Annotated in this window: 55 protein-coding genes and 1 pseudogene; 21 read left to right on the top strand and 35 right to left on the bottom strand. The window is 69.0% G+C overall.

Translation table 11 applies throughout. The features are described from left to right. Positions 1-43: 43 nt before the first annotated feature. Entirely contained in the window at positions 44-553 is a 510-nt protein-coding gene (locus tag ACWEKS_RS12920; protein ID WP_452340231.1) for a MerR family transcriptional regulator, read from the bottom strand. A 137-nt stretch (positions 554-690) separates the two neighbouring features. On the opposite strand from ACWEKS_RS12920, the gene acpM reads away from it, so the two are divergent. Next, positions 691-996 (top strand): meromycolate extension acyl carrier protein AcpM, encoded by a 306-nt coding sequence (gene acpM, locus ACWEKS_RS12915; RefSeq protein WP_452340230.1) that lies wholly within the window; start codon positions 691-693, stop codon positions 994-996. A 43-nt stretch (positions 997-1,039) separates the two neighbouring features. Next, positions 1,040-1,483, top strand: a complete 444-nt coding sequence (locus ACWEKS_RS12910) for an SRPBCC family protein (protein ID WP_452340229.1) — start codon at positions 1,040-1,042, stop codon at positions 1,481-1,483. A 499-nt stretch (positions 1,484-1,982) separates the two neighbouring features. Here ACWEKS_RS12910 and ACWEKS_RS12905 read toward each other — a convergent pair whose 3' ends face one another. The 3 genes from ACWEKS_RS12905 to ACWEKS_RS12895 are packed head-to-tail and all read right to left on the bottom strand — an operon-like array spanning position 1,983 to position 4,487. Further along, the gene (locus tag ACWEKS_RS12905) at positions 1,983-2,387 is read right to left on the bottom strand and encodes a VOC family protein (RefSeq protein WP_452340228.1); all 405 of its coding nucleotides are present in this window, start codon (positions 2,385-2,387) and stop codon (positions 1,983-1,985) included. Positions 2,388-2,400: 13 nt separating this feature from the next. Further along, on the bottom strand, positions 2,401-3,894 hold the full coding sequence (locus ACWEKS_RS12900) for a UbiD family decarboxylase (RefSeq protein ID WP_452340227.1): 1,494 nt from the start codon (positions 3,892-3,894) through the stop codon (positions 2,401-2,403). A 17-nt stretch (positions 3,895-3,911) separates the two neighbouring features. After that, on the bottom strand, positions 3,912-4,487 hold the full coding sequence (locus ACWEKS_RS12895; RefSeq protein ID WP_452340226.1) for a UbiX family flavin prenyltransferase: 576 nt from the start codon (positions 4,485-4,487) through the stop codon (positions 3,912-3,914). A gap of 562 nt (positions 4,488-5,049) precedes the next feature. Here ACWEKS_RS12895 and ACWEKS_RS12890 point away from each other — a divergent pair. Further along, positions 5,050-5,535, top strand: coding sequence for a carboxymuconolactone decarboxylase family protein (locus ACWEKS_RS12890; protein ID WP_379385545.1), 486 nt, complete (start codon positions 5,050-5,052; stop codon positions 5,533-5,535). 3 nt (positions 5,536-5,538) lie between these two features. Here the strand turns inward: ACWEKS_RS12890 and ACWEKS_RS12885 are convergent, their stop codons facing one another. From ACWEKS_RS12885 to ACWEKS_RS12855, 7 genes are all read right to left on the bottom strand, one after another. Beyond that, positions 5,539-6,087: a hypothetical protein gene (locus ACWEKS_RS12885; RefSeq protein WP_379395265.1), complete on the bottom strand. Its 549-nt coding sequence runs from the start codon at positions 6,085-6,087 to the stop codon at positions 5,539-5,541. Next, positions 6,084-7,205, bottom strand: a complete 1,122-nt coding sequence (locus ACWEKS_RS12880; protein WP_452340225.1) for a hypothetical protein — start codon at positions 7,203-7,205, stop codon at positions 6,084-6,086. Before ACWEKS_RS12880 ends, ACWEKS_RS12885 begins: the two co-directional genes overlap by 4 nt. A gap of 29 nt (positions 7,206-7,234) precedes the next feature. After that, positions 7,235-7,642 (bottom strand): FixH family protein, encoded by a 408-nt coding sequence (locus ACWEKS_RS12875; protein WP_452340224.1) that lies wholly within the window; start codon positions 7,640-7,642, stop codon positions 7,235-7,237. Next, positions 7,639-9,075, bottom strand: coding sequence for a hypothetical protein (locus ACWEKS_RS12870; protein WP_452340223.1), 1,437 nt, complete (start codon positions 9,073-9,075; stop codon positions 7,639-7,641). The genes ACWEKS_RS12875 and ACWEKS_RS12870 overlap by 4 nt, the downstream gene beginning before the upstream one ends. Positions 9,076-9,196: 121 nt before the next feature. Next, on the bottom strand, positions 9,197-9,604 hold the full coding sequence (locus tag ACWEKS_RS12865; protein ID WP_452340222.1) for a hypothetical protein: 408 nt from the start codon (positions 9,602-9,604) through the stop codon (positions 9,197-9,199). Between the two features lie 199 nt (positions 9,605-9,803). Further along, positions 9,804-10,940 (bottom strand): 2Fe-2S iron-sulfur cluster-binding protein, encoded by a 1,137-nt coding sequence (locus ACWEKS_RS12860; RefSeq protein ID WP_452340221.1) that lies wholly within the window; start codon positions 10,938-10,940, stop codon positions 9,804-9,806. Between the two features lie 12 nt (positions 10,941-10,952). Continuing rightward, positions 10,953-12,440: a phytoene desaturase family protein gene (locus ACWEKS_RS12855; protein ID WP_452340220.1), complete on the bottom strand. Its 1,488-nt coding sequence runs from the start codon at positions 12,438-12,440 to the stop codon at positions 10,953-10,955. Between the two features lie 121 nt (positions 12,441-12,561). On the opposite strand from ACWEKS_RS12855, the gene ACWEKS_RS12850 reads away from it, so the two are divergent. Next, positions 12,562-13,128 carry a PadR family transcriptional regulator gene (locus ACWEKS_RS12850; protein ID WP_354840223.1) on the top strand — a complete coding sequence of 189 codons (567 nt, stop codon included), beginning with the start codon at positions 12,562-12,564 and terminating at the stop codon, positions 13,126-13,128. Between the two features lie 99 nt (positions 13,129-13,227). Beyond that, positions 13,228-13,854: a TetR/AcrR family transcriptional regulator gene (locus ACWEKS_RS12845; protein ID WP_452340219.1), complete on the top strand. Its 627-nt coding sequence runs from the start codon at positions 13,228-13,230 to the stop codon at positions 13,852-13,854. Positions 13,855-13,857: 3 nt separating this feature from the next. Here ACWEKS_RS12845 and ACWEKS_RS12840 read toward each other — a convergent pair whose 3' ends face one another. After that, complete coding sequence (locus ACWEKS_RS12840) at positions 13,858-14,790, bottom strand: alpha/beta fold hydrolase (protein WP_452340218.1); 933 nt, start codon at positions 14,788-14,790, stop codon at positions 13,858-13,860. Positions 14,791-14,929: 139 nt separating this feature from the next. Between ACWEKS_RS12840 and ACWEKS_RS12835 the strand changes: the two genes are divergently transcribed. Both ACWEKS_RS12835 and ACWEKS_RS12830 read left to right on the top strand, forming a co-directional pair. Further along, positions 14,930-15,754 (top strand): SDR family oxidoreductase, encoded by an 825-nt coding sequence (locus ACWEKS_RS12835; protein ID WP_452340217.1) that lies wholly within the window; start codon positions 14,930-14,932, stop codon positions 15,752-15,754. Between the two features lie 15 nt (positions 15,755-15,769). Next, a complete protein-coding gene (locus tag ACWEKS_RS12830) occupies positions 15,770-16,804 on the top strand; it encodes a phosphotransferase family protein (protein ID WP_379440513.1) in 1,035 nt (344 codons plus the stop codon). Positions 16,805-16,835: 31 nt separating this feature from the next. On the opposite strand, the gene ACWEKS_RS12825 is transcribed toward ACWEKS_RS12830, so the two are convergent. Beyond that, complete coding sequence (locus ACWEKS_RS12825; protein WP_452340216.1) at positions 16,836-18,500, bottom strand: bifunctional 3'-5' exonuclease/DNA polymerase; 1,665 nt, start codon at positions 18,498-18,500, stop codon at positions 16,836-16,838. 446 nt (positions 18,501-18,946) lie between these two features. Here ACWEKS_RS12825 and ACWEKS_RS12820 point away from each other — a divergent pair, with 446 nt between their 5' ends. Next, complete coding sequence (locus tag ACWEKS_RS12820) at positions 18,947-19,906, top strand: glycoside hydrolase family 6 protein (protein WP_452340215.1); 960 nt, start codon at positions 18,947-18,949, stop codon at positions 19,904-19,906. A 3-nt stretch (positions 19,907-19,909) separates the two neighbouring features. Here ACWEKS_RS12820 and ACWEKS_RS12815 read toward each other — a convergent pair whose 3' ends face one another. The 3 genes from ACWEKS_RS12815 to ACWEKS_RS12805 all read right to left on the bottom strand — a co-directional run bounded on the left by ACWEKS_RS12815 (position 19,910) and on the right by ACWEKS_RS12805 (position 24,703). Continuing rightward, positions 19,910-21,868, bottom strand: coding sequence for a galactose oxidase-like domain-containing protein (locus ACWEKS_RS12815; RefSeq protein ID WP_452340214.1), 1,959 nt, complete (start codon positions 21,866-21,868; stop codon positions 19,910-19,912). After that, positions 21,862-23,646: a glycosyltransferase family 2 protein gene (locus ACWEKS_RS12810; protein WP_452340213.1), complete on the bottom strand. Its 1,785-nt coding sequence runs from the start codon at positions 23,644-23,646 to the stop codon at positions 21,862-21,864. Before ACWEKS_RS12810 ends, ACWEKS_RS12815 begins: the two co-directional genes overlap by 7 nt. Before the next feature lie 736 nt (positions 23,647-24,382). Further along, positions 24,383-24,703, bottom strand: coding sequence for a hypothetical protein (locus ACWEKS_RS12805; protein ID WP_452340212.1), 321 nt, complete (start codon positions 24,701-24,703; stop codon positions 24,383-24,385). A gap of 10 nt (positions 24,704-24,713) precedes the next feature. On the opposite strand from ACWEKS_RS12805, the gene ACWEKS_RS12800 reads away from it, so the two are divergent. Both ACWEKS_RS12800 and ACWEKS_RS12795 read left to right on the top strand, forming a co-directional pair. After that, complete coding sequence (locus tag ACWEKS_RS12800) at positions 24,714-25,046, top strand: hypothetical protein (RefSeq protein WP_452340211.1); 333 nt, start codon at positions 24,714-24,716, stop codon at positions 25,044-25,046. 117 nt (positions 25,047-25,163) lie between these two features. Continuing rightward, on the top strand, positions 25,164-25,916 hold the full coding sequence (locus ACWEKS_RS12795) for an SDR family oxidoreductase (RefSeq protein WP_452340210.1): 753 nt from the start codon (positions 25,164-25,166) through the stop codon (positions 25,914-25,916). Positions 25,917-26,036: 120 nt separating this feature from the next. Here ACWEKS_RS12795 and ACWEKS_RS12790 read toward each other — a convergent pair whose 3' ends face one another. The 3 genes from ACWEKS_RS12790 to ACWEKS_RS12780 all read right to left on the bottom strand — a co-directional run bounded on the left by ACWEKS_RS12790 (position 26,037) and on the right by ACWEKS_RS12780 (position 28,342). After that, positions 26,037-26,924 carry an RNA polymerase sigma-70 factor gene (locus ACWEKS_RS12790; RefSeq protein WP_452340209.1) on the bottom strand — a complete coding sequence of 296 codons (888 nt, stop codon included), beginning with the start codon at positions 26,922-26,924 and terminating at the stop codon, positions 26,037-26,039. 119 nt (positions 26,925-27,043) lie between these two features. Next, positions 27,044-27,457 (bottom strand): SRPBCC family protein, encoded by a 414-nt coding sequence (locus ACWEKS_RS12785; RefSeq protein ID WP_452340208.1) that lies wholly within the window; start codon positions 27,455-27,457, stop codon positions 27,044-27,046. A 21-nt stretch (positions 27,458-27,478) separates the two neighbouring features. Next, on the bottom strand, positions 27,479-28,342 hold the full coding sequence (locus ACWEKS_RS12780) for a LysR family transcriptional regulator (protein ID WP_452340207.1): 864 nt from the start codon (positions 28,340-28,342) through the stop codon (positions 27,479-27,481). A gap of 101 nt (positions 28,343-28,443) precedes the next feature. On the opposite strand from ACWEKS_RS12780, the gene ACWEKS_RS12775 reads away from it, so the two are divergent. Continuing rightward, entirely contained in the window at positions 28,444-28,950 is a 507-nt protein-coding gene (locus ACWEKS_RS12775; RefSeq protein WP_452340206.1) for a nuclear transport factor 2 family protein, read from the top strand. An 81-nt stretch (positions 28,951-29,031) separates the two neighbouring features. Continuing rightward, complete coding sequence (locus ACWEKS_RS12770; RefSeq protein ID WP_354840266.1) at positions 29,032-29,208, top strand: DUF6374 family protein; 177 nt, start codon at positions 29,032-29,034, stop codon at positions 29,206-29,208. Positions 29,209-29,221: 13 nt separating this feature from the next. On the opposite strand, the pseudogene ACWEKS_RS12765 reads toward ACWEKS_RS12770, so the two are convergent. The 5 genes and pseudogenes from ACWEKS_RS12765 to ACWEKS_RS12745 all read right to left on the bottom strand — a co-directional run. After that, positions 29,222-30,043 (bottom strand): annotated as a pseudogene (locus ACWEKS_RS12765) (STM4011 family radical SAM protein); the annotation flags it as partial. 6 nt (positions 30,044-30,049) lie between these two features. Next, complete coding sequence (locus ACWEKS_RS12760; protein WP_452340205.1) at positions 30,050-31,387, bottom strand: STM4012 family radical SAM protein; 1,338 nt, start codon at positions 31,385-31,387, stop codon at positions 30,050-30,052. Next, on the bottom strand, positions 31,384-32,217 hold the full coding sequence (locus ACWEKS_RS12755) for an STM4013/SEN3800 family hydrolase (protein ID WP_452340204.1): 834 nt from the start codon (positions 32,215-32,217) through the stop codon (positions 31,384-31,386). Before ACWEKS_RS12755 ends, ACWEKS_RS12760 begins: the two co-directional genes overlap by 4 nt. Positions 32,218-32,227: 10 nt before the next feature. After that, complete coding sequence (locus ACWEKS_RS12750) at positions 32,228-33,358, bottom strand: STM4014 family protein (RefSeq protein ID WP_452340203.1); 1,131 nt, start codon at positions 33,356-33,358, stop codon at positions 32,228-32,230. After that, positions 33,355-34,305, bottom strand: a complete 951-nt coding sequence (locus tag ACWEKS_RS12745) for an STM4015 family protein (protein WP_452340202.1) — start codon at positions 34,303-34,305, stop codon at positions 33,355-33,357. The genes ACWEKS_RS12750 and ACWEKS_RS12745 overlap by 4 nt, the downstream gene beginning before the upstream one ends. Positions 34,306-34,541: 236 nt before the next feature. On the opposite strand from ACWEKS_RS12745, the gene ACWEKS_RS12740 reads away from it, so the two are divergent. Together ACWEKS_RS12740 and ACWEKS_RS12735 are read left to right on the top strand one after the other, a co-directional pair. Then, positions 34,542-34,859 carry a hypothetical protein gene (locus ACWEKS_RS12740; RefSeq protein ID WP_452340201.1) on the top strand — a complete coding sequence of 106 codons (318 nt, stop codon included), beginning with the start codon at positions 34,542-34,544 and terminating at the stop codon, positions 34,857-34,859. 103 nt (positions 34,860-34,962) lie between these two features. Continuing rightward, positions 34,963-35,985, top strand: a complete 1,023-nt coding sequence (locus ACWEKS_RS12735; protein WP_452340200.1) for a DUF6745 domain-containing protein — start codon at positions 34,963-34,965, stop codon at positions 35,983-35,985. A gap of 45 nt (positions 35,986-36,030) precedes the next feature. Here ACWEKS_RS12735 and ACWEKS_RS12730 read toward each other — a convergent pair whose 3' ends face one another. From ACWEKS_RS12730 to ACWEKS_RS12690, 9 genes are all read right to left on the bottom strand, one after another. Beyond that, the gene (locus ACWEKS_RS12730; protein WP_452340199.1) at positions 36,031-37,608 is read right to left on the bottom strand and encodes a regulator; all 1,578 of its coding nucleotides are present in this window, start codon (positions 37,606-37,608) and stop codon (positions 36,031-36,033) included. Between the two features lie 12 nt (positions 37,609-37,620). Next, positions 37,621-38,319 (bottom strand): cysteine hydrolase family protein, encoded by a 699-nt coding sequence (locus ACWEKS_RS12725; RefSeq protein WP_452340198.1) that lies wholly within the window; start codon positions 38,317-38,319, stop codon positions 37,621-37,623. Beyond that, positions 38,316-39,704, bottom strand: coding sequence for an allophanate hydrolase (locus ACWEKS_RS12720; protein WP_452340197.1), 1,389 nt, complete (start codon positions 39,702-39,704; stop codon positions 38,316-38,318). The genes ACWEKS_RS12725 and ACWEKS_RS12720 overlap by 4 nt, the downstream gene beginning before the upstream one ends. Before the next feature lie 56 nt (positions 39,705-39,760). Beyond that, positions 39,761-40,429 (bottom strand): GntR family transcriptional regulator, encoded by a 669-nt coding sequence (locus ACWEKS_RS12715; RefSeq protein WP_452340196.1) that lies wholly within the window; start codon positions 40,427-40,429, stop codon positions 39,761-39,763. A 97-nt stretch (positions 40,430-40,526) separates the two neighbouring features. Then, positions 40,527-41,597: an LLM class flavin-dependent oxidoreductase gene (locus ACWEKS_RS12710; protein WP_452340195.1), complete on the bottom strand. Its 1,071-nt coding sequence runs from the start codon at positions 41,595-41,597 to the stop codon at positions 40,527-40,529. After that, on the bottom strand, positions 41,597-42,112 hold the full coding sequence (locus ACWEKS_RS12705) for an SRPBCC family protein (protein WP_452340194.1): 516 nt from the start codon (positions 42,110-42,112) through the stop codon (positions 41,597-41,599). Before ACWEKS_RS12705 ends, ACWEKS_RS12710 begins: the two co-directional genes overlap by 1 nt. A 101-nt stretch (positions 42,113-42,213) precedes the next feature. Next, a complete protein-coding gene (locus ACWEKS_RS12700; RefSeq protein WP_452340193.1) occupies positions 42,214-42,723 on the bottom strand; it encodes a winged helix-turn-helix transcriptional regulator in 510 nt (169 codons plus the stop codon). A 60-nt stretch (positions 42,724-42,783) separates the two neighbouring features. Further along, on the bottom strand, positions 42,784-43,515 hold the full coding sequence (locus ACWEKS_RS12695) for a hypothetical protein (protein ID WP_452340192.1): 732 nt from the start codon (positions 43,513-43,515) through the stop codon (positions 42,784-42,786). A 61-nt stretch (positions 43,516-43,576) separates the two neighbouring features. After that, a complete protein-coding gene (locus ACWEKS_RS12690) occupies positions 43,577-44,311 on the bottom strand; it encodes a maleylpyruvate isomerase family mycothiol-dependent enzyme (RefSeq protein ID WP_452340191.1) in 735 nt (244 codons plus the stop codon). 314 nt (positions 44,312-44,625) lie between these two features. Here ACWEKS_RS12690 and ACWEKS_RS12685 point away from each other — a divergent pair, with 314 nt between their 5' ends. Continuing rightward, the gene (locus ACWEKS_RS12685; protein WP_452340190.1) at positions 44,626-45,756 is read left to right on the top strand and encodes an agmatine deiminase family protein; all 1,131 of its coding nucleotides are present in this window, start codon (positions 44,626-44,628) and stop codon (positions 45,754-45,756) included. Positions 45,757-45,859: 103 nt separating this feature from the next. Next, entirely contained in the window at positions 45,860-46,435 is a 576-nt protein-coding gene (locus ACWEKS_RS12680; protein ID WP_452340189.1) for a TetR/AcrR family transcriptional regulator, read from the top strand. Between the two features lie 48 nt (positions 46,436-46,483). On the opposite strand, the gene ACWEKS_RS12675 is transcribed toward ACWEKS_RS12680, so the two are convergent. Further along, positions 46,484-47,299, bottom strand: coding sequence for an alpha/beta fold hydrolase (locus ACWEKS_RS12675; RefSeq protein ID WP_452340188.1), 816 nt, complete (start codon positions 47,297-47,299; stop codon positions 46,484-46,486). Between the two features lie 235 nt (positions 47,300-47,534). Here ACWEKS_RS12675 and ACWEKS_RS12670 point away from each other — a divergent pair, with 235 nt between their 5' ends. From ACWEKS_RS12670 to ACWEKS_RS12660, 3 genes are all read left to right on the top strand, one after another. Beyond that, a complete protein-coding gene (locus ACWEKS_RS12670) occupies positions 47,535-47,855 on the top strand; it encodes an ArsR/SmtB family transcription factor (RefSeq protein ID WP_364624478.1) in 321 nt (106 codons plus the stop codon). A gap of 129 nt (positions 47,856-47,984) precedes the next feature. Then, entirely contained in the window at positions 47,985-49,778 is a 1,794-nt protein-coding gene (locus ACWEKS_RS12665; RefSeq protein ID WP_452340361.1) for a phosphoenolpyruvate carboxykinase (GTP), read from the top strand. A 2-nt stretch (positions 49,779-49,780) separates the two neighbouring features. Further along, positions 49,781-50,161 (top strand): DUF5313 family protein, encoded by a 381-nt coding sequence (locus tag ACWEKS_RS12660; protein ID WP_452340187.1) that lies wholly within the window; start codon positions 49,781-49,783, stop codon positions 50,159-50,161. Between the two features lie 12 nt (positions 50,162-50,173). Here the strand turns inward: ACWEKS_RS12660 and ACWEKS_RS12655 are convergent, their stop codons facing one another. Continuing rightward, on the bottom strand, positions 50,174-51,217 hold the full coding sequence (locus tag ACWEKS_RS12655) for an extracellular solute-binding protein (protein WP_452340186.1): 1,044 nt from the start codon (positions 51,215-51,217) through the stop codon (positions 50,174-50,176). Positions 51,218-51,567: 350 nt separating this feature from the next. Here ACWEKS_RS12655 and ACWEKS_RS12650 point away from each other — a divergent pair, with 350 nt between their 5' ends. Next, on the top strand, positions 51,568-53,778 hold the full coding sequence (locus ACWEKS_RS12650; protein WP_452340185.1) for a SulP family inorganic anion transporter: 2,211 nt from the start codon (positions 51,568-51,570) through the stop codon (positions 53,776-53,778). A 184-nt stretch (positions 53,779-53,962) separates the two neighbouring features. Continuing rightward, on the top strand, positions 53,963-56,194 hold the full coding sequence (locus tag ACWEKS_RS12645) for a SulP family inorganic anion transporter (RefSeq protein ID WP_452340184.1): 2,232 nt from the start codon (positions 53,963-53,965) through the stop codon (positions 56,192-56,194). Positions 56,195-56,293 lie beyond the last annotated feature (99 nt).

Raw genomic sequence — 56,293 nt, 5'->3', positions numbered from 1 at the left:
GACCTTCCGTAGCCACACCCGGAACCCCGGGGCACCCGAGACCCTACGACCGCGCCGAGGACCCCGGCTTCCAGCACACCCACATATCGCTGTCGGACCGCGGTATCGGTGTGAGAATGCGCCGCCAGAACCGTACGAGGCAATCGTGCACCGCGCCACCGTCCTGCGCGGCGGCCAGCAACGCGAGTCGCTCGGCCCGGTGTGCCGGGGCAACCGCCTCCATGGCGCGCAGTGACGCCCGCCGCCACGCCAGCGACCTGAGTTCGATATCGAGCCGTGCACTTTCGGCAGCGATGGCCTCCGCCATCGACCGCTCTTCTCGCAGCACGCCGGTGATCGAGTCCAACCCGAGACCGAGCGCGCGCAACCGCCGCACCAGCAGCAGTCGTTCGGTGGCGCTGTCGGCGTCGAAAATCCGATGCCCGCCCGCGCTGCGCTGGGATTCCAGAATGCCTTCGTCGCAATAGAACCGGATCGTCCGCACCGGAAGGCCGGTGCCGCGCGCCAACTCCCCGATGCTCACCGGCACACCGGATTGTGTGTCGTCCGTCACAACCTGTTGAACCTCCACCCCACTGGAGCTTTTAGCGTACTGGGCACTCCCGTCCGACCCCGACAGCGGAAACCGAAGCGGTCGTGGAGGACGAGTGGAGTACTACGCATATGTCGTCACACCGAGGAGGGTGTTTCGTGGCTACCACGCAAGAAGAAATCGTCGCCGGCATCGCGGAGATCGTCGAGGAGGTGACGGGTATCGACGCCGCGGAGGTGGTGATCGAGAAATCCTTCGTCGACGATCTGGACATCGACTCGTTGTCACTGGTGGAGATCGCTGTGCAACTGGAGGACAGGTACAGCGTGAAGGTTCCCGACGAGGACCTTGCGAGTCTGCGAACCGTCGGCGACGCGGTCGCCTACGTCCAGAAGATGGAGGCGGAGAAGCCGCAGCTCGCCGCGGAAATGGAAGCGAAATACAAGGAAGGCCAGGCGAATTGAGCAGCCTGGCGGCAGTATCGCCCCTCGTCGCGGTGGTGAGCCGGTGATCGCTGATCCACAGCTGAATCCCGCCGCAGTCGAGCTCGGCAGCTTCTTCCGACAGCCACCGGACGCTGTGTGGCGCGCGTTGACGGAGCCGGATCTGCTGGAGCGGTGGCTGCTTCGACCGACCGGGTTCGCCGCCTCGGCCGGCACCCACTTCCGATTCACCATCCCGGACTCATCGCCCAACGAGATCATCTGCGAGGTGCTGGCGGCTCGGCCGTGTGAGCAGTTGACCTACAGCTGGATATATCGGCAGGCCGAGTACCCCGCTCGCTGGATTGTCGACTGGACACTGCGGCCGCAGGGTCGTGGCACACGACTTCTGCTGACGCAGACAGGTTTCGACATCGAAGACCGCCGGCAGAAGATGGCACGCAACGCCACGGAGCGCAGCTGGAAGCGACTCGTCCTGCCGCGGCTCGGCGAGGTGATCCACCACTGAAACGGCGCCCCTGGGAGTCGGGGCTGCACGCCGGCGCGACGGCACACTACTGTGCCGGTTCTATTCACATTTCGAAAGGTTCAAAACCATGTATTTCATCTCGATGGCGTTAGGGATGTTCGGCCCTCTGCTCGTACCCACAGGAAGCTCGAACTGTTGGATGGACAGCACTGCCCCCGCCTGCTGGCCTCACTAGATTGATTCTCGCGACCGGGGTAGGCGGAATTGCCGCCCACCCCGGTCGCCGACTTGCGCGCCGGGGAGCGCACAACGCGTGTGCGTTGTGCGCGGCTCGTCCGGCGGGGTCGCTCGAGCCCTGACCGGTAACCGTCCGGGATACGCCGGACGTCATGCTGCGCAACCGAATTCGGGACGCGGTCGACGATAGCCATACGATCTTCTGCCCGTCGGTCTTCCGAGGTCCCGCGCCGGCCGGACCGGTCAGCGCGGGTAGCGGCGTCAGAGCGTGTCGACCCGAGGCGGCGCGGTGGGACGGGCGCTAGGCGGTTGAGCGGCGTGAGAGATCCACCGCTGCGAGTTTCTCGTCCGACCACTGCACATACTCGAACAGTGTCCCGTCCGGGTTGTGCACCATCATGTTTCGCCCGGTCGGGATGTCGGCCGGCGGGGAGACGATGGTGGCGCCCTGGGCGTGCAGGTTCGCTTGGAATTCCTCCAGCGAGTCCACCGATATGACGATGTCCTGCTTCGGCGCGGCCGCGAGTGCGTCGGCGGGGCCGCCGATCAATACCAGCGGACCGATGGTCGCGATATCGAGATTGCCCTCCTCGAACCGGAAGTGCAGGTCGCACCGGATCCCGAATGCCTGCTCGTAATAGTCGACCGTCACCGAGAAGCGATCGCTCTCGACGCGAACGGGGGTGAATGTCTTGACGATGCGCATCGCGGTGCCTTCCTTACTTCGCCTCGGAAAACCCGTACGCCGTCCACTGCTCGAGGACACGCTGCTGGATCTCGACGGGCCAGCCGTTTTCGAAGCTGCCCTTTACCGGTCGCTTCCCGGCGGGATAGAGGTCGGCGAGCAGGCAGTTGTAGATGACCTTCCCGGCGCTGAAGCTGTGCTGCTCCTCCGCGGACAGGTAGATGCCCAGGGGATCGGTGAGTTTGCGTTCGAAATGGAATTCACCGCGGTTCACATCGGGATGCGAGCGTGTCGCGAACGCCCACACCACCTGATCGAGATCGGTGATGTCGATATCGTCCTCGACCAGCAGGATCTTGGGCGCGTGCACCGCCGCGGGGCCACCGAGCACGACCTCCGCGACCTTGTCGACCAGTTCGTGAGAGGGCAGTCCCGAGGTCTCGTGCCAGTCCGCACGGACCGCCAGGGTCAGCCAGTGCACGGCGGCCTCGAAGTTGTACCAGGCCGAGGAGATCGGCAGCCCGGCCTCGCGCAGCAGGTGCAGGATTTCGGCTGCGGCGGCCGTGCCGGTGATGGTGTCGTCCTCCTCGACCGGAGGCCCTGCCGCTACCACCGGGAGAATCGCGTTGTCCTGGTAGGTGATCGCGGTGACCTGGAAGCGTGCCTTCAGCGAGCTCACCGTCGCGTTATAGCCGGGGTACTCGTTGAACGGGCCCTCCTCGACGTCATCGTCGAGCAGGATGTGGCCCTCGACCACGATTTCCGCGGTGGCCGGAACCATCAGATCGACCGTTTCGGCCGGTACCACCTCGATACCCTCACCGAAAAGCCCACCCAGATAATGGCTTTCGTCCACGCCCTGGGGTAGCGGCATACCGCTCACGACCACCAGGCCCGGTTCGACCCCGAGCGCCACCGCGATCGGCATCGGAGTGCCTGCCTCGGTCCACATCGCCCGGATGATGCCGATCTGCTGCGACTGCGGCAGCAAACAGGCCAGAGTCGACTTGTCGTGCACCATCATTCGATTGACGGACCAGTTCGTCCAGGAGCCGTCGGGCGTCTTGACGATATTGGCGCCGAAGGTCTGGAGATAGCGGCCGCCGTCATTGCCGTGGATCAATGGGGTCGGAAAGGCGAACAGGTCGATATCGTCGCCGAGCATGATGTTCTGTTTGCACGGCGCGGAGACCGACGCGACCACCGTCGGCGGAATGCCCGGCTTGGTGCGGGCGTCGGCGAGGACGTCGACGATCTGCTGGCCGGTGGCGTCGGCGGGCAGCCCCACGGACAGTGCGAGCCGGGCCAGTTGGTGCTGCGGGGCGCTGAGTGCCGCGGGAGCGCCGAAGAGCCGGAAGCCGGTATCGGTGTAGCCGGTGAGATTCGTGAAAAGTGGTGCCGGAGCACGCAAGTCGTAGCAGCGACGGATGATCGCGCCGACTTCGAGATTCCAGTCGACCTCCTTGTCGATGGTGTGGATCTCGCCGATCTTCTCCAGTTCGGCGATGAATTCACGCAGACTTGTCAAGTGGGTCAAGGTATTTCCTATTCTCCCCAGCGGGGTAGATCGGGCATGTCGATGCCGAGCAGGTCCAGCGCACGACCCGCGGTGTGGTCGACGATGTCCTGCACGCTCTGTGGTCGCAGATAGAACGCGGGAACCGGCGGCATCACGATGGCCCCGGATTCGGTCGCGGCGGCCATCGCTCGCAGATGCCCGAGAGTCAGTGGCGTCTCGCGGACCATCAGCACCAGGCGCCGCCGCTCCTTCACCGTCACATCGGCGGCTCGAGTGAGCAGATTGTCGCCATTGGCGTAAGCGATCGCCGAGAGGGTGCGGATCGAGCACGGCGCCACGATCATCCCCACGGTCCGGAAAGAACCGGATGCGATCGCCGCACCGATATCGGCGGGCCGGTAGGACACATCAGCCATTTCCGCGAGATCCCGCGCGCTCAGTTCCGTTTCGTAAGCGCGCGTCTGCTGACCAGCGGGCGTAACGACCAGATGCGTCTCAACACCGGCCTTCCGGGCAAACTCCAGCACCCGCAGGCCGTAGCCGATGCCCGTGGCGCCGCTTATTCCCACGACCAGCCGCCGTGGCGATTCGTCGCCGTTCATGGCACTTCCCTAACTCGCAGTTGTCACACGCGGACGTCGTCCTCGGGCCTACCTGCACGAGGGTTCCAGCCGGCGCTGGCAGTCCGCTGGCAGGCGATTGCCTGTGGAGGCATCGGGTGTTCTTGCGGCCGAGGCGTATTCGGAAGCGCGTGCGTCCGAGCGCTGGAGGCGATCAGTCGTGGGGGGAGGTCCAGTCTGTCGAGAGCCAAGGCATCAGCTGGGCTTCGCGCCGGAGTTGGCCGGCGACCTCTGGCCGGTGCGGTCTCCTCTCGACCCACGCTCCGTCGACCGACGCGGCAAAGCAATCCCATCCATCGGAAAACCCCACGCAGCCCACGGTACGACACGGGCGAACACTCAACCGGCGCCCGCGGGATCCAAACGCGCACTACCACAGCGAAATTGGCGGGAGGCCGCTGCTCGCCTGCGCAGAGTGCCGCGATTGGGCCGGTTGTCTGCCGCTGCGGGGACATGTGGCCTGTGTCATAGCCGGGCGGTGTCACAAATCCGGGGTGGCCGGCACCTCATGGTCGTCCCACTGACGATGAAGGAGATGGACGCTATGAGTGCTCGGCTCGATATGTTCGCGAATGAGGTCGGTGCGAAGTTCGCCAAGCGGTTTGCGAATGCCAGTCTGGTGATCACGCAGTCGGAGGTGCCGAAAACGACCCAGGAGCTGGTGAGTTTGCGGGCCAGCCAGATCAATGGGTGTGGCTTTTGTACCGATGCGCACACCAAGGAGCTGGCGGCCGCGGGAGAGCCGCCGGTTCGGATCAATCTGGTGGCGACCTGGCGGGAGGCGTCGGTGTTCAGCGAGGCGGAACAGGCGGCGCTGGCCTTCGCCGAGGAGGGCACCAGGCTGGCGGATGCCCACCTCGGAGTCTCCGACGAGACCTGGGCGCAGGTTCGGAAACACTACGACGACAACCAGACCGCGGCCCTGGTGGCGTTGGTGGCCATGATCAATGCCGCCAACCGGCTCGGTGTCATCCTGCATCAGCAGGGTGGGTCCTACGAGCCCGGCATGTTCGCCGGGGCCACCGACTGACCGTCAGACGGGCTGCGGGGCCGTGACCGGGCGTCGGCTGCGGCGCCAGGCGTAGGCGAGGAAGGCGATCAGGCCGATCAGCGGAATCGTGCTGACGGCCCAGCTCACACCCAGTGGGGGACCGGGCTGCTGGAGAACCGGGAGGTTCGCCAGATCGCCTTCACCGCGGCCCTGGGGGCCGTCGATGACGAAGTGGAAGGTCCACGCGCCCTGCTCATCCAGGGAGCGCACGTCCAGGCCCCAGACGTCGCGCTTGCGCGGATGCCGCGACAGCGGTTCGGCGCGGCGCACCTTCCCGTTGGGCTGGTACTCGGTGAGCGTGCCGGTCTTGTCCTCGATGCCCCCGTCGGGGATGAAGGTGAAGTCCAGCGATTGCATTGCGCGCAAAGGCCATTCGCTGAATCCCACGGTCAGCGAGTAGGGCCCGGCCTGCACATGCTCGGTGTGCACGATATTGACGGGCTGATACGCCGACGCCGTCGCGGCGGTGCCCGCGGTCAGCCCGAGAATCGCGAGAATCGTTGCGGCGGTGGCGAGTAGACGGTTGATCATGCGCTGACCTTCTCGGACGGGGCGGACAGCCGCAGCATGTCGCCGAAGCGCCAGCCCAGGTAGCCGCCGAGCGCACCCAGCAGCGCGGCCGCGACGGTGGTGGCGATGATGACGGAGGCGTGCGAGAGGCGGGCGTCGTAGATGATCACCTGCTGCACGGGATTGAACCCGCCGATGATCGCCCCGCCGAGCCCGCCGGCCAGCGCGGGCAGCAGGCGCGCCGGGCTGTCGGTGCGCCGCAGCAGCAGATCGATCACGAGGCCCACCGGGATCAGGCAGAACGGAATGAGCGCCGGAGTCGCCGGAATGCCCCGGATGTGTTCGCGCATGGGCAATCCCACGAAATCGGCGTAGGCGCGGGCCGCCCACGGTGCGAACCACCAGAACACGCCCTGGATCGCCGAGGAGAAGACGGCGGTGACGGTCGCGCCCCACCGCTGGAATCCCGCACCCACGACCATCAGCAGAATCACCATGAACGCGGTGACCGCGACCGTCCACCGCACGGTCCCGGTGCTGAGCCGCTGCACCGCCAGCGCGGTGACGGTGCTCGAGGTAGCCAGGTGCGCCAGCGCGAACAGCGCGCCGATCCGCCCCCACCGATGGGCCCGCGCCGCCCCGAACACGATCACCGTGCCCACCGAGATCACCGTGCTGGACAGGAACAGCCCGATGTGCGGCGGCGAGTCGATGATCGCATCGAATCCGTAGAGGCTGTGCCACCACAGATCCCACAGTCCGTACAGCAGGAACGACGCCGCGCCCAGCGCCGCCACCATGTACCCCAGCGGCGCGGTGAACGTCCGCCCGAACACGCTGATGCCGGGTCCGCCCAGCTCACCGTCCACCCGCCGCCCCGCCCGGCCCGCCGCCGAGGTGACGAGAATGACCGTGAGACCGGTGAATCCGGCGATCGCCGCACTGGCATAGATGAACAGGTGCGGCAGCGTGAAGAAGGTGTCGGGCCCGACATCGGAGTGCCACTGGATGTCCCAGGTCGATCCGACGGCGAAGGTCATGCTGGCCGCGAACAGGATGGCCGCGGGCAGCCAGGGGCGGATGGTGATCGGCGCGGTCGCCTCGGCGGTGAGCCCGCGCCCGTTGGCGGTGAGGTCCATGGTCTGCTCCTGATCCTCTTTCGTTCGATTCAGTTGGCCTGGACGGAGAAGGTGGCGCTGCCGGATCCCGGTGCGCCGGACAGTTTCACGGCGATCTCCCACTGCCCCGGCATGGGCAGCGTCACGGTCGCCCGGTAGTGCCCGGGCGTGACGACCGCGGCGGTGCTCGGCGGGAGCGCGTGGCCCATCTGCGGCATGGCGGGCTCCACCGAGACGCGATCCGGGGTGGCGGCGGTGCCGTGCTGGTCGGTGATGTCGAGGTCGACGGTGTTGTCGCCGGTGTGCGGCGATCCGCCGGAGACACGCAGCTGCACCTGGTAGGGCCCGGCGGCACTGCGCGGCACCGGTTTCGCGCTGCCGGACGGCCACAGCCACCAGGTCAGCAGCGCGGCCACCAGCACGACGATCGCCGCGATCAGTGCTGTGCGCCTGGTCATTGCGGCACCCCCGCTCGGACGTCGACCGTGGTCGGAATGGTCATGACGGAATAGCCGCGCTCGGCCTGCGCCCACACCAGGTATCGGCCGGGCAGCGGAAAAGTGAAGGTGAACGCCACATTCGGGCCGTAGGCGGCGACGGTCTCGTCCGGCGGCTGGGCGCCGACGGCGGGCATCGGGGCCATGGCGTGGGCGTGCGCCCAGATCGGCGCCGTCGCCGCGGACGTCCCGGCGGGCACGCCGTCCGGCAGCGGGCCGACCGCGATGAGATGGCCGATCATCCCCAGCCAGGGCTGTAGATCCGCGGCACCGCCGTAGGCCGCGGTGAGGGTGACAGGTTCGCCCGCGATCGGCTCGGTGGTCGTCAGAGTCGTCCCGCTCGGTGCGGGATCGGTCGCGCCGGAACCGGATCGACCGCCGACGTGCAGCGCGGACCGCAGCAACTGCACACCCCCGCCGCGCCGGGCGATCTCCGCCGCGACCGCGTAATCGCCGGACTCCCCAAGCCCCAGGCTGACCCGGTACTCCCCGGGCGCGGTGCGGATCGGATGCCGATGCCAGAACGTCCCGGCCGGCCCGACCACCATGAGGTGCAGCAGCGCGTCATCGGTGACCAGCAGATCGTCCACGGGCCGCCCCGTCGCCGAATCGGTCAGCGACAGCTCGACTTCCGTCGGTTGCCCGGCCGGCGCACGCTGCGCACCCACGGTCAGATTCACCGGCGGCCGTGAATAATTCGTGGTCAGCGGCAGATCGCGTTCGGGGAACGGATTGCCGATATTGCCGGACGTGGGATCGAGCAGGCTGCCCGCCGGCCGCGGCTGCGGCGCACTCGAGGACAGCACCGCCCCCGTGGTCCCGACGGTCAGCGCGGCGATGAGCGCGCCCACCGGAATCAGTGTCGGCCAGCCTCTTTTCGAGAGGAGGGCGGTACCCAGCGCGACCAGTAGCAGCACACCCGCCGCGAAGAAGCCACCGTAAGCGGCCCGCTCCCACGGCGTCACCACGCGGGCGGCGACGAGGAACGGAATCCGGGCGGTCCGTTCGCCGTCCGAGACCGACAGCTCCCACGGCCCGGCGTGATCCACCCGCAGTGTCGTGGCATACAGCCCCGGCCGATCCGCGAGTTCGACCGTGCCCGAGGAGGTCTCGCTACCCTGATCGACCGGCGCGGCGCTGACCGTCAGCGCCCCGGCCGCCGACCCGGCATGGCTCACCACCTCGACGCGCAGCGGTCCCGGCTCGGCCCGCCGGATCACCACCGTGAGCTCGCGCGCCCCCAGCGATTGCGCCACCGTCAGATCACCCCCGCTCGCCGCGCCATCGGCCCGGGCGTCGGGCGCGGACGCGAAATCCCACCCCAGCAGGAACGCGCAGAGCACGCCCACCACCAGGCATGCGCCGCGCAGGCGAACGATCAACGGCGGCTGCACTGTTCCGAAGCTACCGAAAAACCACCGTCCGGAAATCCCACCCGCGGGGGATGTGTCCTCAGGGTGCGGTCAGGGTAGGGTTCCCGGTCCGCTGGGACGGGTTGCCCCGTGGCGGGAGTCGTTATTCCGGCTGGGCCAAGGCGTTCCGGAGCCAGCTGGGCCCGGCCGTCGTCGCTCCGAGCGCCTCGACCCGAGCCCGCAAACCACGATCGGCCGTCACCACGAGCACCGAACCGGCCCGGGCCCCGGCCTTTCCGGCCTCGGCCGCGACCACTTCGACGATGGTGTCGTCCCCGGAACCGTCCGCGAGTACCACCCGCAGTTCGGCCCCCGCGCTGTCGGCAGCGGCCTTGGCGGCCCCTTCGAGCACCACGACCACGTCCGTCACCCCGGGCAGCCGCTCCCGCAGCGGACCCAGCTCCGCGAGCAACCGCCGCGCCGCCCCGGCCCGATCCCGCCACCACCCGTCCGGCCGCGAACCCACCACGTTGGCCGCGTCCACCACAACCACCAGCCCGGCATCCTCCACCGCCTCAGTCTCCACCGCTGGCGCCGAACCGCCGCGGCCAGGTGCACAGCGGCCCGTGGCCGGCGTGGGCGCTCCATGGCCCTCGTTCACCTCGGCGCCGCCGGGACGGATCCCGTGGGTATGAACCTGTTCCGGGGACGAGGCTCTCGGCCCGGTTCGCGCCGTTGCGCGCGGCCCGGGCCGAGCCGGTGGGGAAGAGTCAGAGGTCGAGTTCGACGTCGGTGAGGGGATAGGCGACGCAGGAGTGGGTGTAACCGGTGGCGGGGTCGGAGAGGCGGAGTTTGGCTTCGGCGGCGGTGTGGACTTCGCCTTTCAGGACGCGGATGCGGCAGAGGCTGCATTCGCCGGAGCGGCAGGCGGCTTCGGGGCGGATGCCGTTGTCTTCGAGGGCGTCGAGGAGGGGCCGATTGCGTGGAGTGCGGAAGGTGGTGTCGCGGACGGTGACCGTGACCTCCTCGGCGGGATCGGCGGTGGTGGGCCAGTGCGGCTGGGCGGTGGGGTCGGCGGGAGCGCCGTTGGCTTCGAAACGGATTCGCTTGCGGGGGTGGCCCAGGGCGGTGAGCTGCTCCAGGGCATAGGGGTAGAGGGCCTGGGGGCCGCAGACGTAGACCATGCGGTTGCCGAGGGAGCCGGTCAGGTCGGAAATGGTGTCGGCCGACAGGAATCCGGTGCGGCCCGTCCAGTCGGGGGACGGGTCGGCGATGACGTGGTCGACGGTGATGCCGGGGTGCGCGGCGAAGGTGTCGAGTTCCTCGCGGAAGAGGATGTCGGAGGCGTCCCGCGAACCGTAGATCAGATGGAATTCGCGGACCGGCCCGCGGTCGGTGAGCTCGCGGATCATGCTCATGGCCGGTGCGACGCCCGAACCGCCGGCCAGGAACACCACGCGGTCACCGTGGAAGAGCGGATTGTGGTGGAAGGTCCCCATCGGCCCGGTGGTGGTGAGCACCTGCCCCGCCTCGACGGTGTCGAGGAGGAGATTGCTGATCCGGCCGCCCGGCACCCGCCGCACCGTCAGGTCGTAGAAGCCGAGCTCCGTGGGGCTGGAGGACATCGCGAACGGACGGCTGGTGCCGTCGAAGAAGACGTTCACGTACTGGCCCGCCAGAAATGGCGGCAGCAGCGCGCCGTCGAGGCCGCGCAGCCGGAATGTCTTGGCGGACACGGTTTCTTCGAGCACGGTGTCCACCCGCAGCAGCAGCCGCTTGGGGTGATAGGCGTCCACGGTGGCGCGGGCCTCCGCGCTGTGGTCGCGGGTTTCGGGCAGGCGGGCCTCGATCTCCTCGAGAATGCTTGCCGCGCCGTCGAATCGGGTGGCGAGTGGGTGTCGTTTCACGATGTGCTCCGTTCAGGCGGCCTGGGTGCGCAGCAGGCGGCGCGCGACGCGGGCCCCGGCCTCGAGTGTGGGTTGGAATCCGCCCATGCCGGACCAGGACCCGGCGACATGCAGTCCGGGGACATGGGTTTCGCGTTCGCTGTTGCGGAACAGCCAGCCCTCGGTGGCGTCCTGGTCGTAGCCGTAGATGGACCCGCCCGGATGACCCAGATACCGCATCATGGTCAAAGGCGTTGCCACATCGACCTCTTCGATGGCGTCGCGGATACCCGGCGTCACCGCCTCGCACAGATCCAGCAGTGTCTCGGCGAAGGCGAACTTGGTGCGCGGGTACTCCGCCGGCGCCACGTTCTTCCAGATGTCGGCGTACTGCAACGTCATCAGGCTGACATGGGTGGTCCCCGCCGGTGCGAACCCGATGGGCGCGACATCGTAGGAGCTGACACAGATTCCGCGCGCCGGCTCGAACGACTTCCACGCCTGGTAGGTGCGATCGTCGTCGGTGTCCCGGTTGACGAACGTCGTGCTGGTGGTGAAGCCCAGCTCCGCGGGCGTCGCGTCCAGGCCCATGTGCAGCACGAACCCGGACACCCCGATCCGCCTGGTGGCCAGATCGTTTCGCACCGCAGTCGGCACCGCGATCCCGTCCAGCATGGCGTAGGTGGTGGGCAGCGAGGCATTCGACACCACCTCGGGCGCGGTCACCTCGGCCCCGTCCTCGAGCCGCACCCCGAGCACCCGCCCGCCCGCGGTGAGAATCGCCTCGACCCCGGTATTGAACCGCACCTGCCCGCCCGCCTGCAGGAACGAGTCGAGTATCGCCGCCGACATGGCCTGGGACCCGCCGCGCACATGCCACGGTTTGAACTCGAAGTAGGCGAACAGCGTCAGCGCCAGATCCTGGAACCGCAGCTCGGACGGCGGCTGGCCGAGATAGGTCCAGTACATGGCGAGCGCGACCTTGATCCGGTCATCGTCGAAGTATTCGTCGAGCACCTGCTGCAGCGGGCGCAGCCCGTACCGGAACAGCACCGGATCGATCTGCTCGGCGGGCATGCCGCGCATGGCCGCGATCTGCCAGAACGTCACCTGCTTGATCAGCTCGAAGAACCGCGCCACCCGATCCCGGCTGCCCGGGAACTCGGCGTCGAGGACGTCGATCGCCGCATCCCAGTCGGCCGGAATCGTCACGTCCAGCCGGCCGGGGACGACCGCCCGGTACAGATCATGCTCCTGCACGAACTCCAGCCGGTCCGCGATCCCCAGCTGCTGGAACAGCCCCTCGCGCAAGGAGATCGGCTGTCCCTCCACGCCCACCCCGGACAGCTGGTGCAGCGCCACCTCGAACTCGAATCGCCCGCGCCGGAACGAGGTTCCGCAGCCGCCGGGCACATTGTGCCGCTCCACCAGCAGCGTCCGCGCCCCCGCGCGCTGCAGCGTGGCCGCGGCGGTCAGTCCGGCATTGCCCGCGCCGATGACGATGGCGTCGTAGTCGTACATGCCCACCTCCGATAATCAATTAATTGAGTATGTGATTCACACCGTAGTGGCCGGAGATTGTGGTGTCTACGGGAAACTAGACAAGAAATTGAATAGTCGCCGATGGTGGTAGCCTGGGCGGATGGCGCTACGCAACGCGGTTCTGGCCACCCTGCTGGAGGGGGAGGCATCGGGCTACGACCTGGCCAAGGGCTTCGACGCCTCGGTCGCCAACTTCTGGCTGGCCACCCCGCAGCAGCTCTACAAGGAGCTCGAGCGCATGGCCGCCGAGGGTCTCATCGAGACCCGTGTGGTCGAGCAGGAGCGCCGCCCCAACAAGCGCCTGCACTCCATCACCCCGGCCGGACGGGCGGCGCTGCACGCGTTCATCGCCGAGCCCTCCAAACCGACCGCCATCCGCGACGAGATGATGGTGAAGGTCCAGGCCATGGAGGCCGAGGACGCCCCCGCGGTGCGGGCGGCCGTCGCCGAGAAACTGGAGTGGTCGAAGGCGAAACTGGCCCGCTACGAACGACTGCGCGGCCGCCTGCTGGACGGGCGCAGCGAGCAGGCCTACCTCGCCGAGGTCGACCGCATCGGCCCGTACCTGAGCCTGCTGCGCGGAATCGCCTTCGAGCAAGAGAACATTCGCTGGGCCGAGTTCGCGCTGCCGGTGATCGACCGGCGCATCGCCGCACACTCGCGGTAACCGGTCACCCGCCGTCGGGGTCGTGCCGGTTGATACGGTGTCCGCCTGGAAAGTTGTCCGCGAAACGACAGGTAGTGATCAGCGTTGGCGTCCGAATCGATGACAGGCGAGGGTGAATCCCGCCGTACCGCCCCGCCCACCCGGCGCGGTCAGCGCACGCGCGGCGCCCTCATCGCCGCCGCGCGCGAGGTCTTCGAACGCGACGGCTACCTCGACGCCAAGATCGCCGACATCTCCAAGACCGCCGGCATGGCGTCGGGCTCCTTCTACACCTATTTCGACAGCAAGGACGAGATCTTCGCGGCCCTGGTCGAACAGGTCTCGGAGGAGATGCTGCACCCGCACGTGCGCGAGCGCAGCGGGATCACCGACACCCGGGCGCTCATCGAGGCCGCCAATCGCGACTACCTGCTGTCCTACAAACGCAATGCCCGGCTGATGGCGCTGTTCGAGCAGGTCGCCCACATCGACGAGAACTTCCGCCGTCTGCGCGTCGAGCGCGGCAAGGCGTTCGCGCAGCGCAATGCCCGGATGATCCGCGGGCTGCAGGAGTCCGGGCAGGCCAGCGCCGACCTGGATCCGATGATCACCGCGCACGCGCTCTCGGCCATGGTGAGCCGCATGGCGTACATGGTTTACGTTCAGAAGCAACGGATTCCGTTCGAGAAGCTGGTGACGACGCTGACCCAGCTGTGGGTGAACGCGCTGCAGTTGCAGACCGAGTAGCGCTCAGCCGAGCCCGCGTGCGAAGTCGATCAGCGCGGCATTGACCTCGGCGGGCCGTTCCTGCTGAATCCAGTGCCCCGCGCCGTCGAGGACGATCGTGCCGCGCAGATCGCTGAGCAGCGCCGACATCTTCTGCATGGGTGTGAACCGGATGACCGGATCGGTGGATCCGGCGAGGAACAGCGACGGCTGGGCGATCTTCACGCCCTCCAGATGCGCGGTCCGCTCCCAGGTGCGGTCCAGATTGCGGTAGTAGTTGAGCCCGCCGGTGAACCCGGTGGCGGTGAAAGTCTCGACGTAGTACTCGAATTCGGGTTCGCTGAGCCACTCCGGCAGCGGCGGCTCGGGGGTGCCGGTGTCCAGGAACGTGGCGGCGCTCATGATGTCGTCCTGCAGCAGCGTGCGCCGCGGGTCCGCGGCCAGCACCGCGTCGGCGACCCCGGGTTCCTGGAACCACACCATGTAGAAATCCGCACCCAGCCGCGCGCGCATGATCGACAGCGGCGGCCCGGACGACCGCGGGGTCGCGGGGACGCTCAGCCCCGCCACCGCGCGCACCCGCTCCGGATACTCCCGGGCCATGTGCCACACCACCGACGCGCCCCAGTCGTGGCCGACGAAGATGGCGTCCTCCAGCCCATAGGCGTCGAGCAGCCCGGCCAGATCCCCGCACACCGTGAGCATGTCGTACTCCTCGACCCGCTCGGGCCGCGAGCTGCCGCCGTAGCCGCGCATATCCGGGGTGAGCGTCCGGAACCCGGCCTCGGCCAGCGCGAAAACCTGATGCCGCCACGAGAATCCGAGCTCGGGGAACCCGTGGCAGAACACCACCGGCGCCCCCGCGCCGTGCTCGACCACCCGCAGCTCGATGCCATTGGCCGCCACCTGGGCGCTGCCCAGCCGTTTCCACTCGTCCACCAGATGTGCTGTCCGCATCGGTTGTTCACCTCTCGCCGCCGGGCCGGTTGACGCCGGACGGGTCATGAACTTGAATCCGACGTAGGTTTCATATTCCATCAGCCGGCGCCTCCGATCCACCCGGGTCGGGTGCCGGCACGGGCCGTAGGGAGCACACGTGCAGGTCGCGGGTAGGAACGCCATTGTCACCGGAGGCGGTGGCGGCATCGGCGGGGCCATCGCCGCCCGGCTGGTGCGGGCCGGGGCGCGGGTCGTCGTCGCCGACCTGAACGGCGAGGCCGCCGCCGCGGTCGCGGCGACGCTGAACGCGGAGTTCCCGGGCGCGGCCGTGGCGGTCGGGGCCGATGTATCCGACACCGCCCGCATCGAGGAGCTCATCGCCCGCGCCGAGGCCGAATTCGGGCCGGTCGACCTGTATTTCGCCAATGCGGGCGTGATCGGGCCGGTCGGGCTCGGCGACGAGAAGGATTGGGAGACCACCCTCGACGTCAACCTCAATGCCCACATCCGCGCGGCGCGGCTGCTGGTCCCCGGCTGGGTGGAACGCGGCGAGGGCTACTTCGTCAGCACGGCGTCGGCGGCGGGCCTGCTGACCCAGATCGGCTCGGCCGCATACGCGGTCACCAAGCACGCGGCCGTGGGGTTCGCCGAATGGCTGTCGGTCACCTACGGCGACCAGGGCGTCCGGGTCAGCTGCCTGTGCCCGATGGGCGTGGAGACGCCGCTGCTGCGGGCGGGCGAGAACTCCGGGGACGCCATCGGCATGGCCGCCACCCGGGCGGTCACCTCGGCCGGTGCGGTGCTGACCCCCGATGCGGTGGCCGAGCTGGTCATGGCCGCGCTGGACGACGAGCGGTTCCTCATCCTGCCCCACCCGGAGGTGCTCGACATGTACCGTCGCAAGGGCGCGGACTACGACCGCTGGCTGTCGGGCATGCGGCACTATCAGGCGCGGCTGCTGGACAGCGGCGACGGCCACTGAGCATCGGGGAGACACATGAGCGACGATCAGCGGCCCGGCGAACTACCCGGCCTGGATCTCGAGCGACTCGCGGTGTGGCTGGCCGACACTCGGCCGGGCCTGGTGACCGGTCCGCTGCGCGGCCGGTTGATCGCGGGCGGGAAGTCCAATCTCACCTATGAGATCAGCGACGGCGAGTCGGCGTGGATCCTGCGGCGGCCGCCGCTGGGGCACGTGCTCGCCACCGCGCACGACATGGCCCGCGAGTACCGGGTGATCACCGCGCTCGCGGACACCGGTGTGCCGGTGCCCGCCACCTACGCACTGTGCCAGGACGACGACATCATCGGTGCGCCTTTCTATGTCATGGAACGGATCGTCGGCACGCCCTACCGGACCGCGGCCGAACTGGCGCCGCTCGGCGCCGACCGGACCCGGGTCATCGCCACCGGCCTCATCGACACGCTGGCCGCCCTGCACACCGTCGACCCGGGCGCGGTCGGGCTGGCGGACTTCGGGCGGCCGGACGGATTCCTGGAGCGGCAGGTGCGGCGCTGGAAGAAGCAGCTCGACGCCTCCTACAGCCGCGACCTGCCCGCCGCCGTCGAACTGCACGATCTGCTGGCGAAGAACCTGCCCGCGCAGTCGGCAACGGGCATCGTGCACGGCGACTACCGGCTCGACAATGTGCTCGTCGACGCCGAGGACCGGGTCGCGGCCGTAATCGACTGGGAGATGGCCACACTCGGCGATCCGCTCACCGATATCGGCCTGCTGCTGGTCTATCAGCGCATGAGCGACAGCGTCATGCCCGGGGTCAGCGATGTCGCGCTCGCGCCCGGCTATCCGGTCGAATCCGAAGTGCTGGAACGCTATTCGACGGGCACCGGCCGCGATGTGTCCGAGATCGGGTTCTATATCGCGCTGGCGTCGTTCAAGCTGGCGGTGATCAGCGAGGGCATCCACTTCCGTCACATTCACGGCCAGACCGTGGGACCCGGCTTCGAGCACATGGGCGAGGCGGTCGAGCCGCTGCTGGCCGCGGGGCTGTCCGCGCTGCGCACGCCGTAGGGGCGAAACCCGCAGCGCTGCCGGGGATTTCCTACTTCGCGTCCGCGTAGCACTCCACGATCGCGGTTGTGCAGGGGAAGCGGACCGGCGTCGGGCCGAAAGCCAGCTCTCCGGCGGTGTCCGCGGCCGCGGTGATGGCCGCCGCGACGGCGGCCGCCTCTTCCTCCGGGCAGTGCACGATGACCTCGTCGTGCTGGAAGAAGACCAGCTCGGCGCGCAGTCCCGCGGTGTGCATCGCATGGCGCAGGCCCGCCAGCACCAGCAGGGTCCAGTCGGCGGCACTGCCCTGCACGACGAAGTTCCTGGTGAAGCGACCGCGAGCCCGCGCCCTCGGGGTGGAGCCGTACCCGGTGGCGGCCCCATCCTCGGTGTCCGCCTGGTCGAATGACGTCGCGGGCGGGCAGGTGCGGCCGAACCAGGTGCGCACCAGGCGGCCCTCCTCCCCGGCGGCCGCCGCGTCGTCGACATAGGCCACCGCGTCCGGATACCGGCGGCGCAGCTCGGCCATGTGGGTGAGTGCGTCGCCCGAGGTCTGGCCGTAGATCGCGCCCAGCATGGCGACCTTGGCCTGGGCGCGGTCGCCGCCGAACGCGCGGGCCGCGAGGTCGGCGTAGAGATCCTCACCCCGGCCCGCCACCTCCATCAACCCGGGATCGCGGGAGATGGCGGCGAGCACGCGCGGCTCCATCTGATCGGCGTCGGCGACCACCAGCCGCCAGCCCGGATCGGCGCGGATCGCGCGGCGCACCACCTTCGGAATCTGGAGTGCGCCACCGCCATTGGTGGTCCAGCGGCCGGTCACCGTGCCGCCCGGCAGGTACTCGGGACGGAAGCGGCCGTCGTGCACCCACTGGTCGATCCAGGACCAGCCGTGCGCGGTGTACAGGCGGTAGAGCGACTTGTAGGCCAGCAGCGGCGCGACCGCCGGGTGGTCGATCTCCCGGAGCTCCCATTTTCTGGTGGAGGACAACGAGATTCCCGCCCGTTGGAAAGCTCGGATGATGTCCTGTGGCAGGTCCGGGCGGACCCGCGCCCCGCCGAAGGCCCGCGATACCTCCTCGGCCAGCTCCGCCATGCGCCGTGGTTCCGCGGTGCCGGAAATGCGTTCTCCGAGCATGGAATCGAGCAGTTCGCGGTGCAGGTCGGCGCGCCAGGGGATCCCGGCCCGCGACATCTCCGTGGCCACCAGCAGGCCCGCCGACTCGGCGGTGAGCAGCAGGTGCATGCGGTGCGGGTATTCCGCCGCGGCCGTGCGGGCGATCTGTCCCGCGTACACCTCCAGCAGTGCGGTGAACTCGTCGGTCCCGGATGGCAGTGGTACCGGGCCGGATTCGAACAGGGTCGGCTGGGTGTCGGCGGCCCGCGCGGGCGCGTCCTCCGGCACGGGGAGCCGATGCAGCCGGGCCCAGGCCGCCGCCAGCGAACGGGCCTGCCCGGACTGGCCCTCCTCGTGCCCGATCAACAGCGACTCGGCCGCCTCCACGTCGTAGCAGCGATCCACCCGCACGCCCGCCTCGAGCAGCCGCCGATAGGTTCCGGCGGTCGAACGCCACACCCACCGCTCGGCCTCCGGACGCGAGCGCACGGCCTCGGCCAGCGAGGACTCCTCGACCACCGGACCCGCGGGCCGACCGGCCCGATCCAGCGGGCACACCCGTGCCCCGCCGTCACCCGTCTCCGCCACCGCCCATCGCATACCGATGAGTCTCGCAGTGGGCACAGACAAGTGAGTCTGGCAGTTGGCGCAGCATGGCAGGCGAGCGGCCGGCCGCTTCCGGCGCTGGTTCCCCGGCGGTCGGTGAAGCGATCCGATATGACGCACTGCTCGTCCTTGTCGGCGAAATTGGAGTAGGACGTGCCTTTGGTCGGTCCGGCGCTGGTGCAGGTCTCCGGGATGGACGTGGCCTCGAGCCCTGCCCGGCGAGCGAACAGGTGCGGGGCGGCGTCCAGCAGTGTGGTCAGGGTGATGGCCTGTGGTCCGGTTGGTCGGGAAGCCGGTGAGGTGATCGGTAACTGGGCTGCGCCGCAGGGGAATCGGTCGAGTGCCCGGTGATGTGGGCCTACCGGCATACTGTCTGCATGCGGCGACAGCGGACGGGGCGATATCGGTCGCGCCCGCTCCGAGCGGGGATGCTGTGCGCGGTGCTGGTGCAGCTCTTCGTGACGGGGTGCGGCCGGGACACTGCCGAGCCCGCGGTGGTGGTGCCCGAGCGGAACGCTCCCGCCAGTGGGGAGTATCTGCTCGAGTCCAGCGACAAGTACTACGCGGATCTGCAGGCCACGCTGCCTGCGGTGAGCGATCCGCGAGTGCGGGCGAATCTCGAGCGGCTGATCCGGACGCCGGTCGCGGAATGGCTGCCGCACGATCTGGATGTGACGGCGGGGACGATTCGGCGGGACATCGCGCGGGGGCAGGCCAGTGATTCCATCCCGATGTTCGTCGCCTACAACATTCCGGGGCGTGACCTGCACGGCGAATCCGGCGGGGGACAGGCCGGGGCGGACTCGTACCAGCAGTGGATAGCCGGTGTCAGCGAGGCGATCGGAACGAATCCGGCGATCGTGATCCTCGAACCGGACGCGCTGGCCCACGCCACGGAGATGAACGACGCCGATCGCGCGGCCCGTTTGTCACTGCTCGGATTCGCGTATGCCGAACTGCTCCAGCACAATCCGGCCACCGCGGTGTACCTCGATGTCGGCAACAGCACCTGGGTGGATCCCGTGCGGGTGGCGGATCTGCTGCGCGCCATCAGTCCCGGACAGCCCGTCGCCGGAATCTCGCTCAATGTGGCCAACCGGCGGCCGGAGGCCGAGATCCGGTCCTACGCGACGCGCATCGAGCAGGCCTACGGGCATCAGCTGTTCGTCATGATCGACAGCTCGGTCAACGGCGCGCCGAACACCGCCGACCTGGTCGAGTGGTGTAATCCGCAGGGGCAGCGGGTCGGAACGCTGCCGAGTACCCGCTTCGACCGGGACCTGATGATCGAGCACGCGTTCATCAAGACGCCGGGGCAATCCGACGGCCGTTGCGGTACCAGCGGGGCCCCGGCGGGCGAATTCGACCGGCAGTTGCTGCTCGATCAGCTGTCCTGGTGATCTTCAGCCCAGGTGCACCCATTTCGCCATGCTGGGCACGCCGGCGGAGTTCAGTGCGAAGAGCATGTAATAACCGGACGGGGCAATGGCCGGGTTGTCCGGAATGCTCACGGAGACACCGGAATCCGTGTGGGTCATCGGCAGGTCGACCACCCGCTCATTGGTGTCGGTGACATGCGTGATCGCCGCCGGGGCGAGCAGCCGCACGAACTTGATGTCGGCCGCGGCCGGGACCTCGGCCTGGCTGCTGCCGACGGTGTACTCGAAGGTCGCGCCGCGCCGGATCTGGTCGGGCCCGCCGGTGATCACCGGTCGCGCGACCGCCCCGCCGTCGGGCCGGTACAGGTATGGGGGCGTATAGATTTCGATGCGGCGCTCGAACTTGCCGGGCAGGGTGTTCGCCTTGTCGGCGAACAGCGGATTCGAGCCGTCGGTCATGATCTGGCCCGATGGCAGCAGCACCGCCGTGGAGTGGTAGTCGCGGCCCACGGTCGGATCGGCCATCGGATGCAGGACGCCCTGCTGATCGAGCAGAAAGGCGGCCAGGATGTCGCTGGCCCCGCGGCCGCGATAGTCGTTGGCGCCATTGGTGATGAACACGTCCCCGCTGGGCAGCGGCACCAGATTCGGGTAGCGGGTGCCCTGGGGCAGCACGGTCAGCGGCGTGAACCTGGGCTGCGCGTCGTTCAGGTCGACGATGTCGATGCGTCCGGTGGACAGCGCCGAATCGCCCACGCCGCCACCGCCGACCACGAGCAGCCGTTGCTGCTGCACCGGGCCCAGCCAGGTCGAGGAGCCGGTCTCGAGCATGTTCGGGTCACGCAGGCCGGGCACGAGCTGGAACGAATTGTCGGTCAGGTTCCAGATTCCCGGATCGCGGTGCTCCTCGGCGGGGCCCCAGCCGGTACTGGGGCCGCTGAAGAACAGGCGGCCGGGAGTGGCGGTCTGGAAGACCGCCGGATAGGTGGGGAAGATGCGGCGCAGGTCGTCGCGCTCGGTCCAGGCGCCGGTCGCGGGATCGTAGATTTCGGTCTGCCCGTCCAGGATTCGGCCCGAGCCGTCCAGCCCGGACATGACCATCACCTTGCCGTCGGGTAGCCGGGTCAGGGTCGGATACCAGCGGGCGTAACCCATACTGCCGACAGCGGTATAGGTCTCGGTCCACGGGTTGAAGACGTACGCCGCGTCGATGCCCTGGTATTCCTTCTTCTTCAGGGCCATCTCGGGAGCGAAGCCGTACAGGTTCTGCTGCTGGGCGTAGGTCAGGCCGCCGATGGTGTAGTGGTCGTTGTGATCCCAGACGCCGTCGGCGCCCGGCGCGTCGGCGGCGACGTAGACATTGCGGTCGGTCGCGGAGACCTTGTAGGTGACCGGATCCTTGGCGGCGGGCGGGACGGTGATATCGCGATCGGAGCGGTAGACCTTGCCGCTGTCCTTGCCCGTGAACGTCGTTCCCTTGGGGACGAATCCCGGATGGTCGGGATCCTCGTTGCGGATCGTCATGTATCCGCCCGCGTGCGTGAGGTTCTCGGGCAGCACCTCGTAGCTGCCGGTGCCGCCCGCGATCAGCACCGTGCCGTCGGCCAGGTAGGCGTGATCGGAGCAGAACAGGTCGGTGGGGGTGTCGATGCGCTTGGCGGTGTGGGTCTCCGGGTCGAAGATCAGCGAGTTGTAGACGCCCTTGTCGGAATTGTGGTGGTCGTTGCCGCTGCCGGCGATGAGCAGCACCTTGCCGGTGGGCAGCACGATCGAGTGAATGATATTGGCGTCGACGTCCTTCGGCAGCGTGACGACCTCCCACTTGCCGAACTGCGCCTTGTAGGTATCGGAATTGATCAGCCGATTGTGCTGGAAACGGTGGTAGAGCGCCGCCACCGTGGCGGTGGTGGCGATGGCGAGGGTGCCGACCACCACGGCGGTGACCACCCAGCGGACGAACCGGGTCGGTGTCTTCTTCAGCACGCCCGCTCCTCCTCCGCGATCTCGACGAGCTCGAATTCGGTGGTGTCAGCGGGTCTCCGGCCTGCGGACCAGGCCAGCCAGAGCGGGTTCAGCTGCCACACCAGCATGGGTGCGGCCGAGATCAGTGCGCCGAACAGTGGCCACATCATGGTGGCGGGGGCCGCGTAGCCGCGCACGGTGGTGAGGACCGCCACGGTGACGTAGAAGACGAGCCACATGAGATTGAGCCGGAAGGTGAACCAGCTGTCGCCGCGCGACTTCGAACCCTTCGGGGTGACGTCGAAGCCGACCGGACGCCGAAGCAGGCACTTGATCAGCGAATTGGCGTACACGGGCGCGGTGATGACGCTCATGAACATGCCGTAGACGCCCCAGGAATTGGTCGTCTCGTAGGGGCTCACATTGTGCCGCCGGACCCAGGTGTACAGCGTCATCTGGCTCACCGACGCCCAGCCGTAGAACAGGAACCAGCTGCCCGGCGACACCACCGCGCCGCTCACCCCGAACCAGCTGAAGATCGCCACATTGGCCGCGCCCAGTAGCCACACCGTTCCCATGACCGGGTAGAAGGCCATGAGCAGCAGGTAGTGCACCACGCGCGCCGGGGTGCGCCACATGCCCAGCATCTGGAGGACGAACGGACCGAACAGCATGTGCTCGATGGCGCCGCGCGCCCAGCGGTTCTGCTGCTTGTAGAAGTCGCCCCAGGACGCCGGGCCCTCGCCGTGCGCCAGCAGGTCCGGGGTGTACACGCCCTTCCAGCTGTGGCCGGTGGCCGGATTGCGTTGCGGCAGAATGGCGAAACTCGTCGCCATATCCTCGGTGATGGACGGCTGGATGCCGCCGATACCGGTGAGGACGCTCATCCGGAGGGCGTAGCTGGTGCCCACCAGCATGGGTGCGCCGTGTGCGTTGGCGGCAGTTTGAATGAGGCTGTGGAAAACGAATTGCTGGCTCTCGGCCAGTTTCGCCACGACATTGTCGGTGGCATTGGCATACGCCTGCGGGCCCGCCACATACGCCACATCCGGGTCATTGAAATAACCCAGCATCCTTTCCCCGAATTCGGGCATGGGTTTGTGATCGGGGTCGATGCCCATGACCACGTCGTAGCGCGGGAGATCGGGGTCCGCGCGGATCATGTCGAGGCCGGCATTGATATTGCCGAATTTGGTGCGGGTCTCGAACGGGCCCTTCTTCTGGTGGTATTCGGGTTTGCCGCCGCGGGTCACATAGCGCACCCGATTGCCGTGTCGGCGATCCACCTCGGCCACCAGCTCGCGCACCCGGCCCGGCTGGTCCGGATCGCCCTCGTCCAGCACGTAGATGTCGAAGACGCCGGGGTGCCGATGCCGGATCTCCTTGGCCGCCACCAGGGTTCGCTCCAGGACGGCGATGTCCTCGCTGCGGGGGACGAAGGTGATGAGCAGGGCGACGTTCAGGCCCGGGCGGGCGCGGATCGGCACCGGTTTGCGAGCCCGCGCGGTGGTCAGCGACATGGCCATCACGAGGGCGAAGCGAATCACCTCGACGGTGACCACCAGGGTCACCATGATGATCGCGATCGTCCCGAACTGCTCGTACTTGTCGGTCGCGCCGAGACCGTTGTCGACCAGCCATAGTACGTACCCACCGCCCAGTCCGGTCGAGACGAGCGATAGCGCCACGGTCAGCAGCCGCCGCCGGCTGCCCTCCAGATATCGGAACGACACGGTTTCGCCGACACCGTCGAGGATCTCCCCGGTGACGGTGGCCTTGGCGACCCGCGCGTCGACCAAATCCTGTGCAGTGTACGATTTTTCGGTAGTGTGCTCGGTGGGGTGTCGGCGTGGGCCGTACGCACCCGAAAAAACCACGGACAGCAACGTATTCCCCCAGGTGAAGCGGGCTCCGCAGAACTCTCGTTCAACGCCGAACGCTCACGCCAGAGATTAGCAGAGCGCGTACTCGTATGCTGATCGATCTGTCTGGGCCACAAAGGTTTCCAGGGCTATCGAACGCTTGGTATGCACGATCGGCCCCATTGCCTACCCCGTGCGCTGGGATATTCGGTGTCGCCCGGTGTTCTGTTTCACTCCCATCCTCGGTCCGGATGAGTGCGGACCGGTCGGATTGAAACTGCGGGCACGGGAGGCCGAAATGAGTTCCGGGGATGGCGATATCGCGGCGCGCTGGTCTGTGGTGACCAGTTCTCGACGCGGACTGGATCCGCGGGAATGGGCCTACGCCAATATCGAGACGCGGTCGGAATCGTTTCGGCGGCGGGGAATTTCGTTCGACTGGCACCGCAGGCCGCGGTCGAATGGCTGGCTCGCGTCTCGCGCTCGGTGACCGAAATCGATTCCGCGACTGCGGTATCCGGTCAGCGTGGCCCTGGCCGGCCGCATAACAAGATCAGGGAGCTCTCGGCGTGGAATTTGTCCACTTCCCCGCGGTGAGAACTCCCTGATCTTGAGTCCTGCTGGTGCTACTTGTCGGGGATAACGAAGACGACCAGGTGATATTGAGTGGGGGTTACGTCGTGGGGGAGGTGTGGGTGGGGTAGGTGTGGGAGTCGGTGGTGTATTCGGCGTGGCCGTAGGTGGCGAGGCGCTTTTTGACGATGCGGGTGGTGTAGGCGTCGGCGGCTCGGCGGAGGGTGGGGCGGGTGGTGAGGGCGGACATGAGGAGGAAGCGGAGGGTGATGAAGGGGGCGGTCAGGGCTACTCGGGCGATGTCGGCGGGGGTGAGGGTGACGCTCATGGCGGCGGCGGCTTTGCGGTCGCCGCCGCGGAAGGCGACGAAGAAGACTCGGCTCCAGCTCTTTTCGACGGAGGCCGGGGAGTCGCAGGACACCGACCCCTTCGTGCGTGCCTTCTCCGGTGCGATCCGCGCGATCGACTCCCATCCCGCGACCTGGCGGCTGTTCCTGTTCCCGCCCGAGGGCGCGCCACCGGTGCTGTACCAGCGGCTGGCCCGATCGCAGGAGACTGTGCGGGGATTCCTGGAACAGGAACTGGTGGAAGCCTTTCCCGATCTTCCCGATCCCGAGTACTCCGCCCGGATCGTGCACGCGGCGGGCCGGGAGCTGCTGCTGCTGCGGCTGTCCGATCCGGAACATGCCACGATCGAACGGCTCGTGGCGCTGGTGCGGCATCTGCGGGCCACCGTCCTCGCCGCGGGCAAACCCGCCGACTGACAGCGGTCGGCATGACGAAGTCCGGGCGCCGAATGTTCCGGTGTCCGGAACATATACGGGTTGCGTGACGCGATGGTGTCGCCGAGTGGCCGCGCCGGTCGAATACGCTCGGCGTTCGTGACCACATCGAAGATCGTTCTTGTCACCGGTGCCGGGACCGGGTTGGGCCGCACCATGACCCATGCGCTGACCGCGGCCGGACATCGGGTCGTGGCGGTCGGGCGCACGGCGGCCACCCTGGACGAGGTCGTCGCTTCGGCACCCGGGCCGGGCAGCGTGACGGCCGTGCCCGCCGATGTCACCGAGCCGACGGCGGTGGACGCGGTGTTCGCGCACATCGCACAGCGGTGGGGGCGGCTGGATGTGCTGATCAACAATGCCGGGATCTTCGGGCCCACGCTGCCGATCGACGAGGTGCCGGTAGCGGACTGGAAACAGGTCGTCGACATCAACCTGACCGGATCGTTCCTGTGCGCGCAGGCCGCATTCCGGCTCATGCGGACGCAGACGCCGCAGGGCGGACGGATCATCAACAACGGGTCGATCTCCGCGCATACCCCGCGGCCGAATACCGTCGCCTACGCGGCCAGCAAGCACGGCATCACCGGGCTCACCAAGGCGCTGGCGCTGGAGGGACGCGCGCACAATATCGCCGCGGGACAGATCGATATCGGCAATGCCGCAACCGAACTCACGGCCGGGATCGCGGCGGGGTCGCTGCAGGCGGACGGGAGCATCCGTCCGGAGCCGACGATCGATGCCTCGCACGTGGCCCGGCTGGTGGTCCAGACCGTCGAGCTGCCGCTCGAGGTGAACGTGCCGTTCCTGACCGTGATGGCGACGGGCATGCCCTACATCGGGCGCGGCTGACCGTCGGCGGCGCGTGGCATCACAAGGCGTGCAACAGCATTCGGAGACCCGCCCATGCAGCACGGCCACCCCGTGCGCACCCACCCGACGTACCTGAACGGCCCTGCCGCGTAGCCGGATTCACCGGCTGAGGCTGGTCTCCTGCGTCATGCGCGAGAGTTTCTCCGGGTTGCGCACCGAGTAGAACCCGGTGATGAGACCGTTGTCGATGCGGATCGCCAGGACGGTGTCCACCTCGTCGTCGACCCGGAAGACCAGCGCCGGATGACCGTTGACCATGGCCGGCTCGATCTTCATACCCGCGGCGACGGTCCTCCAGCCCACGCTGAACAGCCGCGCCACGTGATCCGCGCCCGTAATCGGCCGCGGCAGTGCCTGTTTGATCCCGCCGCCGTCACCCAGCGCGACCACGTCGGGGGCCAGCAGATCGAGCAACCCCTGCAGGTCGCCGGTATTGAGCGCGCGCTGGAAGGCTTCGAGCACATCGCGGGTCTGGGCCGCGGACACCGCCTCGCGCGGACGCCGCGACGCGACATGCGAGCGGGCGCGATGCGCGATCTGGCGTACCGCGGCCGAGGTCTTGTCGACGGCCTCGGCGATCTCGTCGTAGGGCAGGTCGAACACCTCGCGCAGCACGAACACCGCCCGCTCGGTCGGCGTGAGCGTCTCGAGCACCAGCAGCATGGCCATCGAAACACTCTCGGCCAGCTCGACATCCTCGGCCACATCGGGCGCGGTCAGCAGCGGCTCCGGCAGCCACTGACCGACATAGGACTCCTTGCGGCGGCCCAGCGTGCGCAGCCGCACCAGCGCCTGCCGCGTCGTGATCCGCACCAGATAGGCGCGCTGATCCAGCACGGTGTCCAGGTCGACGCCGGTCCAGCGCAGCCAGGTCTCCTGCAGCACGTCCTCGGCGTCGGCCGCCGAGCCGAGCATCTCGTAGGCAACGGTGAACAGCAGATTCCGATGCGCGACGAACGCCTCGGTCGCGGCCGTGGTCCCGGTCATGGGTGGCTCCTGTCCTCACTCTCGACCCGTGTCAGTCCACAAGACACCGGGCGCGGGCGATCTGTGACACCGAGACCCTAATTGATCTTGGATTGCCCGGTGAGCGGTCCCGGAACACGTCACCTGGGTTCGGCGGAGGCTTCGATGGCCTGCTTCATCTCGGCGATGCCGTACTGCGTGCGAATCCGTACCTCGGGGGCGGCGGAATCGGGGAGCAGATCGGTGGTCCAGATCAGGCGCGCGTGGTCGGCGTGGGCGCGGACTTCGAAGCAGGCATGGTGGTAGTCCAGCCGGGGGCGGGCGCCCTCGGCCACGGAGTAGACCAGCCGACGGGTGTCGTCGTCGACGCTGATGATGAGTTCCCGGATGACGTGACCGTCGGGGAAGGTGAGGAACCGGTGGACACCTTCGATCCGGGTGCCGGCCACCCGCCCGGGGAGCAGGCGTTCGTGGACGGCGCCGATATCGCGGATCACCTCCCAAACATGGTGCGGCAAGGCGTTGATCGCGATCTCGTGGCGGATGGAGGCCATGGTCGGGTGGGTTCCTTTCGGCTACTTCATGAACGATTCCGCGGCGGCGGCGAACGCGCGGACGCGGGCGGTGTCGCGGCCCGCGGGCCATATCAGGCCCCACGTCACCGTCGGCGCGTCACGCAGCGGCACGTAGGTGACATCGGGGCGCGCGTGATAGCGCAGGGCGTGGGCGCCGAGGGCCAGCACGCCCTGTCCGGTTCCGGCCAGCGTCAACGCTTCCTGCATCGTGGCCGCGACCGGGCCGGATTGTGCTGTGGCCGTGGGGATTTCCGCCCCCGCGAGCCGGATGACCGTGACCTTGTCGAGTTCGCTGACCGGTATCGAGGTTCGGCCGGCCCACGGGTGGGACGCGGCGACGGCGAGGACGCGGGCCTCGCTGACCAGCACCGGTCCCCGTTCGAGGTCCGGTGCCGGCTCGTCCGGAAACGCGCACAGCGCCAGATCGATGTCCCCGGCGCGCAGCCGGTCCGGGATCTCGGCGGGCTGCGCCTCTCGTATCCGCACCTCGCAGTCGGGAATTCGGCGCTGGAACTCGGCGGTGGCGCCGACCAGCAACTGGGCGGCGGCCGGGCCGACGAAGCCGACCCGGAGCACGCCGGTCAGGCCGCGCCCGGCGTCGATGGCGTGCCGCACCGCGGCGGCGACGTCCTCCCATGCCGGGCGCAGCTCCCGGACCAATTGCCTTCCCACCGGCGTGAGTTCGACGCGTCGGCTGGTCCGGTCGAACAGTGGCACGCCGACGCGGCGCTCCAGTTTGCTCACGGTCTGGCTCACCCGGGCGGTCGAGACGCGCAGCCGCTCGGCCGTCCGGCCGAAATGCAGTTCCTCGGCCAGCGCCAGCAGGGTCTCCACCTCGTACCGCTCGATCACCGGCCATCCCATCGTTAAGTCCTGCCTAACGATCCTTGTCGAAAGCGGCATTGTTCGCCAATTGCACTGGCAGCAGAGTGAAACCAACAGATCGACCGACCCGGGAGCACTCAATGAGCACCATGCACCAGGCCCTGTCCGCACCTTCGACCGACATCGCCGCGGTCGGCGCGGAACTGCGTGACCGCGCCGAAATCACCGACGCCCTCTACCGTTTCGGGCTGGGGCAGGACACCAAGGACCGTGACCTGTTCGCCTCGGCCTTCACCGCCGACGCCGAACTCGACTTCCGCCCGGCCGCCTCGCGCTGGGGCGGCGCACCGCCGGTGATGGCCGGCCGCGACACCATCGTCACCACCATCCTGGCCATGTTCACCGGACGGGTGAACACCACTCATCAGGTCACCAACCCCCGCATCACCATCGACGGCGACACCGCCCGGATGACCGCCCTGGTCGAAGCCCAGCACCTGCTGGTCGCCGACCCCAGCGTCCACGCCCTGTTGAAGAACCCCTACGACCTCGAACTCCAGCGCGAGGGCGACCGCTGGCTCATCCGCCGCATGCGCATCGACAACACCTGGTACACCGGGGATCCCACAGCCATCTTCGGAGGATGACAGTTGCCGCTCCAGGGGAGTCGCGCGCGATCGAACCGGCGTACTCGAACAAACGTTCTACTCGAGGTATCGTTCCGGGCCATGCCGGAACTCTCACGACGCGACTGGGCGACGATGAACCTCAAAGAGGTGCAGCGGCAATTGCTGAAGGCGGCGTCGTTCGGGAAGGTGTTGTCGCCGGAGCAATTGGAGAACGCTGCGGGGAAGATCGGGGAGGGGTTGCGGATCTTTCTGGAGGAGATGGATCGGCCCAGGTAGCGGGGATGCGCTCGAGGACGCCGCCGGCGAAGACGTCGTAGAGGGGCAGCGTTTCGAGGTGGACGTAGCCGATGTGGCAGCCGCAGGCCGACAGCGGGCACGGGCGGGGGAGCAGCGCGGCGCGGTAGCTGCCGTCGTAGAGGTTGCCCAGTTCGGTGCGGACGAAATGGCAGCGGCGGACCGTGCCGTCGCCATCGACCGAGATGACGGATTCGCCGGTGCGGCAGGGGAGTCCGGCGGCGGGGTGGGGGTGCCGGCTGTAGGGAAACAGGGGGTCGAGAGCGGTCCAGGCGGCGGCATCCGCGTCGGAGAGTTCATGGCCCTCGGGGGCATTGACCCACAGGTAGACGTGCGCGGGCAGGTCGGCGCGCAGGCGCCGGGCGTCGGGGAGATGCTCGGGAAAGCCGACGATGCCGACGCTGAAACGGATACCGCGCCGGTCCAGGTCGGCGCATTTCGCGGCGAAGCGGTCGTAGGGGGTCTGGCCGGGGTGGTAGGTGCACCACAGGGCGACGGTGTCCGGATCGGCGTCGGCCAGCCAGTCGGTGCGGCAGCTGAGATTGGTCTGGATGGCGACTCGCGCGACATTCGGCAGCCGGGACAGGTCGACGAGCGCGCGCCGGTACCAGGAGCGGACCAGGCCCTCACCCCAGGGCGTGACCAGGATCGACAACCGGTCCCCGTGCTGATCGGCGGCCCATGCGGTGAAGCGTTCGAGCGCGGCCCGGTCGGCGCGCAGCTGCTCGCGACTGTCGCGGCGCTTGGCGAACGGGCAGTAGGGGCAGTCGTAATCGCAGGAGGACAGCGGTCCGCGGTAGAGAATCGTGAGATCCACGGCGGCTCACCGGGGTTCGTAGGCGGCCATGGCGGCGTGCACCGTGGGCGAGAACAGTCGCGGGCCCAGGGCATCGGAGTAGGCCAGGCCCGCGGGCGTCAGGCGTAGTAGCTCCGGGCCGGAATCGGGGTCCAGCCAACCCGATTCGGCGAACTCGGCGAGCTCGGCCGGGTAGTGGTCGGCGGGCTCGCCGCCGAATCGCTCCCGGTAGGCGGCGACCGCCATCCCCTCGGCCTGCAACAGCGATCGCAGCAGGTGGCGTCGGCGGGCCTCGTCGGTGTCGATCCGGCGGCCGACCTCGGCGCGCGTGAAATCGGTTGTCCGCGTGTAGGTGTCGATGATGCCGCGGACCTCGCGGGTCGCCACCGCGTAGTCGAAGGAATAGTGCAGCCCCGACGTGTAGGACCGGGCACCGCAGCCCAGGCCGATCATCCCGTCGGTCTGGCAGGCGTAATCGTCCGGGCCGGCAGCCGGTGCGTCGATCCGCCGGAACATGCGCATCGACCGCTGCTCGTAGCCGTTCGCCAGCAGTTGGTCGCGGCCAATCGCGTACAGCCGCAGCCGCTGCTCGTCCCAGTCCGCGTCGGCGTCCGCACCGAGCCGCCCGAGTCCGGTCAACGGCCGGACATACAGCGGGTACAGGTACAGCTCCTCCGGCCGCCAGGCCAGCGCCGCGTCCAGCGAGGTCTGCCAGGTCGCTTCGGTCTGCCCCTCGATGCCGTAGATCAGATCGATGTTCAGCACCGGAATCCGCGCCGCCCGAATCGCTTCGAGAGCCGCCTCGACCTCACCGCGCCGCTGCGGTCGCACCGCGGCCCGCGCCTCGGCGTCGACGAAACTCTGCACACCGATGCTCACCCGGGTCGCGCCGCGCCGCGCCAGCACGGCCAGCCGGTCCGGGGTCGCGGTCCCGGGCGAGGTCTCCACCGACAGCGGAATCGCCGGCAGCTCCGCGCCCATCACCGATTCCATGGTGTCGCACAGCCGTTCCAGCTCACCGGCGGTCAAGAACGTCGGCGTCCCGCCGCCGAAGGCCGCGGCCGCGAATCGCACGGGTCCGTCGCCCAGCGCGGCCCGCACCGCCCGGGCCTGCCGCTCCAGCGCGTCGAGATACCGCGTGGTGAGCTCCTCCGGCGCGCCCACCCGGGTGAACAGATTGCAGAAGCCACACCGGTATTCGCAGAACGGAATGTGCGCGTACAGCGACAGCGCGTCCTTCGGTTCCGCCGCCCACAGCTCGCTCAGCAGCGGACGATCCGCATCGAGCGGCCGGTACGCCGTCTTGTGCGGATAGCCGTAGACGTAGCTCTGATACGGCCGCGGCCGGGTGGCAATCGTGGTCATGCGGATCTCTCCAGGAAGAACTGAGCGTAGGGCACCGTCCACACCGCCTCGTGGCCGAGCCGATGCCCGGTGAAACCGCCGTCCCCGTAGGCGGTTCCGTGATCGGAGCACACGATGGCGAAGCAGCGGCGGCGGCCGGCGGCCGCGGCGAACAGGCGGCCGATGTGCCGGTCCACGTATTCCAGTGCGGCGGCGTGGGTCTCACGCGAGTCGCCCGCCTCCCGCGTCGCGCCCGGGAGATGGAACCAGTTGGGCTGGTGCAGCGCCGACACATTCACGAACAGGAACAGCTGCCGCTCCGCGGGCAGTGCCGCGATCACCTCCTCGGCGCGGGCGACCTGCGCTTCGAAGGAGGTCGGCGAGGCCACCGAGAAGTCGCTGTCCCAGTGGCTCTCCTCGAACAGCCCGGGCAGTACCGAACCCATCGGCCCGCGCTTGTTGAAGAACCCGACACCGCCGATGCACACCGTGTGATATCCGCGCCCGGCCAGCGCCGACACGAAATCCGGTGTGTCGTAGACGAAGGTGCGCCCGGCCGTGGTCTCGCTGCCCTCGAATCGCGCGGCGAACAGCCGCGGATGCGGGCCCGGCGTCGCCGGCGTGGGCAGGAATCCGGCGAAGATGGCCTGATGCGAGGCATAGGTGAAACTGCCCGGCGCATGCCGCTTCTCCCAGCGGCCGCCCGGTAGATGCCGGGCCAGATTCGGCAGTCGTCCGGCGGCGGCCAGTTCGACCGCCACATCGAACCGCAGCGTGTCGAGGGTGACCAGCAGCAGGTCGTCGCGGCCGATCACCTCGTTCATATCCGGGTCCGGCGCAGGGGTTTCCACGCTCGGGTGGTCAGACGATGACATGCTGCTCGCTTCCGATCCGGCGCAGGATCGCGGCCACCTGCGCGTCATAGGTGTCCGCCCGCTCCGCCCCGCTCCCGTCGAGGCCACGCAGCCGGGGCAGCAGGTCGCCGAAGGCATTGACCTCACCCACCGCGAAGCGCCGCCAGCCGGTGGCGGGCAGCAGATCGACGCCCACCCGGGAGAATCCGGGGAAGCAGGCGGCGGCGCGCTCGCAGATGGCCAGGGCGCCGGCCCAGCTGCCGCCCGCAGCGGTGATGGCCGCGCGGGCCGCGGCCAGATCGCCGCGCGCGCCGCCCAAATGGAGATTGGTCATGGGGGAGCCGCTGGTGCGCACCACCGCGTGGGTGGCGCGCCCGCCCACGACCACCACGCGCAGGTCCGCGCTGCGGCCGTGCTGGGACGCCTTCGGCAGCCAGCGTTCGATGTGCAGACCGTCCGGCGCCAGGGCGTCGACAATGGCCGCGACCTCGGATTCGCTGGTGTACCGGCGGACCCGCAGCGAATTGAACAGCCGCCCATCCGGATCGCGCTGCACCGAGGTGGTCGCCTGGACCCGGCCGCGACCGGCGGTCTCGACGGCCAGCACCCCCGAGGCCGACGAGCCGTGCGCGAGCTTGACGAATACTCGCGGCAGCCGGTGCGCGGTCATGAGTTCCCGGACATCGTCCCAGCCGCGCACCCGCGTCCCCGTCCCCGAGGTCGGTGAGAACGGTACGGGGACACCGGCTTCCCGCAGTACGGCATGGCAGCGGCGTTTGTCGAAGAGCACGGCCAGCGCGTCCGGGTCGTCGAGCAGCCGTGCGCCGGCGGCGTGCACCCGCGCACCGGCCGTCCGCGCGGCCGCGACGAATCGTTCGTACCAGACGGCCGTGCCCTCGACCCGCGTCGCATCCTCGACATCCCGCAGCCGCCGCTCGACCTCGGGATCCTCACCCGGCGAGTCCAGCCGCACCAGCTCGCCCGCCCCGAATTCCGCACGCCCGCACAGCACATCCAGCCACGGCACCACCCGCGCCTCGGCCATCCCGGCGCGCCGCACCGCGTCCTGGAACATGGTCACGCGCCGGTTGCCCGGATTGCCCACCACGGCAAGGCGCGTCGCCCCCGCACCGGTCATTCCGCCACGGCCGTGTAGCGGCGATCGGCCGGATTCTCTTCGTCGTTCTCGACCTCGGCCTCCGACAGATCCACCGTGACACCCGGCAGCGCCGCGGTCAGCCGCGCCCGCAGGGAGGCACTGATGAAGTGGTGGTGCAGATCGAGGGTGTGCAGATGGGTGAGCGGCTGTCCGTGCAGCAGCGCCGTCGCACCCTCGTCGCCGAGCGTGCCCAGGGACAGGTCGAGGGTCTGCAGGCGCGCCACCACGGGCGCTCCGGCCACCGCGGCGGCGACCTCGTCCTGAATCTCGCTGTTGCGCAGACCCAGTGAGGTCAGCTTCGGCAACCGGTCCCCGGACAGCAGCGGGGCGAGATCGGCGACGGTGGCGTCACCGCCGTAATTGGATACGCCCAGCCACAATTCGAGGAGCTCGAGCGCGGGCAGCGAACTCGCGCCGATCCCGCGCACTACATCCCCGCCCAGGCCGCCGGTCTCCACGACCAGCGTGCGAAGCGCCGCGTGCTGGGTCGGCGGGAACGCCAGGTGCTCGCCGCCGCGGATCCGAAGTTCCTCCAGCGCCGGGAAATTGGCCAGCAGCGGCGTGACATCCGACTGCTGGATCCAGGAGATCTCCGCCTCCTCGTAGGTGATCTCGCCGAGGAAGACCGCGCGCAGCGCCGGGAACCGTTCCCGCACCCGGATGAGCTCGTCGATCACCAGATCGGAGTTGTGGTCGTAGACCTCACCCCACTGCCCGATCACCAGCGCCCGCACCCGGGTGGTGTCCACCGCCGCGAGGAAACGCGCGAAGGCCGCCGGCCACTCCTCCGGGGAGTCGCCGTATGGATCGACGGCGATTCGCCATGCGGCCGCGTCCGCCGCGGGCGGCGCGACTTCCGCCGCGTCCCCGGAGAACTCGACAATGGGAAGGCCGTGGAATTCCTGCAGATGGGTGGAAATGGTCATATGACGGGCTCCGTACGCCAGGGCTGTGATCTGTCCGTGCCCGCCAGTTCTACCAAGAGCACCCGACAGGTCACCGGCGCGGGGCGCTGCCGAGCGCCCCGGCACGCCGACCCACTCGGCGACAGCGATGGAGCGATGGCGTGGGGCATTCGACCGTGGCCGCGAATTGTCGTACCCCATCGCTAGTTTCGAGTGAGCCGGACGCACGGGGCGCCGGTGCTCACGGGGAGGACCTCATGTTCCGTCAAGGAGATGTGCTGATCATGCGGATCGCCGAGTCGGAGCTGCCGGCGCACGCGACCGAGACGCCGCCCGAACCGCGGGATGCGCGCGGGCGCATGGTGCTCGCGCTCGGGGAGGTGACCGGGCATGCGCACGCGGTGGCCGCACCCGGGCAGCTACTGCGCTCCGGCGCCCAGCTACTGATGCACCTGCCCGAGGGTGGGCGCGTGGTGCACGAGGAACACGCGCCGATTCCCCTGCCCAAGGGCTGGTTCCGCGTCATCCGCCAGCGGGAGTACTTCCCCGGTGCAGTCCGCATCGTCGCCGACTGAACCTGCGCGGTCGCCGACCAGCCCGGTGCCGACCGGACTCGCCCGGCCGCTGACCGAATCAGTTCGCCTGGTGCCGATCCGCCTGATAACCAAGGGATTTCACATGCAGCGTCTGGACGAGTGGCGCGCGGTCGCGGCCGCCACCGGACCCGCCGATCGCGCCGCCGCCGAGGAGGCCGCCCGGCGTGCCTATGCCAGTGCCGGTCTGGCCGCCCCGACCCGGTATCTGTGGGTGGCTTCACCTTTGGCGGCCGTCGCCGCCATCCGCGCACTGGACGACCCGGGCCGCAGCGTCCGCGACGAGGTGCGTACCCGGCCCTGGGCGGCTGAACGCGGCCGTGTGCACGACCAGCTCGGCCCTGCCGGCTGGTCGGAACTGTGGAACGCGACCGGCGCTCGCCTGTGGGACGCCACCCGCACCCTCACCGACCGCATCCGCCTCGGCGTCGTGGACGCCGCCGTCGCCGCCGATCCCGCCGACCGGAAGGCCCGCGCCGAGGCCGAGCGCGACATCCAGGCCATCTTCCTCGATGCCGTCCTCGGCCAGCACGACGCCGCCTGGCTGTCCGCCTTCCCCGACAGCGAACGCCTGGCCGGCCTGGCGGGTGTCGCCCGCGCCGCGGGCTGGTGGTGGCCGTTCGAGCACGTCATCGTCTTCTGCGAGCGCCCCGACCGCCTGGAACGCGACGAGGCTGGCCGCCTGCACGCCCAGGACGGCCCCGCCCTGGTCTACCCCGACGGTTTCGCCCTGCACGCGTGGCGCGGAATGCCGGTCCCCGCTTCCCTTTTCGACGATCTGACCACTCTCAACGCCGCCCGCATCCGCACCGAGGAGAACGCCGAACTCCGCCGGGTCATGCTCGAATTCTTCGGCTACGACCGCTATCTCGCCGAATCCGGCGCCGAGCCGGTCCACCGCGACGAGACCGGCATCCTCTGGCGCATCCAACTCCAAGACGACGAGGACGTCGTCATGGTCGAGGTGGTCAACTCCACCCCCGAACCCGACGGCACCCATCGCACCTACTGGCTACGCGTCCCACCCGCCACCCGCACCGCCAAGGAGGGCGTCGCCTGGACCTTCGCCCTCGACGCCGACACCTACGCCCCCGTCCGCCAGACCTAGTCCGAGATCGCTGCACCAGGCGTGACCGATGTCCGCTTGCTGGACCTAGTCCGAGATCGCTTCGGCCGCAGCAGTATCCGGGGTCGTGCGCAGCATGGAGCAGGCCAGGCACACCAGGCCGAAGAACAGATAGCCGAGGGCAACCTTCGGGGCGGCGGCCCAGCCGACCTCGGGTGCGTGGATCAACCCGACGAAGCTGAGCACCGCACCGGCCGCGCAGGCGAGAGCCGCTGCCCGGAACCGTTTGTCGAGGACGAAGGTGACCATGGCGCCGAGTACCAGTCCGGCCAGCACCGCGCCCTCGCCGAGCGTCTTCAGCCCGTCGTAGACCACCCCGGCCTGCCCCAGCGCACCCATGCCGACCTTGTCCGCGGTGGTGCCCGCCGCGCTGAGCGCATTGTCGATCTGGCCGACGCCCCACTCCGCCAGGTTCGGCAGCAGCGCGGCCACCACCGCCACCGCATGCGGGCGCGGCACCGCTTGGAACGCCTGCGCCCCGATCAGCAGACCGATGTACAACAGGATCGGCACGATCGCCGGAATGGGCAGCAGCGTGGCGAGCACTCCGAAAAGCCCCAGCAGACACATCAATCCGATGATCGCGCCACTGGCCAGCGAGTACCCGGTGCGCCCGCCGGCGTCCTTCCAACCGGGGTGGCCGATGTACACGGCTGGTGGGAACGGCGACCCGAATCCGGATCCGATGATCGCGCCGAACCCGTCGGCCAGCAGCACGCTGCGCAGGTTGTAGTTGTCGCCCGCCGCCGCGGCGCTCTCCACATTGCTCATGGCCTCGGTGAAGTTGTAGACGCCCAGCGGAATCGCGGTGGCCAGCAGCGGCGCCAGATGCGCGAGCCCGTCGAAGAGCAGGTGCAGCCGTAGGTCCGGCAGTCCGAGCGCGATATCGTGGGCGGCCTTCGACACATCCGGCACCGACATGTAGCCGCCGATCCAGCCGATGGCCGTGCCCGTCAGCAGCGCCACCAGCCCGACCGGAACATTGCCCGGCAGCCGCACATCGGTGAAGAAGCCGATGAGAATGATGGCCAGCACCGGCAATCCGATCCAGGCGGCCTCCCACATCTGCGCGGCGGGCCGCATGGCGATGAAGGTGATGGAGATGCCGGCCAGGGTGCCCAGCATGGCCGCGCGCGGTGTGATGCGGCGGATGAAGGGCCCGACGAACGCGCCGATCATGACGATCACGCCGATCATGAACGCCCAGGCCAAGCCCGCCGACCACGCCTTCATCGGGTCGCCGGTCTTCAGGTAGATCGGCAGCATGACCACGAACACGACGATGAACATGTGCGGCACGCTGGGCCCGTAGGGTAGCGCCGTGACCGTGGCGCGGCCCTCCCGGCGGGCCAGCCGCCGCGCCAGCATCATGTAATAGAGGTTGCCCAGCACCAGCGCGACGCCCAGGGCCGGCAGCACGGTCCCCAGCACATCGGCGCTCGGGATCTTCACCACCGCGACCGACAGGGTGGTGAGGGTCAGGACATTGACCAGGATATTGAACGACAGGCCGAAGAAGGCATTGGTGTCGCCGCGGGTCCACCACGGCAGCGACAGCGGTGCGGCCGAACCGGTTTCACCGGGCAGCTCGGTATCGACGGACATGGGAGTTCCTGTTCACTGGGCCGGGGCGGGGGAGACGGCGGAGGTGAGCGCGCCGAGGACGGCCGCCGAATCGGCGACCCAGCCGAAGATGCCGCCCTGCGCGGCGATCATGGCCAGGCCGGCGCGCTGGAATTCCGGGAAATACGAACCGACGCAATCGGAGACGATCAGGCATTCGTAGCCGCGGTCATTGGCCTCGCGCACCGTGGTGTGCACACAGACCTCGGTGGTGACGCCGGTGACCAGCAGTGAGCGAATTCCCGTGCGGGCCAGCACATCCGCCAGCTCGGTGGCGTAGAACGCGCCCTTGCCGGGCTTGTCGATCACCACCTCGTCGTCGCGGGGCGCGAGTTCGTCGATGATGTCGTGGCCGTATTCGCCGCGGATCAGGATGCGCCCGAACCGGCCCGGGTCCCCGATGCGCTGGGCGGGGTTGCCCCGCGCCAGCTTCGCCGGTGGGCAGTCCGACAGGTCGGGCAGATGGCCTTCGCGGGTGTGGATGACGGGGAGCCCGGCGGCACGGGCGGCGGCCAGCAGCGCCGCCAGCGGCTCGATGACAGTGCGCAGCAGCGCCACGTCGTTGCCGAGGCTCTCGCCGAAACCGCCGGGTAGCAGGAAATCGCGCTGCATGTCGATGACGAGCAACGCCAGGGTGTTCGGGTCGAAGGTGAAATCCGCAGGTTGCGCCGGAATGTGGTGAAGTGCCGTCATTGTCGTTCTTTCTGTGCGAGACGGAATTCCGAATGCGCCACGGCCGGGCGCGGCTCGTCGAGGATGCGGGCGGCCGCCGCGAGCACGGTGTCGTCGGCCAGGGCCGGTCCGAAGACCATGACCGCCAGCGGGCGGCCATCCGCGGTGCTGCCCACCGGCACCGAAATCGCGGTCAGATCCAGCAGATTCCCGAAATGCGTGTAGTGGCCCAGCACGGTGTTGGTGGCGATGGGATCGGCCTGTACCTGCGCCACGGTGAAGGTGGTGCCGATGGTGGGCACCACGACCACGTCGAATGCTGCCCACATTCGCGCGACCGCGGCCCGCAATTCCTGCAGGCGCTGCTGTGCGCGGAACACGTCGACCGCGGTGAATCGGAATCCGCCGGTGAGGATCTCGCGGATCACCGGCAGGATCGAGCCGGGCTGCGCGGCCAGGAAGGTCTCGAACTCCACCAGCCGCTCGGCCACCCACGGACCCTGGTACAGCAGTTCGCCCGCGGCCAGGAAGGGTTCCAGCGTGGTGGGTACACAGTCGAATCCGTGCCGTCCCAGCCGATCTCGCACGCCCAGATGGGCGGCCCGGAAGACCTCGTCGCCGAAGAATTCCAGTTCGGCCGCGTCGGGCAGGCCGACCCGCACCCGCCCGCCGCCGAAACGCGGCCCGCGCTCCCGGCTCCACGGATCGTCCGAATCCACGCCCGCGATCACCTCGAAGACCCGGTCCAGATCCTCCACCGTGGTCGCCATCAGGGACAGGCAGTCCAGCGATCGGCAGGCCGGCACCAGGCCCACCGTGCTGATCAGCCCGCGCGAGGGCTTCCAGCCGAGGATCCCGTTGAGCGCGGCCGGCACCCGGCCCGATCCGGCCGTATCGGTGGCCACGCAGAACGGCACCTCGCCCAGCGCTACCGCGCGTGCCGACCCGGAACTGGAGCCGCCGCAGATCAATTCGCCGCCGTAGACGCTGCGCGGAATGGGGTAGGGCGTGCGGGTGCCGTTGAGCCCGGTCGCGAACTGGTCCAGGTTGGTCTTGCCGACGAACAGCGCGCCCGCGTCCAGCAGGCGCTGGACCGCGGGGGCGGTCTCGGTGGCCGTGTAGGCGAAATCGGGACAGGCGAGGGTGGTGGGCCACCCCGCCACGTCGATGGAGTCCTTCACTCCGAACGGCACCCCGTACAGCGGCAGGGTGCGCGCCCCCGGGCGGCGTTCGATCTCGGCGGCGGCGGCCAGCAGCTGCTCACGCGGCACCGGGGTGATCCAGGTGCCGTCCGCGCCGCGAGCGGCGATGGCGTCGGCGACCCGCGCGGCGGTGTGCGTCGGCGAGCCGCTGCCGCTTTCGTGTGAGGCCAGAATCTCCACGACCGTGGGACCGGTGGTGCTCATCTGTCGATTGTCGACAGAATGTGTGAAATCGGCGGTCCCGCAATGTATCCGCTGTGTTAGCGGATATCCAGGTCCAGATAGGCCAGCTCGCCGTGCCGCACCAGCGCGTCGCAGGCGACGGCGGCGTCGCCCGACTCCAGGGCGGCCAGCAGTTCGGCGTGGCGTCGAATGCCATTGCGGCGCTGCGCGATCCGCGCCTCGGTGCGCAGGTTGCGGGCCATCGGCAGCTGGAGTTTCAGCAGGATCGGCTCATACGCCAGATCCAGTTGCCGGTTGCCCGCCAGCGCCACGATGGCTACATGGAAGCGCCGATGGGCATTGTCGCGCTCGACCAGGTCCCCGGCGGCGTCGGCCGCGCGCATCTCCTCGAGCGCCGCCCGCACCTCGCGTAGCGGATCACCCTCTGCCGCAAGCGGGAAAGCCTTCTCGATGGCGTGCCGCTCCAGCACCCGCCGCAACTCGAACAGCTGCAGGATGTCGGTCGCCGACCACACCGCGACCCGGAACCCCCGGCGCGGCACATGCTCGATCAGCCCCTCCTGCGCCAGCAGCCGCAACGCCTCCCGCACCGGCGCGCGACTGGTCCCCAGCCGCGCGCACAGCGCCTCCTCGCCGATTCGCTCTCCGGGTTCGAACACCCCGCTGAGCACCTCGGCCCGCACCTGCCGGGTCGCCACCTCCACCAGACTCGGCGGCAATCCCGCCCCATTCGTCCCCGGCACCATGAATCGAGATTATGCTGTCCGGTCCGCGACAGCCCGCTCGCTGCGGCGATCGCGGAAAGGACTGTGCCCTGGCCGAAACCGGGCCGGGCGGCCGAGGTCAGTCGGCGGGCGACGGCGAGCTGATCGGGGTGTGGTCGAGGTCGGCGATGAGGTCCAGGGCCTGGGCGAGGTTGGACAGCTTGGTGTCGAGGGTGTCGCCCGCGGGGTAGAGGCGGACGGTGTCGACGCCGACGTCGCTCCACGTCCGGAGCCGGCGTCGCACCATGTCCGGGGTGCCGATCAAGGTGGTGGCGAGGATCATGTCGTCGGTGACCAGCGCGGTTGCTCCCGCGCGGTCGCCGGCCTGCCAGCGTTGCCGGATCTCGCCGGTGACGTCGGACCAGCCCTGGCGGGCGTAGGCGGCGTTGTAGAAGTTGGTCTTCTCGCTGCCCATGCCGCCGATGCTGAAGGCCAGCTCCAGTTTTCGGCCGGCGACGTGGCGGGTGACGGCTTCCTCGTCGTCGAAGAATGCGACCTCCGCGCCCTGGCAGACATCGATGTCGGCGCGGGTGCGGCCGGCCGCGGCGAGGCCGGCGTCGAGGTGGTCGAAGTAGGCGCGGGAGCCCTCGGGGACGAAACTGGTGCCCAGCCAGCCGTCGGCCACCCGGCCGGTGAGCTCGAGCATCCTGGGCGACATGCTGGCGATGTAGATCGGGATGCCGGTGTTGGCGGGAATCGACAGCCGCATCGGTTTGCTGTTGCCGTCCAAGGGGATTCGGATCGTGTCGCCCTGGTAGGAGATCTTCTCGCCGGCCGTGGCCTGCTTGATGACGTCGATGGTCTCGCGCATGCGGGTGAGGGCGCGGGCGAACGGGACGCCGTGCAGCCCTTCCATGACCTGCGGGCCGGAGGAGCCCAGGCCGAGCAGGAAGCGGCCCTGGGAGAGTTCGGCCAGGGTGAGCGCGGCCTGGGCGATGGCCACCGGTGACCGGGTGCCGACCTGGATGATGCCGGAGCCCAGCAGGATTCGATCGGTGCGGGCGGCGAGGTACCCGAGCACGGACGGGGCGTCGGAGCCCCAGGCCTCGGCGACCCAGCAGATGTCCAGGCCCATGGTCTCGGCCTCACGAACGAAGTCGATGACCTGCTGGGAATCGCGGGAGAGTTCGACGGTGGTGGCGGTGCGCATCAGCGGGTCCCCTCCTCGGCGCGGCGCTTGATGTCGGCGACCACGGCCTGCATGGCGGCCTCGAATTCCCGCATGCGCACGAACACGATCTTCTCCTCCTTCTCGGGCATGGCCTCGATGGCGATGCTCAGCCCGGAGCGGCCGGGGCCCATGCGGACCCACTGCCGCAGAGTCGTGCCGCCGTCCGCGGACTCGACGGTGAAACGCCAGGTGGCCGAGGGGTACTCGGGATCACTGACCGCCCAGGCGAAGACGTGCGGCGGATCCCATTGCACGACATGGGAAGTCGTCGACCATTCGCCCAGCGCCTCGTGCCGGCTGGTGCCCACGAAGGTGCTGCCCACGCCGGGCGGGGTGTCCGGCCGCACCCAGTGCGCCGATTGCAGTTCCGCGCTCATCTCCGGCATCAGCCCGATATCCGAGACGAGCGCCCACACCGCCTCGGGCGTCGCGTCGATCCAGATCTCGGCCTGCGCCGTCGGTCCATCGGCATACTTCGCGCCGGTCCACTCCATGCGTCACCTCGCTGTGAAAGCTGCTACTGACTCGATGGTTGCATAGATAGACGATGCAGGTCAACGCATGATTCCGGGATGTCACCCGGAATCCGGGAAAGCTACTTGGTCTCCTGCCGCGCGAACCGCGCCTGGATATCGGGCCGCTCGCGCAGCCGCTCGGGATAGCCGGGCCCCATGCGCAGCCGCGACTCCTCGATCGGCACCGGTTGATCGCAGTGCTCGCACACCACCTTGAGCCGGGTGTCGTGCCCGCACGCCGTGTGGTTCAGGATCACCGGCGGCCCGTCCGCGTCGGCCAGCCAGCGGTCACCCCACCGCGACATCACCAGCAGCACATCCCAGAAGTCGCGGCCCTTCTCGGTCAGCACGTACTCGTACCAGGTGGGTTCGGTGTGGTACGGCCGCTTTTCGAGCAGCCCCTCCTCGACCAGCCGCTTGAGCCGATCGCTGAGCGTATTGCGGGCGATTCCCAATTCCTGCTGGAACTCGTCGAATCGCCGCACCCCGTAGAAGGCTTCACGCAGCACCAGCGGCGTCCACCAGTCCCCGAGCAGATCCATGGTCCGGGCGACCGAGCAGGGCCACCGCGCGAACGACGTACGCTTCATTCCCCGAGGATACTGGTCTCACCATGGGACCATGCAGATGACAGCGATGCCCTCAGGCGATCACAGCTGGCACGCCAGAGCGGCGGTACCGGTGCCGTGCACGAATTCGCGATCGCCGTAACGCAGTTGGCCGTCGTTCCAGGCGCCGCCGAGTCCGGTCACGAGATTCCGCACCAGATCCTGGTCGGCACGGTCGGCCACCAGCACCAGCTCGCCCGATTCGGTGACCGATCCGCCACCGAGCCGGTCACGCACCTGCGGATCCGCGACCAGGGCATCGTGGAAGCGGGTGCGGTCGATGCCCGGGACGGTGACGGTGAAGCCATCGGCGCGGACATCGTCGGCGGGCAGGTACTCGAAGGTCAGCACCGATTCCTGGTTGTAGCGCACCCGCAGGTCGTCGGCGACCCAGCACAGATTCTTGAAATCGGTACAGGCCAGCTGGAATTGGCGGGACCGCTCGTAGGTGGCCGCCCCGGTGTCCGGGGACCAGAACACCCCGTCCAGCAGTTCCGATCCGACGGGCAGCGCCAGTTCGGTGAGCGCGGTCGCGTCCACCTCCAGCTCGAACTGCGACAACCGGTCGCTCAGCCGGGGATCGGCCGGGTCGGTGATGGTGGCGGTGTTGGTGGTGGCGAACAGCTCGGAGGTGGGCTGGGTGGGATCCCCCGGAACGCACGACGCCGGTCCGTACGCCCGTGCGGGCGCCGCGGCCGGACCTGTCGCGACAGCCCCGGCGCCGGCGATCACGAGGACGGCGGCCAGCGTAGCGGTGATGCGAAGGGCGGTCATAGTTTTCGAGTCTGACTGGCGCCGGGGCCGGGCGGGAGCGGGATGACCGAATTCGGGGTGGTCAGATCCAGGCCGGGGCCGGCGGCACCGTGTCGGCGCCCGCGGCGGTGAGGCCGGTGGCGGTGGCCGGGATCCGGCCGCTGAGCCACCCGAGCAGGTCGGCCTGCGTACCCGTGATGCCGATCGGCGACGCGTGCCCGTCCCCCTGCAGCTCCCGGCGGAAGTCGCTGTCGGTGGCTCGCAGTCGCAGGGCCGGGCCGTCGGGTGTCCGGGCGGAGAGCGCGTCGGCGATGTCGTCGAGAATCCAGCGCGCCGCGGATTCGGGAATGTCGGAGAACGAATATCCGGCATTCAGGTCGGCGTGGTGAATCTCCAATTCCCGCAACCGCATCGGCACCAGCGCCTCCGGCGTCCGCAGTTCCCCGGTGCGCGGCCGGACGGTCCGCTCCCACGCCTCGGCCGGCAGCAGTCGCACCGCGTCGGCGAATCGCCGCGCGCCGGCGGCCACATCGGCCAGCTGTTCGGCCACCGGTCGCGCGGCGCCCGCCTCGATCTCGGCGGCCCGCGCCGCCATGCTCGCGTACTGCGGGGTCTCCACGCCGGTGCGCGCCCAGGTGAGCAGGCGCACCAGGCTGTCCCCGGCCCGGCAGACGTGCGCGATGACATGGCCCCGCGTCCACGGCGGGATCAGCGAGGCGCCGCCGATCCGGTCGTCGGTGAGCGTCTCGACCGTCGTGAGGAACCGTTGCGTGGACTCCTCGATCGGTTCCAGCCAGCCCGCGCCCTTGCCCGCCACTACCTGCTTCCTTCCTGTCGTCGATCATCGTCAGGGCCACCCTAGGGCGGGTTCGGTTGCGAAGATGGCGGCGTCGCAAAGATATACAGCTCTCGTCAAACGGCCCTGCCGATCCCGTGCCCGCGCGCCGGGCGCGCCCGTGCCGGGTGACCTACGTCGCGTTCCTTGACTGAAAATTCAGTCAGGAATACAGTCCTTGGTGCCCGGCTCGGGGTCGTCGTGTGCGGACGGCCGTTCTACCAGCGGGTTCAGCGGATTCAGCGCGCCGGAGAGGGAAACGCCGCGCCGTGCCCCTCACACAAGGAGACTGCGAGATGCAACGACGCCGGTTCATGCGATCCGGGATTTTGACCATGGGCGGGCTGCTGCTCGCGGGCTGCGACGGGCCGATCTCGTCGTGGTTCAGCGGCGACACCTCGTCCTCCACGCCCAGCGACGGCCGCTCCTGGGTGATGCCCGACGAGGGCGCGCCCCACAAGCGCACCTGGATGGCCTTCGGCGCGAGCGAAGCCATCTGGGGTAGGCAGCTGCTGCCGCAGGTCCGCCAGAACCTGGCCACCATCGCCGCCGCCATCGCCCGCTTCGAACCGGTGTCCATGCTGGTGCGCCAGGACGAGCTCGACATGGCGCGAAACCTGCTGGGCGGCGCGAATGTCGAGCTCATCGTCGCCGACCTCGACGACCTCTGGATGCGCGACACCGGCCCGGTGTTCGTGCGGGGCAACGGCACCAAGGCCGGCGTCGATTTCAACTTCAACGGCTGGGGCGGCAAACAGCAGCACCGCCGCGACGCCAAGGTCGCCACCGTGGTCGACGGCCGCGCCGGGGTGGAGACCGTGCACACCGATCTGGTGCTCGAGGGCGGCGGCCTCGAGGTCGACGGCGAGGGCACCGCGCTCATCACCGAATCCTGTGTGCTGAACAACAATCGGAATCCGGGCTGGAAGAAGCCCGACGTCGAGGCCGAGCTCCACCGTTTGCTCGGCCTCGAGAAGGTGATCTGGTTGCCGGGCATCGCCGGGCACGACATCACCGACGGCCACACCGATTTCTATGCCCGCTTCGCCCGCCCCGGCGTCGTGGTCGCGGGACTCGACAACAACGAGGAGTCCTTCGACTACGACGTGACCCGCCGTCACCTCGACATCCTGCACAATGCCACCGACGCGCAGGGCCGTCCGCTCGAGATCGAAACCCTCGAAGCGCCTTCGGAATTGCGCTACCGGGGCGCGGGCGACGACTTCGCCGCGGGGTACATCAACTTCTATGTCTGCAACGGCGGCGTCATCGCCCCCGAATTCGGTGACTCCGAGGCCGATTCGGCGGCGCGGTCCACGCTGCAGCGCCTGTTCCCGGATCGGACCGTGGTGCAGATCAATATCGACGCCATCGCGGCCGGTGGCGGCGGCATCCACTGCACCACCCAGCAGGAACCCGTCGACTGAGGCATCCGAGCCCTCGGTGAAGCCTGTAATTCGCCGGGGCGCGGCCGGTTCGACGCGCCGCCCGTTCCGGACCGGCCGCGCAATCGTTCTAGAGTGAGGAATCGTGTCGGACCGTCAGACCCAGATCCTGGAAGCCGCCGTTCGCGTCATCGCGCAGGACGGAGTCCGCGGACTACGGGTCGAGAAACTGGCCGCCGCCGCGGGCGTGTCCACCGCGCTGATCTACTACCACTTCAAGGACCGCGCCGGCATCCTGCGCGCGGCTCTCGAGCACATCAATCACCGGGCGGAGTCCTACACCGACCAGGCCTTCGCCGACCTCGTGGACCCGCGCGCGCAGGTCGAGCGCATGCTGCTGCTGGAACTGCAGGACACCGACGAGGTCCGCGAGAACAGCGTCGCCTGGGGTGAACTGCGCGCCAGCGCGGCCTTCGATCCCACACTGCGCGAACCGCTCCGGGCCAGCACCGAATCCTGGAACTCCGATGTGGAGACGCTCATCCTGCACGGTCAGGAAACCGGTTCCATCCCACTGGATCTCGACGCCGCGGCCGTCGCGGAACGGCTCACCGCCCTGGTCGAGGGTCTGAGCGAGCGCTGGCACAGCGGCTCGCTCACCCTCGACCGGGCCCGCACCCTGCTGGCCGGCGCGATTGCCGCCGAACTCGGTGCGCCCTAGCGCTGTCCGGTGCCTTCTCTCCGGGGTGAGGCCGGAATCTGCTGGGGCTCAGGCATGCCCGTCGGTGAGGAAGTCGATGATGGTGCGGTTGACCTCCTCGGGGCGTTCCAGATACCCGTAGTGGCCGCACTTCTCGATCTCGACGAAGCGCGCGCCCGGAATCGCCGCGGCCACCTCCCGGCCGAAAACCGGTGGCAGCATGCGATCGTCGGCGAATCCGACGACCAGGCTGGGAATGGTGATCCGGGCGTAGTCGGGGAGCCGATTGCCCGAGCGGTCCATGCGCAGCTGGGCCAGCACCCCTGGCGCGGGCTCCGTCGCGCTCGCCGAGTACTCGAAGATGTCGAGCCACTGCTGGGCCTGGTCGTCGGCCTCGAGCGTGTGCGGGGAGAGGTTCAGCATCGCCTTGATGGCCGCCGCGTACTCCGGCGGCAGTTTCACGCCCTGCTCCTGCAGGGCCCGCTCGCCGCGGCTCAACATGCTCGCCAGCGGATGCGCCCGTCCGGTGGTGGCCAGCATGACCGCCCTGCGCACCAGCTCCGGCCGCGCCAGCGCGAGCTCCTGCGTCACGCGCGCACCCAGGGACGTGCCCACCACATGTGCTGGGCCGCCGAGGTGTTCGATGAGGGCCGCGGTGTCGGCGACCAGATCCTCGATGCGCATGCCGTGCGCGCTCTCCTCCGAGGGCGCGATGCCGCGATTGTCGAAGGTGGCGACCCGGAAGCCCGACTTCACCAGTGCCGGAACCTGATACGTGCGCCACACTCGGCCCGGGCTGCCGGTGCCCATGACCAGCACGACCAGCGGCCCGCTGCCGGTGACGTCGTAGTTGAGTCGGATGCCGTTCAGGGTGGCGAGGGGCACGGTTGGTCTTTCTGGTAGGCGGTCCGGCGAACGACCGAACGTACCACGCACGCGGAATCTCATCGCTCGGCAAAACGGCTCATCCCTGGCTGACACGCGCGGCCGCCGCACGCCCGTGCCACGCCGGGGCGCATGGGCCTTGATTGGCCTGGTTGCTAAACTCTGCAATTGCCGGGTGGGTCGTGCGCAGGGATGATCCGCCGCCAGTGGAAGGAATGGCTCGCAGGTGCCAGGAATGCAACGGCCGCTCTATCAGATGAAGGCGGACTTCTTCAAAACGCTGGGCCATCCCGTGCGCATTCGAGTGCTCGAACTGCTCAGTCAGCGGGAGCACGCGGTCTCGGAGATGCTCACCGAAATCGGGGTGGAGGCCGCGAATCTGTCCCAGCAGCTGTCCATTCTGCGGCGGGCCGGTCTGGTCACCGCCCGCCGGGAGGGACTCTCGGTCACCTACGCGCTGACCTCGCCGCAGGTCGCCGAACTGCTCGCGGTGGCCCGCGCGATTCTCACCGGCGTGGTCTCCGGCCAGGCCGAGGCGCTCGAACAGCCCGCTTAGCGGGTGTCCCGGCACCCGTCCGGCGGCCCCGCCCGCCTTTCTGCTTGCGTGTTTTCTAAACTAAAAACCTAGTTGTTTCCGTCAGAGAGGCTCGCCGTGCTTGAACGTCCCCTCGCCGCCGTCGCCACCATGCCGACCGACCATCCCGGCATCCTGGCCTGGGTCGCGGAGATCGCCGAGTTGACCATGCCCGAGCGCATCGTCTACTGCGACGGCTCTCGCGACGAATGGGATCGGCTCACCGCCGAGTTGGTGGCCAAGGGGACCTTCGTCCCGCTGTCGGCCAAGCCGAACTCGTTCTGGTGCGTCTCGGATCCCGGCGACGTGGCACGGGTGGAGGACCGGACCTTCATCTGCTCGGAGCGTGAGAGCGACGCCGGGCCGACCAACAACTGGGTGGATCCGCTCGACATGCGCACCGTCATGACCGAGCACTACCGCGGGGCGATGGCCGGGCGCACCATGTACGTGATCGCCTTCTGCATGGGCCCGCTGGATGCCGCCGAGCCGAAATACGGTGTGGAGATCACCGATTCGGCCTACGTCGCGGTGTCGATGCAGATCATGACCCGCTCCGGCGCGCCGGTCTGGGAAAAGCTCACCGGCGACACGGAATACGTGCAGTGCCTGCACTCGGTGGGCGCGCCGCTCGGCCCCGGGCAGCCCGATGTGCCGTGGCCGTGTGACAAGACCAAATACATCGCGCACTTCCCCGAGACCCGCACGATCTGGAGCTACGGCTCCGGCTACGGCGGCAACGCGCTGCTGGGCAAGAAGTGCTTCGCGCTGCGCATCGCCTCGGTCCTCGGCCGCGACGAGGGCTGGCTGGCCGAGCACATGCTCATCCTGAAACTGACCTCGCCGCAAGGGAAGACGCACTACATCGCCGCGGCCTTCCCGTCCTCGTGCGGCAAGACCAACCTCGCCATGCTCGAGCCCACCCTGCCCGGGTGGCAGGCCGAGACCGTCGGCGACGACATCGCCTGGATGCGGTTCGGGGCCGACGGGCGGCTCTACGCGGTGAACCCGGAGGCCGGATTCTTCGGCGTCGCACCGGGAACCAGCATGCGGACCAATCCGAACGCCATCGCCACCATCGACGCGGGCAATTCCATCTTCACCAATACCGCTCGCGCCGACGACGGCGACGTGTGGTGGGAGGGCCTGACCGACCAGGCCCCGGCCCACCTCCTCGACTGGCACGGCAAGGACTGGACGCCCGGCTCGGAAACCTCCGCCGCGCACCCGAATTCGCGCTACTGCACCCCGATCGAGCAGTGCCCGTCGGTGGCCCCCGAATGGAACGACCCGCGCGGCGTGCCGATCTCGGCGATCTTCTTCGGCGGCCGGCGCGCCACCACCATCCCGCTCATCGCGGAATCCTTCGACTGGGCACACGGGGTGTTCACCGCCTCGGTGCTGTCGTCGGAGACCACGGCCGCCGCGGCCGGCAAGGTCGGCGTGGTGCGCCGCGATCCCATGGCCATGCTGCCGTTCCTGGGCTACCACGTGGGCGACTACTTCGCGCACTGGCTGGCGATGGGGGAGCGCGCGGGCGCGCAGCTGCCGAAGGTCTTCCAGGTCAACTGGTTCCGGCGCAGCGCCGACGGGAAGTTCCTGTGGCCCGGCTTCGGCGACAATGTGCGCGTGCTGAAGTGGGCGCTCGAACGGCTGGACGGCACCGCTCCGGCCGAGCGCACCCCGATCGGCTTCGTGCCCACCGCCGCCGCGCTCGACCTCGACGGACTCGGCGACGGCTACCGCGGCCTGATCGACGCCGCCCTGACCGTCGATCGCGGCGAATGGGTGCGCGAGCTCGAATCGATCGACGAGTGGTACGCCACCATCGGCGGCAACCGCCTGCCCGATGCCCTGCGCGCCGAACTCGCCGCCCTGAAACTCCGCCTGGCCGAGGAAGTCTGACCGTGCCCGACCAGACCAGCCCGAATCCGCTGCAGCGCCTGCGCTACATCTGCGGCGGGACGCTGCCGCCGGCCATGTCGCAGTGGGTGATCGACGATCTGACCGGCCCGGGGGCGGCACGGCGCTACATGCTGCGCATCCTCATCCCGATCATCCCGCCGCTGTGCCTGTTCCTGCTCATTCCCGGCCCGCTGTGGATCGGGCTGGCCATGATGGCGCTGCTGTACCTGCCGCTGATCTACTTCACGGCCGCGCTCATGTACGTGTTCCGCCGGGCCCGCCTCACCAAGCACGGCCTGGATCCGGCCCTGGCCGACCAGCGCGAACGCGATCGCGCCGCCGCCGCGCGGGCCGCCTACGAGCGGGCGCACGGCCGCGGCTGAACCCGGGGCGGATCAGCTCAGGTAGCGCTGGGTGAATTCGGTCAGGATGCCGGTGCCGTTGCCCTTCACCTGATCCCAGGAGAAGGGCAGCTGCTTGACCTCGTCGTAGGAGCGGGTGCCGGGTGCGACCGGGACGTCGGTGCGCGCGGGAATCATCTTGTGCGCGGCGGTGATCTGCTGGGCCTCGGGGGTGAACATGTAGTCCACCAGGGCTTTCGCGGCCGCCGGGTTGCGGGTGGTGTTCAGGATGAAGACCGGGCGCGGGGTGATGACGGTGCCCGAGGACGGTGAGATGACCCGCAGCGGAACGCCTTTGGCGGCCGCGTCGTAGGCCGCGTAGTCGACGCCGCCGAGGACGACGGCGTAGCCGCCCGCGGCCACCTGGTCGAGGGCGGGGCCGTTGCCGCCGCGCACCACCATGCCATTGTCGAAGAGGGCGTCGAACATGGCCCAGGTGCGGTCCTTGCCCCACGCGCTGACCATGGCGGCCAGCAGGTCCCGGGCAGTGCCGGATTCGCGCGGGTCCGGCATGATCACCCGGCCGCGGAATTCGGGCGCGGCCAGATCGGCCCAGTCGTTGGGCAGGCGCGGGCTCGCCTTGCTGTTGACCACCATGGTGAGCGCCGACCCGTCCCGGCCGATGAAGCCGTGATCCTTGCCGATCCATCCGTCGTGCACCCGGTCCGCGCCGCGCGGGGTGTAGGGCAGGGTGCGGCCCTGCAGGTCGTACTCCGCCGCGGGCGTCCAGGACGCCAGGTACACCACATCGGCCCGCGGCTGCGGGCCCTCCTTGTCGAGGATGGCGGTGATCTTGCCGGTTTCGCCGTTGACGACGTTCACCTTCACCCCGGACGCCCGGGTGAACCCGGCCAGCAGGTCGTCGGTGAGGTCCTGCGGATTCGCCGAGTACAGGGTGAGCTGCCCGGACAGCCCGGGCGGCGGGGTCCACGAACTGGTCACGGCGGGAACGGATGCCGGTTCGGCGTGCGTGCCGCAACCGGTGGTCGCGAGCGCGGCGGCGACGGCCGCGATGACAGTGCGGCGGGGGAGCGACATTCCGCGGAACCCTTTCCGAAGGACCCCGTCTCACTTCGGGTTCCACAGCAATCTGGCGCGAGAGATTAGGCAGCGTCTCTGACTCGGCAGGGTGCGGCGGGTGAACATCCGGTGACATCTCGGACAGCGGCAGTCCTTGTGCGCGGTGCAGTGAGCTGTGTCACAGTTTGATAGCGGTTCGCCCCAACTGTCGCAAACGTTTTTCATTTCTTTTGCACTGTCTTTACGATTACCCGCGATCTGCCAAGCGTCGTGGTTCTCCAGCCTCGCCCGCCGCTGCCTCTCGATTCGATGCCAGTACATGTTGACCGATGAACCGGGCGGCCCTGCCGTGCCGGCGAAGGAGAAATATGTCCACCGACACCGATCAGCCTCCACGGACGTCGCTTCCCGGCTTCGCCGCCCTGGTGCGCCACGATCTACCCGCCTCGTTCGTCGTCTTCCTGGTCTCCCTGCCGCTGTCCATCGGCATCGCCGTCGCCGTGGGCGCGCCGGTCGCCGCCGGACTCATCGCCGCGGTGGTGGGCGGCGTGGTCGCCGGACTCTTCGGCGGATCGACCCTCCAGGTGAGCGGGCCCACCGCCTCGCTGACCGTGGTGGTCGCCGAATCCATCACCCAATTCGGCTGGGCCGCTACCTGTTTCATCACCATCCTGGCCGGTGGCCTGCAGATTCTGTTCGGGCTCAGCCGGATCGCACGCGGGGTGCTGGCCATCGCGCCGGTGGTGGTGCACGCCATGCTCGCCGGAATCGGCATCGTCATCGCGCTCGAACAGGTGCACGTGCTCATGGGCGGCGATTCGCTGACCTCGTCCTGGGACGCCATCGTCGCGCTGCCGCGCCAGCTGGCCTCGGTTCACCCCGGTGACCTGTGCATCGGACTGGTCGTCATCGCCATCCTGCTCGGCTGGCGGCGGCTGCCCGCACCGGCCACCCGGGTGCCGGCGCCACTGGTGGCGGTGGTGGTCGCGACCCTGCTGGCGCGCGTGCTGCCGGTGCGGGTCGAGCGCATCACGCTCAATGGCTCACTGCCGGCGGAACTGCACCTGCCCCAGGTGCCGCACGGCAGCTGGGCCACGGTGGCGCTGATGGCGGTGACCATCGCGCTCATCGCCAGCGTGGAGACCCTGCTGTCGGCCGTGGCGGTGGACCGGATGCGCCAGAACTCCAGGCGCCGAACGGATCTGGACCGCGAGCTGCTCGGCCAGGGCGCGGCCAACATGGTCTCCGGGCTGATCGGCGGCCTGCCGGTGGCGGCGGTCATCGTGCGCAGCATCACCAATGTCAAAGCGGGAGCGCGCACCAGGGCCTCGACCATGCTGCACGGGCTGTGGATCCTGCTCTTCTCGGTGGCGCTGGTCGACGTGGTGCGCTCGATTCCCAAGGCGGCGCTGGCCGGACTGCTCATCGTGGTCGGCATTCAGCTGATCAAACTCGCCCACATCCGGCGCGCCCAGCGCACCGGCGACCTGGTGGTGTACGCCGCCACCGCCTTCGTGGTGGTGTTCTGGAATCTGTTGCTGGGCATGCTGGTCGGGCTCGCACTGGCCTTCGGCCTGCTGCTGTGGCGGGTGGTGCGGGTGTCGGTGGCGGCCGAGGAGGTGGACGCGCCGCGCTGGCGGGTCACCGTCGACGGCAGCTTCACCTTCCTGGCGCTGCCCAAGCTCGCCGCCGAACTCGCCAAGGTGCCCGGCAGCGCCGAGGTGGTGGTCGAGATGACCGTCGACTTCATGGACCACGCCGCCTACGACGCGGTGCAGGACTGGGTGGACCAGCACCGGAGTGCAGGCGGCACAGTCGAATTCGTGGAGGTCGGCGCGGTGCGCATGGCCGATGTCGCCGACGGGCCGCCCGCCCGCGGGCACTCCCGGCACCTGCTGAACGAGGTCCTCGGACCCTGGCGGCGCACCGCCACCGACGTGGACCCGATCGTCGCCGGCGTGGCCGCCTATCACCGCAGCCACGCGCACGTCGTGCGCCCGCACCTCGGAGTGCTGCGCGACGGTCAGGAACCGGACTCGCTTTTCGTCACGTGTGCCGACTCCCGCATCGTGCCGAACGTGATCACCAACAGCGGTCCGGGTGACCTGTTCACGGTGCGCAATGTGGGCAACCTGATTCCGCGTGACGCCCAGGACTCGTCGATGGAGGCCGCGCTCATCTACGCCCTCGACAAGCTGGATGTCCGCTCGGTGGTGGTGTGCGGGCACTCCGGGTGCGGCGCCATGGGCGCGCTGCACAGCGAACTGGTCACCGGGTCCCAGCTCGACGACTGGCTCGCGCATGCCCGGCCCAGCCTCGAGCGCTTCCGGCTCGGGCATCCGGTCGCGGTGGCCGCGGCGGCCGCCGGGTTCGGTCCGGTCGATCAGCTCGGCATGGTGAATGTGGCGGTGCAGCTGGAAACGCTGTACGCGCATCCGGTGGTTCGCCGCGGCGTGCAGGAGCGCGGCGTGGTGCTCTCGGGCCTGTTCTTCGATATCGCCACCGCGCGCGTGGTGGAGGTCACCGTGGACGGGATCGCCGAGATCGACGACGTCGGGCGGGTGACCCAACCCGCGTGACGGCCGGGGAAGAAGGGGTGTGGGCCCGAGAGGGTTCACACTCCTTGTGCGTTGGGGGCCTTCTTTCTCAGACTTTGCTAAGTCTTTACCTTTACTCTTGGCTCTGCTCGTCCGGTGAGTCTGCGGCCAGAGCTGTCCGCAGCCTTTATTCGATGCCCCCTGTACATGCTCGCTGAGGAGCGAAATGTCTCGCGACACCGATTCACCGCCAGGCAGAACCGACGGTTCACCGCCAGGCAGCACCGACGGCCGGCTCGACAGCCTGCTGCGTCATGATCTTCCTGCATCCCTTGTCGTCTTTCTCGTCGCACTGCCGCTCTCGCTCGGCATTGCGGTCGCCTCCGGCGCGCCCATCGCCGCCGGACTCATCGCCGCCGTGGTCGGCGGCCTCGTGGTCGGCCTGCTCGGCGGTTCGCCGCTGCAGGTCAGCGGGCCCGCGGCCGGCCTGACCGTGGTGGTCGCCACCACCATCAACGAATTCGGCTGGAAGACAGCCTGTTTCATCACCGCGCTGGCCGGTGTGCTGCAAATCCTGTTCGGGCTCAGCCGCATTGCCCGCGCCGCGCTGGCCATCGCGCCGGTCGTGGTGCACGCCATGCTCGCCGGTATCGGTGTCACCATCGCGCTGCAGCAATTCCATGTGCTGCTCGGCGGCACCTCGCAGAGCTCCGCGTGGGAGAACCTGAAGGAACTGCCGAACCAGCTGCTCAACCTGCACGGCGACGACTTCGTCGTCGGCCTGGTGGTCATCGCCATCATGCTCAGCTGGAAGTACGTGCCGGGCAAACTGAAGGTGCTGCCCGGCCCCCTGATCGCCGTGGTCGCCGGCACCGTGCTGTCGCTGGTGCTGCCCGGTAATCCGGAGCGAATCGTGTTGAGCGGCTCGCTGTTCGACGCCATCGGCCTGCCCGAGCTGCCCTCCGGCGAGTGGGGTGAGGTGGTGCTCGCGGCACTGACCATCGCCCTGATCGCGAGCGTCGAGAGCCTGCTGTCGGCCGTCGCCGTGGACAAGATGCACACCGGCGCGCGCACCAACTTCGACCGCGAACTGGTCGGGCAGGGCGCGGCCAATGTGATCTCCGGCGGCCTCGGCGGCCTGCCCGTCACCGGCGTCATCGTGCGCAGTGCCACCAATGTGCAGGCCGGCGCCCGCACGCGCGCCTCGGCCCTCCTGCACGGCCTCTGGATCCTGGTGTTCTCGGTAGCGCTGGTCGGCCTGGTGCAGCAGATTCCCAAATCGGCCCTGGCCGGTCTGCTCATCGTGGTCGGCATCCAGCTGGTCAAGCTCGCCCACATCAAGCTGGCCCGGCGCACCGGCGACCTGCTGGTGTACCTGGTGACCGTGCTCGGCGTGGTGTTCCTGAATCTGCTCGAGGGCGTCATCATCGGCCTGGCGCTGGCCTTCGGCCTGCTGCTGTGGCGGGTCGTGCGCGTCTCGGTGACCGCCGGCGAGGTGGCCGGCACCGATCGCTGGCTGGTCAGCATCGACGGCACCTGCACGTTCCTGGCACTGCCGAAGCTGTCCTCGGAACTGGCCAAGGTGCCCGGCGGGACCGACGTGCTGGTCGAGATGAGCGTCGACTTCCTCGACCACGCCGCCTACGAGGCCATCCACGACTGGGCCGGCCAGCACGAGAGCACCGGCGGCACAGTCGAATTCGTGGAACTCGGCACCGCCCGCATGGCGCACGCCCTGACGGGCCCGCCGGTGCGCGGGCGCGCCCGCACCCTGCTCGACGATGTGCTGCGCCCCTGGCGCGAGGACGACGGCAACCCGATCACCCAGGGCGTGGCCGCCTTCCACCAGCGCAACGCCCACCTGGTGCGCCCGCACCTGGACGAGCTACGCGACGGGCAGAACCCGCACTCGCTCTTCCTGACCTGCGCGGATTCCCGGATCGTGCCCAACATGATCACCAACAGCGGGCCCGGCGACATGTTCACCATCCGCAATGTCGGCAACCTGGTGGTCCCCGGCGGCCGCGACAGTTCCATCGAGGCGGCGCTCGCCTTCGCCGTCGACGATCTGGTCGTGGACAACGTCGTGGTCTGCGGTCACTCCGCGTGCGGCGCGATGAAGGCACTGGTCGCGGGCGGGCCCACCGGGCCCGGCCTGGGCAACTGGCTGGTCCACGGCCGGGCCAGCCTGGATCGCTTCCGCGCCGGCGACCCGATCGCCGCCGTGGCGGCGCGTGCCGGATTCGGGGTGGCCGACCAGCTGTCCATCGTGAACGTGGCCGTCCAGCTGGACACGCTGCGCGCCCACCCGGTGGTCCGGCGGGCGATCCTGGAACGCGGTCTCGAGGTCTCCGGCCTGTTCTTCGACATCGGGACCGCCCGAGTCCTGGAGGTCACCGCCACGGGCCTCCGGGAAATCGACGCACCCGAGCTATCGGCGTTAGCCCACACGCACTGATAGCGCCCACCCTGCGATGGTGGGGGGGTACCCAAACGGCAGGCCCCCCCCACGGGGTTTGCGGGGGGGGTAAACGGGCCGGGCGGGCCCCCCGGGCGG

It is taken from the genome of Nocardia sp. NPDC004711 (genome assembly GCF_053601595.1).
This window is presented reverse-complemented; position numbering and strand designations above follow the sequence as displayed.

Coding starts and splice junctions, on each gene's coding strand:
- ACWEKS_RS12830 (WP_379440513.1), top strand. CDS start 15,770: ATGAGCGACGATCAGCGGCCCGGCGAACTACCCGGCCTGGATCTCGAG.
- ACWEKS_RS12770 (WP_354840266.1), top strand. CDS start 29,032: ATGCCGGAACTCTCACGACGCGACTGGGCGACGATGAACCTCAAAGAG.
- ACWEKS_RS12695 (WP_452340192.1), bottom strand. CDS start 43,515: ATGACCGCCCTTCGCATCACCGCTACGCTGGCCGCCGTCCTCGTGATC.
- ACWEKS_RS12720 (WP_452340197.1), bottom strand. CDS start 39,704: ATGAGCACCACCGGTCCCACGGTCGTGGAGATTCTGGCCTCACACGAA.
- ACWEKS_RS12840 (WP_452340218.1), bottom strand. CDS start 14,790: ATGCGGACAGCACATCTGGTGGACGAGTGGAAACGGCTGGGCAGCGCC.
- ACWEKS_RS12850 (WP_354840223.1), top strand. CDS start 12,562: ATGGCGCTACGCAACGCGGTTCTGGCCACCCTGCTGGAGGGGGAGGCA.
- ACWEKS_RS12785 (WP_452340208.1), bottom strand. CDS start 27,457: ATGGCCTCCATCCGCCACGAGATCGCGATCAACGCCTTGCCGCACCAT.
- ACWEKS_RS12750 (WP_452340203.1), bottom strand. CDS start 33,358: ATGACCGGTGCGGGGGCGACGCGCCTTGCCGTGGTGGGCAATCCGGGC.
- ACWEKS_RS12650 (WP_452340185.1), top strand. CDS start 51,568: ATGTCCACCGACACCGATCAGCCTCCACGGACGTCGCTTCCCGGCTTC.
- ACWEKS_RS12685 (WP_452340190.1), top strand. CDS start 44,626: ATGCAACGACGCCGGTTCATGCGATCCGGGATTTTGACCATGGGCGGG.
- ACWEKS_RS12895 (WP_452340226.1), bottom strand. CDS start 4,487: ATGAACGGCGACGAATCGCCACGGCGGCTGGTCGTGGGAATAAGCGGC.
- ACWEKS_RS12710 (WP_452340195.1), bottom strand. CDS start 41,597: ATGCGCACCGCCACCACCGTCGAACTCTCCCGCGATTCCCAGCAGGTC.
- ACWEKS_RS12885 (WP_379395265.1), bottom strand. CDS start 6,087: ATGATCAACCGTCTACTCGCCACCGCCGCAACGATTCTCGCGATTCTC.
- ACWEKS_RS12825 (WP_452340216.1), bottom strand. CDS start 18,500: ATGCGATGGGCGGTGGCGGAGACGGGTGACGGCGGGGCACGGGTGTGC.
- ACWEKS_RS12905 (WP_452340228.1), bottom strand. CDS start 2,387: ATGCGCATCGTCAAGACATTCACCCCCGTTCGCGTCGAGAGCGATCGC.
- ACWEKS_RS12740 (WP_452340201.1), top strand. CDS start 34,542: ATGTTCCGTCAAGGAGATGTGCTGATCATGCGGATCGCCGAGTCGGAG.
- ACWEKS_RS12700 (WP_452340193.1), bottom strand. CDS start 42,723: ATGAAGCGTACGTCGTTCGCGCGGTGGCCCTGCTCGGTCGCCCGGACC.
- ACWEKS_RS12745 (WP_452340202.1), bottom strand. CDS start 34,305: ATGACCATTTCCACCCATCTGCAGGAATTCCACGGCCTTCCCATTGTC.
- ACWEKS_RS12735 (WP_452340200.1), top strand. CDS start 34,963: ATGCAGCGTCTGGACGAGTGGCGCGCGGTCGCGGCCGCCACCGGACCC.
- ACWEKS_RS12880 (WP_452340225.1), bottom strand. CDS start 7,205: ATGGACCTCACCGCCAACGGGCGCGGGCTCACCGCCGAGGCGACCGCG.
- ACWEKS_RS12780 (WP_452340207.1), bottom strand. CDS start 28,342: ATGGGATGGCCGGTGATCGAGCGGTACGAGGTGGAGACCCTGCTGGCG.
- ACWEKS_RS12705 (WP_452340194.1), bottom strand. CDS start 42,112: ATGGAGTGGACCGGCGCGAAGTATGCCGATGGACCGACGGCGCAGGCC.
- ACWEKS_RS12645 (WP_452340184.1), top strand. CDS start 53,963: ATGTCTCGCGACACCGATTCACCGCCAGGCAGAACCGACGGTTCACCG.
- ACWEKS_RS12730 (WP_452340199.1), bottom strand. CDS start 37,608: ATGTCCGTCGATACCGAGCTGCCCGGTGAAACCGGTTCGGCCGCACCG.
- ACWEKS_RS12855 (WP_452340220.1), bottom strand. CDS start 12,440: ATGTACGACTACGACGCCATCGTCATCGGCGCGGGCAATGCCGGACTG.
- ACWEKS_RS12760 (WP_452340205.1), bottom strand. CDS start 31,387: ATGACCACGATTGCCACCCGGCCGCGGCCGTATCAGAGCTACGTCTAC.
- ACWEKS_RS12890 (WP_379385545.1), top strand. CDS start 5,050: ATGAGTGCTCGGCTCGATATGTTCGCGAATGAGGTCGGTGCGAAGTTC.
- ACWEKS_RS12665 (WP_452340361.1), top strand. CDS start 47,985: ATGCCGACCGACCATCCCGGCATCCTGGCCTGGGTCGCGGAGATCGCC.
- ACWEKS_RS12670 (WP_364624478.1), top strand. CDS start 47,535: ATGCAACGGCCGCTCTATCAGATGAAGGCGGACTTCTTCAAAACGCTG.
- ACWEKS_RS12775 (WP_452340206.1), top strand. CDS start 28,444: ATGAGCACCATGCACCAGGCCCTGTCCGCACCTTCGACCGACATCGCC.
- ACWEKS_RS12845 (WP_452340219.1), top strand. CDS start 13,228: ATGACAGGCGAGGGTGAATCCCGCCGTACCGCCCCGCCCACCCGGCGC.
- ACWEKS_RS12725 (WP_452340198.1), bottom strand. CDS start 38,319: ATGACGGCACTTCACCACATTCCGGCGCAACCTGCGGATTTCACCTTC.
- ACWEKS_RS12715 (WP_452340196.1), bottom strand. CDS start 40,429: ATGGTGCCGGGGACGAATGGGGCGGGATTGCCGCCGAGTCTGGTGGAG.
- ACWEKS_RS12790 (WP_452340209.1), bottom strand. CDS start 26,924: ATGACCGGGACCACGGCCGCGACCGAGGCGTTCGTCGCGCATCGGAAT.
- ACWEKS_RS12655 (WP_452340186.1), bottom strand. CDS start 51,217: ATGTCGCTCCCCCGCCGCACTGTCATCGCGGCCGTCGCCGCCGCGCTC.
- ACWEKS_RS12875 (WP_452340224.1), bottom strand. CDS start 7,642: ATGACCAGGCGCACAGCACTGATCGCGGCGATCGTCGTGCTGGTGGCC.